53 protein-coding genes and 3 pseudogenes (1 of these 56 only partly in view) are annotated in these 48,032 nt (G+C 40.4%); 39 read left to right on the top strand and 17 right to left on the bottom strand.

Features of this window, described 5'->3' with window-relative positions; all coding sequences use genetic code 11:
• The 14 genes and pseudogenes from C9889_RS02275 to C9889_RS02210 all read left to right on the top strand — a co-directional run.
• Positions 1-827 (top strand): annotated as a pseudogene (locus C9889_RS02275) (monomethylamine:corrinoid methyltransferase); the annotation flags it as partial.
• 176 nt (positions 828-1,003) lie between these two features.
• Complete coding sequence (locus C9889_RS02270) at positions 1,004-2,389, top strand: APC family permease (RefSeq protein WP_129596870.1); 1,386 nt, start codon at positions 1,004-1,006, stop codon at positions 2,387-2,389.
• A 13-nt stretch (positions 2,390-2,402) separates the two neighbouring features.
• Positions 2,403-2,690 carry a monomethylamine transporter gene (locus C9889_RS02265; RefSeq protein ID WP_129596869.1) on the top strand — a complete coding sequence of 96 codons (288 nt, stop codon included), beginning with the start codon at positions 2,403-2,405 and terminating at the stop codon, positions 2,688-2,690.
• Positions 2,691-2,702: 12 nt separating this feature from the next.
• A complete protein-coding gene (locus C9889_RS02260) occupies positions 2,703-2,954 on the top strand; it encodes an AcrB/AcrD/AcrF family protein (RefSeq protein ID WP_129596867.1) in 252 nt (83 codons plus the stop codon).
• Between the two features lie 52 nt (positions 2,955-3,006).
• Positions 3,007-3,477 (top strand): class II SORL domain-containing protein, encoded by a 471-nt coding sequence (locus C9889_RS02255; RefSeq protein WP_129596865.1) that lies wholly within the window; start codon positions 3,007-3,009, stop codon positions 3,475-3,477.
• 131 nt (positions 3,478-3,608) lie between these two features.
• Positions 3,609-4,031 carry a response regulator gene (locus tag C9889_RS02250; protein ID WP_129596863.1) on the top strand — a complete coding sequence of 141 codons (423 nt, stop codon included), beginning with the start codon at positions 3,609-3,611 and terminating at the stop codon, positions 4,029-4,031.
• Positions 4,032-4,126: 95 nt separating this feature from the next.
• Positions 4,127-4,651, top strand: a complete 525-nt coding sequence (locus C9889_RS02245) for a VIT1/CCC1 transporter family protein (protein WP_129596861.1) — start codon at positions 4,127-4,129, stop codon at positions 4,649-4,651.
• A gap of 16 nt (positions 4,652-4,667) precedes the next feature.
• Positions 4,668-5,105 (top strand): universal stress protein, encoded by a 438-nt coding sequence (locus tag C9889_RS02240; RefSeq protein ID WP_164999254.1) that lies wholly within the window; start codon positions 4,668-4,670, stop codon positions 5,103-5,105.
• Positions 5,106-5,164: 59 nt separating this feature from the next.
• A complete protein-coding gene (locus tag C9889_RS02235) occupies positions 5,165-6,121 on the top strand; it encodes a calcium/sodium antiporter (protein ID WP_129596858.1) in 957 nt (318 codons plus the stop codon).
• A 47-nt stretch (positions 6,122-6,168) separates the two neighbouring features.
• Positions 6,169-6,726 (top strand): CBS domain-containing protein, encoded by a 558-nt coding sequence (locus tag C9889_RS02230; RefSeq protein ID WP_129596856.1) that lies wholly within the window; start codon positions 6,169-6,171, stop codon positions 6,724-6,726.
• 88 nt (positions 6,727-6,814) lie between these two features.
• Positions 6,815-7,962 (top strand): annotated as a pseudogene (locus tag C9889_RS02225) (pyridoxal-phosphate-dependent aminotransferase family protein).
• 6 nt (positions 7,963-7,968) lie between these two features.
• Complete coding sequence (gene ribC, locus C9889_RS02220; RefSeq protein WP_129596854.1) at positions 7,969-8,433, top strand: riboflavin synthase; 465 nt, start codon at positions 7,969-7,971, stop codon at positions 8,431-8,433.
• 63 nt (positions 8,434-8,496) lie between these two features.
• Positions 8,497-8,901 (top strand): 6,7-dimethyl-8-ribityllumazine synthase, encoded by a 405-nt coding sequence (gene ribH, locus C9889_RS02215; protein WP_072361247.1) that lies wholly within the window; start codon positions 8,497-8,499, stop codon positions 8,899-8,901.
• Between the two features lie 20 nt (positions 8,902-8,921).
• A pseudogene (locus C9889_RS02210) lies at positions 8,922-10,063 on the top strand (pyridoxal phosphate-dependent aminotransferase).
• Here the strand turns inward: C9889_RS02210 and C9889_RS02205 are convergent.
• The 5 genes from C9889_RS02205 to C9889_RS02190 all read right to left on the bottom strand — a co-directional run bounded on the left by C9889_RS02205 (position 10,058) and on the right by C9889_RS02190 (position 13,818).
• Entirely contained in the window at positions 10,058-10,486 is a 429-nt protein-coding gene (locus tag C9889_RS02205) for an adenylyltransferase/cytidyltransferase family protein (RefSeq protein ID WP_129596852.1), read from the bottom strand. The pseudogene C9889_RS02210 and the gene C9889_RS02205 sit on opposite strands and share 6 nt — an antisense overlap.
• 80 nt (positions 10,487-10,566) lie before the next feature.
• On the bottom strand, positions 10,567-11,316 hold the full coding sequence (locus C9889_RS02200) for a DUF1638 domain-containing protein (protein WP_129596850.1): 750 nt from the start codon (positions 11,314-11,316) through the stop codon (positions 10,567-10,569).
• A gap of 90 nt (positions 11,317-11,406) precedes the next feature.
• Positions 11,407-12,957: a sodium:solute symporter family protein gene (locus tag C9889_RS02195; RefSeq protein WP_394342243.1), complete on the bottom strand. Its 1,551-nt coding sequence runs from the start codon at positions 12,955-12,957 to the stop codon at positions 11,407-11,409.
• A 38-nt stretch (positions 12,958-12,995) separates the two neighbouring features.
• Positions 12,996-13,118: a symporter small accessory protein gene (locus tag C9889_RS10700; RefSeq protein ID WP_013037568.1), complete on the bottom strand. Its 123-nt coding sequence runs from the start codon at positions 13,116-13,118 to the stop codon at positions 12,996-12,998.
• A gap of 220 nt (positions 13,119-13,338) precedes the next feature.
• The gene (locus tag C9889_RS02190; RefSeq protein WP_129596846.1) at positions 13,339-13,818 is read right to left on the bottom strand and encodes a metallophosphoesterase; all 480 of its coding nucleotides are present in this window, start codon (positions 13,816-13,818) and stop codon (positions 13,339-13,341) included.
• A 607-nt stretch (positions 13,819-14,425) separates the two neighbouring features.
• Between C9889_RS02190 and C9889_RS02185 the strand changes: the two genes are divergently transcribed.
• Genes C9889_RS02185 through C9889_RS02175 form a run of 3 tightly spaced genes read left to right on the top strand, consistent with a single transcriptional unit; the run spans position 14,426 to position 15,939 of the window.
• Positions 14,426-15,001 (top strand): transposase, encoded by a 576-nt coding sequence (locus C9889_RS02185; RefSeq protein ID WP_129596843.1) that lies wholly within the window; start codon positions 14,426-14,428, stop codon positions 14,999-15,001.
• Positions 14,998-15,204: a hypothetical protein gene (locus C9889_RS02180; protein ID WP_129596841.1), complete on the top strand. Its 207-nt coding sequence runs from the start codon at positions 14,998-15,000 to the stop codon at positions 15,202-15,204. The genes C9889_RS02185 and C9889_RS02180 overlap by 4 nt, the downstream gene beginning before the upstream one ends.
• Before the next feature lie 6 nt (positions 15,205-15,210).
• Entirely contained in the window at positions 15,211-15,939 is a 729-nt protein-coding gene (locus C9889_RS02175) for a transposase (protein ID WP_129596839.1), read from the top strand.
• Positions 15,940-16,182: 243 nt separating this feature from the next.
• Here the strand turns inward: C9889_RS02175 and C9889_RS02170 are convergent, their stop codons facing one another.
• A complete protein-coding gene (locus tag C9889_RS02170; protein WP_129596837.1) occupies positions 16,183-17,859 on the bottom strand; it encodes a glycoside hydrolase family 15 protein in 1,677 nt (558 codons plus the stop codon).
• Complete coding sequence (locus tag C9889_RS02165; protein WP_129596835.1) at positions 17,856-18,119, bottom strand: hypothetical protein; 264 nt, start codon at positions 18,117-18,119, stop codon at positions 17,856-17,858. Before C9889_RS02165 ends, C9889_RS02170 begins: the two co-directional genes overlap by 4 nt.
• 170 nt (positions 18,120-18,289) lie before the next feature.
• On the opposite strand from C9889_RS02165, the gene C9889_RS02160 reads away from it, so the two are divergent.
• Both C9889_RS02160 and C9889_RS02150 read left to right on the top strand, forming a co-directional pair.
• A complete protein-coding gene (locus C9889_RS02160) occupies positions 18,290-19,375 on the top strand; it encodes a glycosyltransferase family 4 protein (RefSeq protein WP_129596833.1) in 1,086 nt (361 codons plus the stop codon).
• Between the two features lie 607 nt (positions 19,376-19,982).
• Positions 19,983-20,306 carry a hypothetical protein gene (locus C9889_RS02150; RefSeq protein WP_129596831.1) on the top strand — a complete coding sequence of 108 codons (324 nt, stop codon included), beginning with the start codon at positions 19,983-19,985 and terminating at the stop codon, positions 20,304-20,306.
• 266 nt (positions 20,307-20,572) lie between these two features.
• Here C9889_RS02150 and C9889_RS02145 read toward each other — a convergent pair whose 3' ends face one another.
• Together C9889_RS02145 and C9889_RS02140 are read right to left on the bottom strand one after the other, a co-directional pair.
• Complete coding sequence (locus C9889_RS02145) at positions 20,573-21,106, bottom strand: O-acetyl-ADP-ribose deacetylase (RefSeq protein WP_129596829.1); 534 nt, start codon at positions 21,104-21,106, stop codon at positions 20,573-20,575.
• Positions 21,107-21,146: 40 nt separating this feature from the next.
• Positions 21,147-22,391, bottom strand: a complete 1,245-nt coding sequence (locus tag C9889_RS02140) for a GntP family permease (protein WP_129596827.1) — start codon at positions 22,389-22,391, stop codon at positions 21,147-21,149.
• A 184-nt stretch (positions 22,392-22,575) separates the two neighbouring features.
• Between C9889_RS02140 and mdh the strand changes: the two genes are divergently transcribed.
• Entirely contained in the window at positions 22,576-23,499 is a 924-nt protein-coding gene (gene mdh, locus C9889_RS02135; RefSeq protein ID WP_129596825.1) for a malate dehydrogenase, read from the top strand.
• A gap of 134 nt (positions 23,500-23,633) precedes the next feature.
• On the opposite strand, the gene C9889_RS10010 is transcribed toward mdh, so the two are convergent.
• Both C9889_RS10010 and C9889_RS02130 read right to left on the bottom strand, forming a co-directional pair.
• A complete protein-coding gene (locus C9889_RS10010; RefSeq protein WP_164999253.1) occupies positions 23,634-23,786 on the bottom strand; it encodes a hypothetical protein in 153 nt (50 codons plus the stop codon).
• A gap of 86 nt (positions 23,787-23,872) precedes the next feature.
• Positions 23,873-24,751: an amidohydrolase family protein gene (locus tag C9889_RS02130; RefSeq protein ID WP_129596823.1), complete on the bottom strand. Its 879-nt coding sequence runs from the start codon at positions 24,749-24,751 to the stop codon at positions 23,873-23,875.
• A gap of 312 nt (positions 24,752-25,063) precedes the next feature.
• Here C9889_RS02130 and C9889_RS10005 point away from each other — a divergent pair, with 312 nt between their 5' ends.
• From C9889_RS10005 to C9889_RS02110, 5 genes are all read left to right on the top strand, one after another.
• Positions 25,064-25,225, top strand: a complete 162-nt coding sequence (locus C9889_RS10005) for a hypothetical protein (protein ID WP_157769608.1) — start codon at positions 25,064-25,066, stop codon at positions 25,223-25,225.
• 302 nt (positions 25,226-25,527) lie between these two features.
• Positions 25,528-26,142 (top strand): TrkA C-terminal domain-containing protein, encoded by a 615-nt coding sequence (locus C9889_RS02125; protein ID WP_225419949.1) that lies wholly within the window; start codon positions 25,528-25,530, stop codon positions 26,140-26,142.
• Positions 26,143-26,232: 90 nt separating this feature from the next.
• The gene (locus tag C9889_RS02120) at positions 26,233-27,282 is read left to right on the top strand and encodes an MBL fold metallo-hydrolase (protein WP_129596819.1); all 1,050 of its coding nucleotides are present in this window, start codon (positions 26,233-26,235) and stop codon (positions 27,280-27,282) included.
• Positions 27,283-27,947: 665 nt separating this feature from the next.
• Entirely contained in the window at positions 27,948-29,243 is a 1,296-nt protein-coding gene (locus tag C9889_RS02115; RefSeq protein WP_129596817.1) for a DEAD/DEAH box helicase, read from the top strand.
• Between the two features lie 221 nt (positions 29,244-29,464).
• Positions 29,465-29,656, top strand: a complete 192-nt coding sequence (locus C9889_RS02110) for a TRAM domain-containing protein (RefSeq protein ID WP_013037550.1) — start codon at positions 29,465-29,467, stop codon at positions 29,654-29,656.
• A 318-nt stretch (positions 29,657-29,974) separates the two neighbouring features.
• On the opposite strand, the gene C9889_RS02105 is transcribed toward C9889_RS02110, so the two are convergent.
• Positions 29,975-30,310: a hypothetical protein gene (locus tag C9889_RS02105; protein WP_129596815.1), complete on the bottom strand. Its 336-nt coding sequence runs from the start codon at positions 30,308-30,310 to the stop codon at positions 29,975-29,977.
• Between the two features lie 421 nt (positions 30,311-30,731).
• On the opposite strand from C9889_RS02105, the gene C9889_RS02100 reads away from it, so the two are divergent.
• Positions 30,732-31,409: a phosphoribosyltransferase gene (locus tag C9889_RS02100; protein WP_191985814.1), complete on the top strand. Its 678-nt coding sequence runs from the start codon at positions 30,732-30,734 to the stop codon at positions 31,407-31,409.
• Positions 31,396-32,058, top strand: a complete 663-nt coding sequence (locus tag C9889_RS02095; protein ID WP_129596811.1) for a dienelactone hydrolase family protein — start codon at positions 31,396-31,398, stop codon at positions 32,056-32,058. Before C9889_RS02100 ends, C9889_RS02095 begins: the two co-directional genes overlap by 14 nt.
• A gap of 481 nt (positions 32,059-32,539) precedes the next feature.
• Here C9889_RS02095 and C9889_RS02090 read toward each other — a convergent pair whose 3' ends face one another.
• Positions 32,540-32,884: a PRC-barrel domain-containing protein gene (locus C9889_RS02090; RefSeq protein ID WP_129596808.1), complete on the bottom strand. Its 345-nt coding sequence runs from the start codon at positions 32,882-32,884 to the stop codon at positions 32,540-32,542.
• 233 nt (positions 32,885-33,117) lie between these two features.
• Between C9889_RS02090 and C9889_RS02085 the strand changes: the two genes are divergently transcribed.
• The 6 genes from C9889_RS02085 (at position 33,118) to cysS (ending at position 41,387) form a co-directional block, all read left to right on the top strand.
• A complete protein-coding gene (locus tag C9889_RS02085; protein WP_129596806.1) occupies positions 33,118-34,827 on the top strand; it encodes an ATP-dependent DNA ligase in 1,710 nt (569 codons plus the stop codon).
• The gene (gene polX, locus C9889_RS02080; protein WP_129596804.1) at positions 34,824-36,536 is read left to right on the top strand and encodes a DNA polymerase/3'-5' exonuclease PolX; all 1,713 of its coding nucleotides are present in this window, start codon (positions 34,824-34,826) and stop codon (positions 36,534-36,536) included. The genes C9889_RS02085 and polX overlap by 4 nt, the downstream gene beginning before the upstream one ends.
• 601 nt (positions 36,537-37,137) lie before the next feature.
• Positions 37,138-37,356 (top strand): amphi-Trp domain-containing protein, encoded by a 219-nt coding sequence (locus C9889_RS02075; protein WP_129596802.1) that lies wholly within the window; start codon positions 37,138-37,140, stop codon positions 37,354-37,356.
• Between the two features lie 384 nt (positions 37,357-37,740).
• Positions 37,741-38,379: a VTT domain-containing protein gene (locus C9889_RS02070; RefSeq protein WP_129596800.1), complete on the top strand. Its 639-nt coding sequence runs from the start codon at positions 37,741-37,743 to the stop codon at positions 38,377-38,379.
• Positions 38,380-38,848: 469 nt separating this feature from the next.
• Entirely contained in the window at positions 38,849-39,904 is a 1,056-nt protein-coding gene (gene rtcA, locus C9889_RS02060) for an RNA 3'-terminal phosphate cyclase (protein ID WP_129596797.1), read from the top strand.
• A 61-nt stretch (positions 39,905-39,965) separates the two neighbouring features.
• Positions 39,966-41,387 (top strand): cysteine--tRNA ligase, encoded by a 1,422-nt coding sequence (gene cysS / locus C9889_RS02055; RefSeq protein WP_129596795.1) that lies wholly within the window; start codon positions 39,966-39,968, stop codon positions 41,385-41,387.
• 37 nt (positions 41,388-41,424) lie between these two features.
• Here the strand turns inward: cysS and C9889_RS02050 are convergent, their stop codons facing one another.
• Positions 41,425-41,808, bottom strand: coding sequence for a hypothetical protein (locus tag C9889_RS02050; RefSeq protein WP_129596793.1), 384 nt, complete (start codon positions 41,806-41,808; stop codon positions 41,425-41,427).
• A 376-nt stretch (positions 41,809-42,184) separates the two neighbouring features.
• On the opposite strand from C9889_RS02050, the gene C9889_RS10000 reads away from it, so the two are divergent.
• The 3 genes from C9889_RS10000 (at position 42,185) to C9889_RS02040 (ending at position 43,824) form a co-directional block, all read left to right on the top strand.
• Complete coding sequence (locus C9889_RS10000; RefSeq protein ID WP_013037521.1) at positions 42,185-42,325, top strand: hypothetical protein; 141 nt, start codon at positions 42,185-42,187, stop codon at positions 42,323-42,325.
• A 267-nt stretch (positions 42,326-42,592) separates the two neighbouring features.
• A complete protein-coding gene (locus C9889_RS02045; protein ID WP_129596791.1) occupies positions 42,593-42,934 on the top strand; it encodes a hypothetical protein in 342 nt (113 codons plus the stop codon).
• 527 nt (positions 42,935-43,461) lie between these two features.
• Positions 43,462-43,824 carry a hypothetical protein gene (locus C9889_RS02040; RefSeq protein ID WP_318531487.1) on the top strand — a complete coding sequence of 121 codons (363 nt, stop codon included), beginning with the start codon at positions 43,462-43,464 and terminating at the stop codon, positions 43,822-43,824.
• Between the two features lie 74 nt (positions 43,825-43,898).
• Here C9889_RS02040 and C9889_RS02035 read toward each other — a convergent pair whose 3' ends face one another.
• Both C9889_RS02035 and C9889_RS02030 read right to left on the bottom strand, forming a co-directional pair.
• The gene (locus C9889_RS02035; protein ID WP_129596789.1) at positions 43,899-44,309 is read right to left on the bottom strand and encodes a hypothetical protein; all 411 of its coding nucleotides are present in this window, start codon (positions 44,307-44,309) and stop codon (positions 43,899-43,901) included.
• A 704-nt stretch (positions 44,310-45,013) separates the two neighbouring features.
• Positions 45,014-45,598, bottom strand: a complete 585-nt coding sequence (locus tag C9889_RS02030; RefSeq protein ID WP_129596787.1) for a ferric reductase-like transmembrane domain-containing protein — start codon at positions 45,596-45,598, stop codon at positions 45,014-45,016.
• A 335-nt stretch (positions 45,599-45,933) separates the two neighbouring features.
• Between C9889_RS02030 and C9889_RS02025 the strand changes: the two genes are divergently transcribed.
• The 3 genes from C9889_RS02025 to C9889_RS02015 all read left to right on the top strand — a co-directional run bounded on the left by C9889_RS02025 (position 45,934) and on the right by C9889_RS02015 (position 47,886).
• Positions 45,934-46,662 carry a redoxin domain-containing protein gene (locus C9889_RS02025; RefSeq protein ID WP_129599373.1) on the top strand — a complete coding sequence of 243 codons (729 nt, stop codon included), beginning with the start codon at positions 45,934-45,936 and terminating at the stop codon, positions 46,660-46,662.
• A 409-nt stretch (positions 46,663-47,071) separates the two neighbouring features.
• On the top strand, positions 47,072-47,440 hold the full coding sequence (locus tag C9889_RS02020) for a transposase (protein ID WP_129596785.1): 369 nt from the start codon (positions 47,072-47,074) through the stop codon (positions 47,438-47,440).
• A complete protein-coding gene (locus tag C9889_RS02015) occupies positions 47,437-47,886 on the top strand; it encodes a transposase (RefSeq protein ID WP_129596783.1) in 450 nt (149 codons plus the stop codon). Before C9889_RS02020 ends, C9889_RS02015 begins: the two co-directional genes overlap by 4 nt.
• Positions 47,887-47,994: 108 nt before the next feature.
• Here the strand turns inward: C9889_RS02015 and C9889_RS02010 are convergent, their stop codons facing one another.
• Positions 47,995-48,032, bottom strand: partial view of a response regulator gene (locus C9889_RS02010; RefSeq protein WP_129596781.1) — the 3' end only. The gene runs 415 nt beyond the window's last position; the window shows 38 of its 453 coding nt (coding positions 416-453); its start codon lies off the right edge, out of view; it ends in the stop codon at positions 47,995-47,997.

The raw sequence follows: 48,032 nt of genomic DNA, 5'->3' as shown, positions 1-48,032 counted from the left end.
CCCGTCAGATCAGGACCGCCGCTTCTATGGCAGGTCGTCCCGGTATGGCCGTTTAGGGCCCTGAGACTTCCCTGTCCGCACAGGGTAACATCGGTGCAGACTGTGTCGGTGGTATGAACTCCAACGACAGCCACGAAGTCTCCCAGCTGAACGAACTCAAGATCGATCTTGACGCAATCGCTGTCATTGCCCACTACAAGGGTAACAGTGACATCATCATGGATGAACAGATGCCAATCTTTGGTGGTTACGCCGGCGGTGTTGAGGAAACAACCATTGTCGATGTTGCAACTCACCTCAACTCTATGGTAATGAGCAGTGCCAGCTGGCACCTTGATGGTCCTGTGCACATCCGCTGGGGATCCACCAACACCCGTGAGACCCTTATGATCGCAGGTTGGGCATGTGCCACCATCTCCGAGTTCACAGACCTTATGTCCGGTAACCAGTACTATCCATGTGCCGGTCCATGCACCGAGATGTGCCTGCTTGAGGCTGCAGCCCAGTCCATAACCGATACTGCATCCGGCCGTGAGATCCTGTCCGGTGTTGCAGCTGCCAAGGGTGTCAGAACTGACAAGACAACCGGTATGGAAGCACGTATGATGGGAGAAGTCGCACGTGCAACCGCTGGTATGGATATCAATACTGTCAACCAGATTCTGGATAAACTTGTAGCAAGCTATGAAGGCGATTATGCCAACGCACCTGAAGGCAAGACTTTCCAGGAATGCTATGATGTTGCAACCGTTACACCGACCGAGGAATACGTCAAGGTCTATGACGGGGCAAAGAAGAAACTCGAAGACCTGGGTCTGGTATTCTGAGTGTGAAAGAGCCATTTTTATGGCTCTTTTTTCGTAGAGATATAAAAACAAATAGGAGGCATCCGAATGACCTGGACTATAATTAACGGCGTCATTTACCTGGTATGTTTCACCATGATCGGCTGGATGTTGCTTGATGCAATGAAGGTAACGAAAAAATAATGGGGGAATATTGAATGACAGATGAAATTACTAAAGATCCTCTTGATGAATCTACCAGTCTTGTCAAGACACTAAGACCTTATCATGTATGGGCACTTGGTGTCGGTATTGTGCTGGTGGGTGAATTTATGGGATGGAACTTTACGGTTGCCAAAGGTGGTATATTGGGTTCCCTTTTGGCATTACTTGTTGCCGGTACAATGTATCTGATGGTTTCTCTGTGTGCAAGTGAACTAGGTGCATCTACCAAACTTGCGGGAGGACCTTATGACTGGGCAAGATTATTTGTAGGTCCCGGTGCAGCGGCACTGGTAGGACTTGCTGTTTATATGGAATACATCGCTCTGGAAGCCGCAGATGCCATTGTTGTGGCATGGATTGCAGAATCAATTTTCCCGGAGATACAGGTATTCCCGGTAACGCTTTTAGTGATCACGTTCTTGACATTTATGAATTACAGGGGTATTGTGGCAGCGCTTAATCTTAATTTCGCACTGACATTTACTGCATTCATTGCGATTCTTGCATTCTTCGCCATGAGTGTTACAGGTTTTGCAGGTGTATGGAATCCGGGTAACTTAATATCCGGTGCTATGCCAAATGGCTTTATAGGAATTTTCGCTGCATTGCAGTTTGGTCCCTGGTTCTATCTGGGTATAGAAGGTGCAGCCATGAGTGCTGAAGAATGTAAACATCCTTCCAGGGCAGTGCCGCTGGGTCAACAGGCAGGGATGATCACTCTTTTGCTTGCAGCCGGTATGACACTGTATGTATGTTCTGGTCTTATACCAACAGACCAGCTTGGTGTATCTGTCTATCCACTTTATGAGGCAGCCACGAACAGTGGTGTACAGTTGCTTGTAGTACTCCTTGCAATAGGTACTCTATTCACATGCCTTGCAAGTGCCAACGGTACTATTTGTGACTCTTCAAGATCATGGTATGCCCTTTCAAGGGACCAATTCCTGACCCCATGGTTCTCTGCTGTACATCCAAAATATAACACTCCTTACAGGGCTGTTATTTTCACTATGCCAATTGCGATTGCATTTGCATTCAGTGGTTTCCTGGATCAGGTTATCACATTCTCGATAACGTCCGGACTTGTGTGTTATGTTATGATTCCATTCTCCCTGATTCGTTTCAGGAAGATGTTCCCACAACACAGCAACAAAGTGCGTCCATTCGTTGGTCCGTTGCAACCTTGGCTTGCATACTTCACAATATTCCTGGCGCTTGTGATAATGTCGACCCTGCAATGGGGATACAGATATAATCTGATATTTGGCCTGTTGTTCTATGCGATTGCATATTTCTATTTCAACCGGAGATATCGGAGTTTAGAAGTTAGCCACGATTGGGGCGAAGAGATGGGCTGGCCCGACCCTGTGAGGACATAAGGAGGTGATGATCTTGGAAGATAAAACAACAGAAGAAAATGTTGATACTGTAAGATATATGAGCAAACTGAGGCAGGACGGTCTTGTTGTGGTGGCTTTGATGGGTATTTTGTTCTTCTCAGAGTCATTCATCTTCTATACTATAATTACCACGGTATGGGACAGCACGCCTGAACTTTCGAGTATATTCCCGGTTTATGTGCTATTCTTGCTGTTGGTATTGGGTATAGGAACCGCTGCATGTCTAAGAGTGTATAGTTCTATAAAGGAGCATATGTATACATTCAGGTATTATGACTGAGGAGGATTAAGTATGGCAGTTACTAGCAGGGGAAAGGAAAGAAGCGTATTCATGCAGATATTTGACATCTTGTTTATTTTTATAGTGGCAGGTATCTGTGTTGTACTGCCTGTTGTCCTGCAAGGTACCGTCCTTGTAGGCTGGGGGGAGTCAGGAGGCATGAAATTTATCTGGGACCCGGTGTCTTATTTCAGCCTGGTTGCTGTAATTCTGGTGTTCTTTGGAGTGGTGCTTTTCCACTCGGTTAAGAATTACAGGTTCTGAAGTTGTCAGCATTGCTGGCAACTTATTTTTTAATTAATGGGTAGGTGATACGATGACTGATAATATCAACCGTTTAAAAGACAAGGATAATCCAACAGAGACTGAAAAGAAACATATACCGGTAATTGAAGGACCTTCAATGATGACAGCAGGAGGTACCTATGAGGTCAAGGTTTCTGTTGGGATTGAACCACATGTAATGGAAGAAGGCCACTACAGCGAATGGATAGACATCTATCTTGCAGATCAGAAGATAGGCAGGGTGGATCTGGGGCCATCTGCAGAAAAAGCAGAAGCAACTTTTAAAGTAACTCCCCATGAGGAGTTAATTGGTGCCACCGAATTTGAAGTATGTCACATCCGGGGTGTAAATGTTTGTGGAGATTGTGGTTTAACTTCTGTGATTACAGATTTTAAAGCAATTGAAAGTTGTAATGTCCATGGCCTCTGGGAATCTTCCATGGAAGTGGAAGTTATGTCCTCAAAAGAAAGGCCAGGCAAAAAATGTAGCTGGAAAGCTTGATTATCTATATGTGAAATTGGGGTACCGGTTTTGCCGGTACATTTTTTATTTTATTACAACAAAAACAAATGCTTATCTAAAAATTCACTTTGTACTTTTTTTAAATTAATTAGCAAACAGAGGAAGTAATCATGGAATCCGGGGGTATATTGGTAGTTGAGGACGAAATGATCGTTGCAATGGGCATAAAACTCAAACTGGAAAATATGGGTTATGTTGTTTGTGGAATTGTGGCAGACGGACAAACGGCTATTAATATGGCATCACATTTGAAACCGGATTTAATATTGATGGATATTGTTCTTAAAGGCAATATGGACGGAATTGAAGCTGCCAAAGTAATCAAACAGAAATTGGCTACTCAATTTATTTTCCTGACCGGTATTTCTGACAAGGCCATTTTGCAGCGCGTCGATGAACTGAAACCAGTGGGAACTATAATGAAACCCTTTGATGACTCACAGCTGCGTAATATGATAGAAGAGGCTTTGTCTGGAAATAAATCCTCTTTTGAGGCTTTGGATTTTTCTGATTCTTGCGCTTTGTCAGGATGAAAGAATAAATCGAACCCTGTATGCAAAATTGTTATATTTTTTGTAGTCATATATCTATGTCTTGATACGTGCTCATAAACTGTTGAGTGTCTTAAATGAAACCAAAATCCGATCAAAGTAGATATATTATCCTTGGCAGTATTGATGGAATACTGGCAGTACTTGGTGTTGTCATTGGTGCTTCGAATGTCTCTTCTAACCCTGATCTCATAACAAATGCTGCTCTAGGGGGTGCGATTGCTCTTGCAATGACCAATGGACTTGGGTCTTACCTTGCAGAAAGTGCGGTAGAGTATGGCCATCTTGCTGATCTTGAAAAACCTCTCTTGCGCAATCTTGAATCTACAAGTCTTGAAAAAGAAACGCGCAATAAAATATTGTATGATACTCTAGCTCATGGTGGTTCCAGTCTGATTGGTTCTCTTGTGCCGATATTGCCGTTTGTATTTCTGGAAAATTATGCACTGGAGGTCTCAGTTGGATTAAGTATTATCGTTTTGGCTGTTCTTGGAATGTTTTCCGGCAAAATAGCCCGGCAAAACCTGATACTACATTCTGTCAGAATGGTTGGGCTTGGAATACTTGTTGTAATTGTTGTAACTGCTTTTGGACTTACATGAGATGGATGGTGGTAAAATGAAAGACATAACCTATCGTAACATTCTGGTGCCAATTGATGAAACGAAACTTTCCAAAAAAGTAATTGATAACGCATTGCATATCGCATCTGTGGAGAATGGGCGCATTATTGTAATTTATGTGGAAGGGCCAAGCAACTTAAAATCATTCCCGGACGAGTTTCATGAAAAGCTTGCCGACCTGGTTATTAAAAGTATAGAAGCCAATCTGGAGTATGCCAGAAAGCAAGCTGAAATACATGGCATAGAGATCCATACCCGGGTTGTTGGAGGCAGTAATCCGGGTCGTGAAATAATAAATATTGCACAGAAAAGCAAGGTTGATCTTACTGTGATGGGGACAGAATCATTGCGTAGCGATCCCTTTGGAAGCCTCACAAGATGGTTGATTGCTGCTGATATAGGACCCGTACTTGTTATTACTGCAGGTGACTGAAAAATTTTAACCGGTTAAGTTTTATATTCTTTATTAACCATATTGCGCTGATCCCAAAAATGCAGCAATATACTTTACCACTTTTTATAGTAGGCCTTATCCTTATTACAAAAGGTGCTGATTGGTTTACCGAGTCTGCAGTCTCAATATCCCAAAAAAGTGGCATTCCTAAAATGATTATAGGAGCGACTATTGTAAGTTTCGCAACGACTGCACCGGAATTTACAGTTTCTGTATATGCTGCCTATCTGGGCCACACAGGTCTGACAGTTGGTAACGCTGTGGGCTCTGCTATATGCAACGCCGGCCTGATCCTTGGAGGCGTAATAGTCGTACGCTCGATTCCTGTAGAGGATTCCTCTTTTTTGAAAAGGGGTGCATTTATGATTGTATCGGCTTTGCTGCTGATTGTAATATCCATTGACGGCATGCTCACACCTGTTGATGGTATACTTTTACTGGTAGTTTTTGTTGCTTTTCTCTATTACAATTACAGACGTCAATCGTTGCTTTTTGGGACAAATGAAGAAGAAGTAAATGAAGAACTTGGCGAAGTATCCGATTCTATTTCAAAAGATGTGGCCTTTTTTGTTCTTGGTGCTGCTCTTGTGGTGGGTGGCAGTCGTATTCTTATTGATTCCGGTACTGACATTGCTATGTGGCTTGGTGTTCCCGAGATGATAATCGGATTGACCCTTGTAGCATTTGGGACATCTCTTCCAGAACTGATAACTGCGATTTCAGCTACCCTCAAAGGCCATCATGACCTGACTGTTGGTAACATACTGGGGGCAAATACGATGGATATAGCACTTATATTGGGTGCTTCTTCCCTTATCAGTGAACTTCCAATACAGGACCAATCCCTGTACTATGATTTTCCTGCAATGTTGTTAATAATGGGAATGATTGTATTTTTTGGATTGACGGGTCGCAAACTTGCACGCTGGGAGGGAGCTGTTGTCTTAGTCACCTATATTGCATATGTGGGAGGTCTTTTCTTTTTCTATATGTAATATATAAGCAATTGCTTAAATAATAAAATTCACATCAATAGTACTAAATGATACTGCCAACTGCCCAATCCATAAAGCAGCAAAGGATAGAGCTAGGACTTACACAGAGCGGCTTGGCAAAAAGAGCCGGTGTCAGCCAGCCCCTTATAGCAAGAATAGAGGCGGGTGATGTTGATCCGAGGTTATCTACCTTGAGAAAAATATTTGATGCTTTTGACCAATCTGAAAAAGAAAAGATATGTGTCAGGAACATCATGCATACCCTTGTGGTTTTTGTATCTTCCGATGAGTCGGTGGACCATGCAGTCAGTATCATGCAGGAGCATGGTTATTCTCAGGTTCCTGTGATTGATAATGGTGTGCCTGTAGGCAGTATTTCAGAGGACACTTTTGTCAAGTCAATGGCTGAGAATAAAACCGCCATGATATCCAAAATGAAAGTAGAGGATATGATGGGTGAATCTTTTCCGGCAGTTTCACCAGAGGCTGATATTGGTATTGTATCTACACTGCTGGAGCGCTATCCTGCAGTTCTGGTGCTTGAAAAGGGAGTTGCTATCGGATTTATCACCAAGCACGACATAATAAAGTTGCTACATGGGTGATTTTGTTAATTCTGACTGTTTAACTACAGTTAAATATTAGCGCTACATTAGGTGTGGATTAGTTAAAAAAGCTATTAGAGGAAAGTCTATGGATCTTGAAGATAATTTATTAATGATGCCGGGCCCGGTGCCAGTACCCGCAAGGGTTCTCAGGGCAATGTCCAAGCCGATGATCAATCATCGTGGAGCACAATTTTCTGAAATATACGATGACTGTCGCCGAATTCTTGCTGACGTTTTCAAGACAGAAAATGACATTTTTGTGTTAAGTGGTTCAGGTACTGCTTCTATGGAAGCTGCTGTAGGTTGTATCGCAGACAAAGATGACAGGATAATCTCCATTGAGAATGGTAAATTCGGGGAGCGTTTCAAAGATCTTGCATCCAGATACGGTTCTGTCGTTCCCATGGAATTTGAATGGGGTAATTCAGTGGATCTGGATTTGCTTGAAGCACAACTTCAGGAAGGAGCAAAGGCCGTAACCATGGTTCATAACGAAACCTCCACAGGTATACTGAATCCTGCAGAACAGGTCGGCAAACTGGCAAAGAAATATGGGTCCCTTTTTATAATGGACGGTGTGACTTCACTGGGTGGAGATAATGTATTTGTAGATGATTGGGGAGTTGATGTAGCAGTGGTTGGTTCCCAGAAATGTATTGGTGCACCACCAGGCCTTTCCATGCTTTCTGTAAATGAAGCTGCATTTGACGCAATGGAAAAAGAAAACCTTCCCTATTATCTTGATCTCAAAGCCTGCAAAAAAAAAGTGCTGACAAGGAAAAAACACAAACTCCTTACACACCTGCGATCCCTCTTTTCTATGCCCTGCAGGAATCCCTCCATATAATTGAAGAAGAAGGAATGGATGCCAGAATAAAAAGACACTGTACCGGTGCGGCCGCTGTGCGTGCAGCAATGGAGGCCATGGGTATCGAAATGTTCCCGCAGCTCAATGAATGCAGTGCGTATTCCAACACTGTCTCTGCAATGAAGTCCCCGGAGGGTATGGACAGTGAAACCCTTAAGAAGGAAATGATGAAAGCAGGAATTACAATTGCAGGCGGACAGGCCCACCTTAAGGGCAAGATTTTCCGTATTGGAAGTATGGCCAATGTAAGTTACAGGGATATTCTCAGTACTCTCCAGCAGATTGAGGTAGTATTCAAGGAAAGGGGAGTGGTTTCAGAACTGGGTCCTGCAACAGAAGCTGCAATTGAAGTATTGTGTAAATGAGATATTATGAAAACCATAGGTATTGTAGACACGACGTTTGCACGTTTTGATATGGGCAGCGCTGCTGTGGATGAGATCAGGCAGTATGTTTCAGCCCGTATAATTCGGATCACAGTTCCGGGTATAAAGGACCTGCCGGTGGCTTCTAAAAAGCTTATCGATGAGCAGGGCTGCGAAATAGTTATGGCTCTGGGAATGCCCGGTGCTGCGCAAAAAGATAAAGTATGTGCACATGAGGCTTCCACGGGTATCATCCAGGCCCAGCTTATGACAAATACGCATATAATAGAAGTTTTTGTTCACGAAGATGAAGGCAAGGATGAGAAGGAGCTTGCTTTTCTTATGGAGAACCGTGCTCGTGAGCATTCTCGTAATGTCGTGGATCTTCTCTTTAAGCCTGAGAAACTTGTAAAACAGGCAGGTACGGGCCAGAGGCAGGGTTTTGAGGATGTAGGAAGCCTGCGTGGATGAAAGTTTGATTTTATAATTTATAAGTATGATTAGGAAGCAAAATCTGCATTGGAGAACAATATAATGACAATCAGACTGGGATTTGTGGTAGCGGAATTTAACAGGGATCTTACCTACCAGATGGAATTGCTTGGTATAGAGCATGCAAAATTCCTGGGCGCGGAAGTGACAGATACCATTCTTGTGCCCGGTGTTTACGATATGCCGCTTGCAATCAAGAAACTTTGTGAAAAAGATGACATTGACGCAGTTGTAACCATTGGTTCGGTGATAGAAGGTGCCACAGGTCACGATGATATCGTGGTCCAGCATGCCTCAAGAAAGATTACCGACCTTTCTCTGGAATACAACAAGCCTGTCACTCTGGGCATTGCAGGTCCCGGTATGAGTCGCATGGAGGCTCACCAGAGGGTCGATTATGCCAAGAGGGCTGTAGAGGCTGCGGTAAAACTTATCAGACGTCTCTAAATAATTCATAGGGGCTATTAATGGCATCTTCAAGATTGGCCCGAGTGGCTGAATCCCCAACAATCCGTATAGCCAATATAGCAAATAAGCTCAAGCATGATGGCATTGATGTAATCAGCTTTAGTCTGGGTGAACCTGATTTTGATACGCCCAAGAATATCAGTGATGCTGCATGCAAGGCGCTTTATAGCGGAGAAACTCATTATTCTCCATCCCCGGGTATCAAACCACTGCGAGAAGCTATAGCCAAAAAACTACAAACAGAGAACAATCTGGATTTTGATGCATCCAATGTGATGGTTACACCGGGAGCCAAACAGGCAATCTTCGAAGTTATGATGTCTGTACTTGATGATGGCGATGAGGCTATCCTGTTCGATCCTGCCTGGGTTTCCTATGAGCCATGCATCAAATTTGCAGGAGCAAAACCCAAATGGGTGCCTACAGACCCGGAAAATGTTTTTCTTCCTTATGATATTGGAGATCACATTACAGATAAAACGCGTCTGATAGTTGTCAATTCCCCTTGCAATCCCACAGGTGGTGTTTTTGGCAAGGACAAATTAAAGGAAATCGCCGACCTTGCCATTGATCATAATCTGCTGGTTCTCTCTGATGAGATCTATGAGAAGATACTTTACGATGAAAAACACTACAGTATAGGTGCTATGGAAGGGATGCATGATCGTACCATAACTGTAAATGGCTTTTCCAAATCCTATGCGATGACAGGTTGGAGGTTAGGTTATGTCGCTGCCAATGAAACTTTCCTCCATGATTTCCAGAAAATCCAGTCACATTCTGTCAGCAGTGCTACAACGTTTGCTCAATATGGTGCCATTGAGGCACTGGAAGGCGACCAGCAACCTGTTGAGGACATGGTGGCTGAATTCAGGCACGTCGCGATATCCTTGTAGATGGGTTGAATGATATAGGTATACATTGCAGCCGTCCGAAAGGTGCATTCTATGCATTTGCGGATGTAAGCGAGTACGGCAATGGTGAAGAAATCGCTGAGAAATTGCTTTCAGATGCTCACGTTGCTGCGACCCCCGGTTCAGCTTTTGGCCCTAGTGGTAACAATTTCGTGAGGCTTTCATACGCCATTTCACAGGAAAGGATAAGAGAAGCTCTTGAAAGGATTGGGAATTGCCTTTTATAATTCTGTTCTTTTCCTTTCCAGAATTCTTTTTATAATTCTACCACTGCTGCAAAGGGTGCATTGACGGGGTTTTCCGAGGCGCACTACCTTTGTATTGAATCCTCTTTTTTGGAGTTTATCTTCAAGTTCTTTTTCATCGAATACCTGGTCGTGTCCCAGTACGATAATATCCGGTTGTACCTCTTCGAGGGGTTTGAACATATCTTCTTCGCTTCCCAGAAGGGCATGGTCCACAACCTTTAAAGCTTTAACCATTTCAAGCCGTTGCTTTTCAGGAACTATGGGTTTTGGCTTATGTTCGATTGTTGAGTCCCGTGCAACAAGGACATATAATTCACTGCCATACTTTCGGGCCTGTTCCAGATAGTAGAGATGCCCTGGGTGCAGTATGTCAAAGGTTCCTGTTGCAAGTATGCGTGTCAATTCATCACCTGATTAATTGTCCGCTAATGAATAGGAATTACCTTTAATAACTTTATGGAAAAGGTCCGGATACTGTTGGGTCAATATAATTCCTTTTTGAAATTACTGTAGCACTGCTTTAAAGTATTCAGGTTTGCCGGCACATGCAGTATATCAAAATCGAAGAGATTAGCAAATTCATCCACTTGTTCATGGAAATCCTCTTCGTAATCAATTCCTGTGTCAACCTTTGCAACGTGTTTGTAACCAACTTCATTAAAGACATATCTCGATGTTTCAATGTCGTTTTTATCTTTGCCAAAACCTGAACAGACAAGCATATCTCTCCAGTTGGCTGCCCACATGGGTGTCAGGAAAAAAGCCCCTTCCCCTTTGAAACTCTTGAGAGTGTCGAGATATTCCTGTCTGCCTCCAAGTACGGCACCAATACAGTCATCGATTGTTTCCCCGTTATTTTCTCTTAGTATTCCCACCGGACATGGATGGTCGGCAAAATCTTCCTCTATGTCTGAGAGTACATTGCCACACAACCCGTAAAAAAGCAATATACCATCGGATATGGGGGACAATCTCTTGGTATTTGTGTATACCTCGTCCTTGAGTTTTTTTGGGATTGCATGCAGGGCAAATTCAAGTATCTGGATAACTATATTGAATTGTTTATCAGGCAATGGGTTATTCAGCAAATTCACCATGGTTTTTGTTTCAACGTCCACTCCTGCTTTACTGAGTTTATCCCTGATACCATAAGATTCATCATTTTCAATTATGATCACATTGTCTATCGAATTGTCCTTTTCAATCAGATATGCTATCTCATCTTCAAACATCCGGCAGGCTATTATTGTTAGGGTTGGCAGGTTAAATCACCTGTATAAAAATAGAAAAGGGAAGGGATTTTAAGATTACGCCTTCTGGCCTTATCTTTTTGTGCATCCCCTATAACATCTGTTGAGGTGTTCTTCTGGCATTGGCTTGGTAGCAAGGCTTACTACTACTGCGGTAATGGCTGCAATCGGTGTGGCAACAAGGATTGGATCCACAACTGTCCACGTGCCGGTGAGCAGGGTTTCCGTTCCAAAAATGGCCTGTGATATTCCCAGGGGAGCAGCTTCTTTTGCATGGACAAAAGCCAGCCAGAAAAGGCTGCTGAATGTTCCTGCAAGAAGACTTGCAATCGCTCCTTCCCTGGTCATACGCGGCCAGAACAGTGCTCCTGCATAGGCGGGCAGGAAGGCAGCCGCGCATAGGCCGAAGAAAATAGCTGTACCACGGGCAATAATGCTGATTGGCAGCATGTAGGCAAGGATAACACTCAGTATGATTGTAACAGCGATTCCCAGTCTGGTTACTGATATGGTTTTTCCGGATTTACCACCCTTGAGGAATTCTTTATAAAAATCATGACCAATAGCAGTTCCCATTGTGTGATATTGGGAACTGAGAGTTGACATAGCAGCTGCCAGCAGGGTTACCATGAATATTGCAACGAAAAGGTCTGGTGTGGCACTGTTTATGTACTCCGGGATGATGCGGTCCATATTCCCTCCTGCCACATCCAATGCAATCTGGCCTTGCGAGTCGAGGAAATACACATTGGAAAGGGCACCTACTATATAGGCAACTCCTGCCATCATGAGGATAAAAGGCCCACCTGCAAATACTGCCCTGTTGAGGGATTTCTTGCTATCTACTGTCATGAAACGCACGGCAAGCTGGGGCTGTGCCAGTACGCCGATTCCCACGCCGAGTATAATTGTAGATACCATTGTCCACCATATAGGTGTGCCAAACGCAGGCATTGATGTCCATCCAGTATGTCCGCCTGCCGCTAAACCTGCAGGTACCATTGACGACATGTCTGTGAGAGCCTGGTGGGCTTCCGTGATTCCACCGAGATTAGCATAAGTTAATATGAGCAGTACAGTCATGCCTCCAAGCATCAGGGTTCCCTGCATGGCGTCTGTGTACATAACCGCCAGCAAGCCTCCTGTAATCACATAGGCTGCAACAATAATCGTGAGGATAAATACGGCCACGTCATAATTTATTCCCAGGGATGTTTCCATGAACCGGGCTCCTCCGATAAGTACTATACCTGCATAGAGGGGCATGAATACACCGATCAAAGCACCTGAAAAACCCTGTATGAATTTCGAATTGAAACGTTTACCCAGCAGTTCGGGGAATGTGACAGCTCCCAGATTCACACCTATACGCCGTGTGCGTGATCCGAAGAGGATAAAGGCTACAAAGATTCCCACCACGATATTCATGAAGACAAGCCAGAGTGTTCCCATGCCCAATGTTGCGGAGACTCCCCCGAAACCAACGATTGCGGATGTACTGATAAATGCCGCTCCGTAGGACAGGGCCAGGATATAGGGGTGCACACTCCTTCCTGCAAGCATGTAATCGTCAACTTCTTTTGTGCGTTTATAGGCAATCCATCCGCAATAGAAGACTATCATCAGATAGACCAGAACGATTACACCGAGAACTACCGGGTTTACAGGCAATCCTCTTCCTCCTCTTCATTCCATTTTGCAATTCCATATGCCATGCAGGCAATGGCACTTATTATGCACAGAACATATGCACTCCATATGTAGGGGTCCTCTATGCCTAACATTTTTACACCTCTTTTATACTGGGGGGTGTTAGCAAGTAACATACTTGAACTTTTCGAAAAGAGCAGGATAAACAGGGATCTAACTAACGGACCAAAAGGTATTTATCGAAAAGTAGCAGAAAAGTAAAATTAAGTATTACAACAGACAATTTTTGTAATACTATGTCTGTTTTGCAGACCTTAAAGGGCGTTGTTGTCAGACCACGCCTCCTCCCTTCTTTTATAGTTCAATTATTTCGGTTTCCTTTGTTTTGGTGTCCACCAGTGCAACAGTAGCTTTTCCCGTAAGTACTCCGGCAGTTTCCCCGGGATTTATCACTCGTGTGTTGCCGATCATGTGGCTGCCTGCCTGGTGGGTATGTCCCCTGACAATGAGATCAAAATGACCGGATGCAGCAAGAGCCTCAATTTCTTCTTCGTTTATCCCGTGTAGCAGGGCAATATGCAAACCCTCTATATCCAGTGTGCCAAAATCACCACATACGTTTGCTCCCTGTTTTGCAAACCATTCCTTTAGAGTAATCCTGTCTCCCTCGTTATTTCCAAATACAAGGTGAAGAGGAACCTTCAGTTCCGTGAATCCTTTTACGTTGAAGGGTGATACGAGATCCCCGGCATGGAGCACAGCAGAGACTTGTTTTTGATTGAAGAAGTTCACCGCTTTGCGTATCATATCTAAATTGTCGTGGGAATCAGCCATTATTCCCAAATATTTTCGTGTTAAGTCATCAACTCCTATAATATTTTATCAGCCTGATTTCATGAAATTACAACTACAGCATGACTTTACTTATCGTGCCGTGTGCGTAGTCTATGAATGGGTCCCAACTCTTTAATATATCAGCCTTATAATCGATGAATATAAAATCACAATCTATATATATTGCTATACTCTTGTTAGGCTCATTAATGAGCGGGCACAAAATCTTTTTTAGTACCCCACTCCCCAGCCCGCTCATATACCCCCATAATATAGAGCAGGCTATCTTTATCTGCAATATTCCCTACGACTTCCTAAGATAAATAACTTTTGAATATTTTATATGTATATAACTTCTATGTTTTTGGAAGTAATTGTCACTGGAATAATATTATTTTTGTTCTTTCCAAAAAGTAAGATGAATTGGTTTTCAATTGAGTGGAAGGGCACGAATTGAGAGACCGTCGGAAAAGTCTACTACTTACATACATATATCATACAGTTCCTATTGTATATACTCATTTTCTATCGCATAATCACAACCAATAGATACATTTATATCATATAACCATTTTTACCTAAAATAATTAACTCTATCGTGATTAAAATGTATTCTGTTCAAAAACCCAAGCAAACAACATTCATGTATGGTCCTGATGTCTACGACAAATTGATACTCAAAAACCATTTGCTTTATAAGATCAATGAAAATGTTGATTTCTCGTTCATCAATGAAACATGCGAAAAACTCTATTGTTCAAACAAAGGCGGTCCTGTAACCAACACACCTGAAATGATGCTACGGTCTGCAGTAGTTCAATACCTTTATGATTATTCTGACAGGCAAATGGAATACGAATCACAGGTTAACATAATGGTAAAATGGTTTATTGGGCTGAATCTGGAGGACAACGCATATGACCACAGTGCCCTGGGTTATTTCAGGGATAAACTTGGAAATGATAAATGGAATGAGGTATTCTACCACATTTTAAATCAGATACAGAATGCGGGTTTTTCAAAAGGGGATACACAATATATTGATGCAACACATGTGATTGCAAATATTGCTATTCCAAGTACAATTGGGATATTAAGACAGGGAATTACTGAAGTCTTAAAATCACTGAAAAAGGTAGATCGTCGACTTTATAAGGATCTTGGTGGAAAAAACAATCTATGAGGAAAGAAAGGGTTGGGGATATGGATCAAAAAGAGAAAGAAGGAAGGCTTATAGAAATCGTGAACGAAGCAAAGTTAGTAATTCAGAAAACTGAAAATTATGATGAAAATGTGCAAGAAAAAGTAGAGGTGTTAAAACGCATTCTATGCGAGAATATTCAGGAAGATGATGAAGGAATTTCAAGAAGAAAAGGACAGGTTTAAAATAGGATAGTAAGTCCAGTTGACCCTGATGCCAGGCATGGAGCAAAATCGGATAAGAAGAAGTTTGTTGGATACAAGGTGAACTCTACAATGTCAGAAGATGGATTCATAACTAATATCAATGCAACTAGCGGTAACAGTTATGATGGAGACTTGTTATTGCCACTTACTGATAAGGGATTGATGAATGATCAGACGATCCATAAGGTAGTAGCAGATGGGGCTTATGGAAGTGCTTCGAATCGATTTGGAATGTTAAAAAAGGGTGCTGTGCTGATCGCACCAGTAAGTAAAGAGTCAAATAAAGCTGGTGATTATTACACACAGGAGAAGTTTACCATCGATAAATCAGGGGTTACGTGTCCTGCAGGCAAAAGGACAATGATATCATATCATGATAAGAAAAAAGGTACACATCTATATCATTTCAAAAAAAGCGATTGCTGTGAGTGTAGTTTGAAAACAAAATGTACAAAAATGGATCACAGGACTATAACAGTAAGTAGACATTATCCCATTTTAGAAGAGGCTAAAAGATACAGTAAATCTCGAGATTTTAAACGGGATATGAAAATGAGGGCACATATCGAACCAAAACAGGGAGAGATGAAGAGATTTCATGGGCTGAAAAGAGCAAAGTTCTGGGGGAAAGAGAAGATGAATATTCAAGCAATGTTAACAGGAATTGCAGTTAATCTAAAGAGATTTATTAAAATGAGTGGGGAAATATATTAAAGGTAGAAGAGATGAAAGAGTTGAGGCTTAAAAAAGGATTGAAAGAAACTGGATTGAAAATATGTCAAACAAATAGATGATAATTTTTCAAAAAAATGAATTTAAGCCTTAAATTTGCTCTTTAATAAAGAAAAGGGAATCTTTTTTATCTATTATCCGACGGTCTCAATTGAACCCAACTTTGACAGTCAAAAGTAATAATAGTTAGTTATTTTAATCGGAAATCGATGCTTAACTCTATCGTTACTCCAGTGATCTTGCTTTCTCGACAAAGGCCATGACAGTTAGTACAAATGTGGCATGTGCCCAGGTTAGAGGACTCACACTTAAAGGACTCCCATCAAACGGATTCAGCTGCTCTGCCAGCATACCGGTGTCTGTGGCTCTATCTGTGACCCACAGTATTATCTCCCTTGTGTTTTGCAGGTCGTTGATGCTCTTTGCCATCTGTATATACCATTGTGCTACCCATAAGGTACATATGAACCAAGGATTACCTGGTATTATCTCCGGATCGTATTGCGCAACTTCTTGATATTTATCCTTATAGAAGCGAGCGATGCCTCCTACCTCAGTCTTCACCGAGAGTATGCTTTCTATACTTTTCATAGTGCTAACCACCCTGGCATCGTCGGGGGGGAGCACCCCGAACTGGGATACGGCGTAGAGACTGGCATCTACGGTCACATCCCTAGGGTTGATGCTTCGCAGGAACCTTCCCAGTTCCTTATCATACAGGTGACTCTCGATCCCCCGTTTTATTTCCATGGCAGCCGTGTTGTAGCTCTCTGCGAGGTTATTGTCTCCATACATTGCTGCAAACTTGGCAGCACATATGAGTCCCGCATAAACTGTCGAACATGTATAGCTGTGGACCGCTCTTTTCTCCTCCCACAGATTATAACTGGGTTTTGGGAGTCCAGTAGAAGAATCCCTGTACTTGGTCATGAACTCGGCAGCTGGTATTATCATTGAGTGATAGACCGAATCGATATTCTCGATAGATCTTGTCATTTTATAATGATTCCACAAAGCCACGATAATAAGTGCTGTGCTATCTTCCTGTATCGGAAGTTGGATATGCCCATCAGGTGTTATCCAAGGCATCCAACCACTTGCAAGAGTACCTGTAGGATTGTATTTTTGCAGGAAATATCCGTGATCATGGAGCAGTCCCCGGCAGTATTTAAAGAATTTTTGCACAGTCCCGGAGTAGCGCGTTATGTCCAGCGCCATGGCGACAAATGCACTGTCTCGCGGCCACATGTAACTGTATGAATCCATGTTGAACCTTTCAAGAATATCACTGTCATTGGCAGCTATGATCGCGCCATCGTAATCAATTTGCGACTTTATAATAAGCAGACTGTGTTTGAATAAGTCTACCACTTTTGGTGGAAGATCAAACAAATCGTACTTTTCTTTGTTCACCCATGAATAATAGTACTGCCCTGCTTCACTTATCATCTTTTCAGGTGTTGTATTAAGGACAAGTTCGTTGAGCCGCTTGACTTCAAAGAAAGTTTTCCCTGCTGCAATCCAGTAATATATTATTTTTGTTTCCCCCCCGGCCAGATGCCGGGAGAAACGGATGAAACTCTTCACTGCCCCAACCTGAATGGAGTTCATGTTAAGATCTCCAGACTTGATAGCACCAGATTCATCTGTCCCTTTTGGACGTACTTCATACTGGTCAAAGTATGGTGAACCACTAATAAGGAAGTAGCGCGAGTCCTGATAATGTATTATGGATTGCAATGCAGGATCAAAGATAGCCGTATCACCATTCGGGTTCTCGTAAAGGGCAATATCATGGCTGAAAAGCAGCTTCAGATCCACATCCCTTGTGTCGGTATTGGTTATTGCTATCTTTCGAATGAATACATTCTCATGAGGGTGTACACATTCGTTGAACCTCAACTCAACTCCAAGACGATCATTGCGATAGTAGCTATCAGTACCAACCGATCTTTCTGGTAACCAAGTTTGTGGCTCCAATCATCCCCGATCAGAGAGACCATACCAAGATTTTTCCCATCCACTTCTACCCCTACTCTACAATGTCGACCATTCACATGGTTCTCATATCCTATATGGGGAAAGTACATGTCCCGGATGCTTGCATTTATATCCAGGTTCACCAGCAGTGATCCGTTTCCAACAACGAGTGGTTTAGGCATTTTAGCATCACCTTTAATACATATTCTCACGTATAAATGTACATCATGAGCTAAAGTAGTTTCCTGCTTGATGGGAAACGAGAAATGACGCCATTAAATTATCGGGGTTCTAATTTAAAGGGTCAAGATATCAAATTGGCTATGATACTATAACAGAATGGGGTATAAGTGTGGGGTTTAGTCTAAAAAAGCCTGATTCTGGTGCGAACATAGGAATTCTTTCTTATGAGTATCCACCAAATTTTTTTGGTGGAGTGGGTATCCATGTAGGTGAGTTAACCAGAAGTCTTGCAATCGGAAATGATCAGGTACATGTGTTTACATCCAATGTACAGGAATCGAACGAACAGTTGATCAGAAATTTATGGGTACACGGACCAACAGAACTTCATTATCAGGCATCTAATAATTTCAGTGCAGCATATAAAAAGATACTGACCAACATCAATGTGGCTGCGATGGTGAAGAAACAGTTTTCAGGTGGCAGTCTGGATCTGTTACACTCGCATGGTGGGTTGATCCAGTTAGCTACTACATTATCAAAGGAGAGCACCCAGCTGCCACTGGTGATGACAGTTCACAGTATAGATATCAACAGAACGAAGCCAGACGGGCTGAGTGTTATGATGGAGAAAAATGTGGTGGGTATGGTGGACAGGTTCATTGCAGTATCAAAGTCCATACAAGAAGAACTGGAGCAAACATTTGAAATTGAACCCGATATGATAACAATCATTCCAAACGGTGTGGATACTGAGACATTCAAACACCAGAATGCGGATGATCTCAAAAGAAAATACAAACTTGATGACCGATTCGTTGTGCTGTTTGTTGGAAGGAATGACCCTCAAAAGGGTGTGAAGTATCTGGTTGATGCCGTGCGAAGGCTCCAGAAAGATATTCCAGAGATAATGCTGGTCCTGGTCGGCCAGCCGGATATATATCATGACAAGCATATCCTCTGCCTTCCGCATGTGGGGAAGCATGAACTCATTAAATTATACTCTCTCTCCGATGTGTTCGTGCTGCCAAGCATCTACGAGCCTTTCGGTATTGTGCTCATGGAAGCCATGGCATGTGAAACCGCGTGCATTGGGACACGAGTCGGAGGGATACCAGACATCATTGACCACAACCGGACCGGGGTTCTGGTGGAGCCGGAAAGCTGTGCAAGTATCGCAGAAGCGATTGATAGATTATATCATGATCCAGAAAAGAGGTGCCTGATGGGAAAATGGGCCGTGAGAGGGCGATAACATACTTTGACTGGATAGATATAGCAAAGAATACTGGAGAGGTATACCAGCAGGTGCTTAATTAAAACCAGAGTCTGCTCTTGATGTACTCAATGTTAACTTATCATGGATTCGATCCGCACATGTACCTCTAGATCACTCTTTCTATGTTGCATCTGAAACCCAGATAAATCTCTCCCACTCGCACCTAATGTCGAACCAGATATGATTGTCACACAAGTATCTCTGAGTGAAAATGTACAAAACGGACAGAGAGACATCACAACAAGCAACCATCATCGAATTATAGAGGAAGTGAAACTGCACAATAAACTCAAGATAATTAGCTAACTACTGAATGTGTATGTTCTGGAAATTATGCTTCGTGGAAAAGGTTATGGGTGGCTTGATCGGCTGCTCGTTCTCTAACTATTTTTAAAATAAGGGAAGATATATTGAACAAGGCACAAGGTGATGACATATTTTTAGCTGAAGTTGCCAGTAAATTCACAGAGGAAATTACGGAATTGGCAAGCAGTGATAAAGTATATGAGAAAAAATAGCTCTGAATGCAATCATTTTTGCAAGTACATTTACTTTTATAATAGCCTATTTTCTAACTGAATCTTTGTCTCAAGACAATTTCATTGTAATTATAGTATATCTAGCAGTAAGTGCCATCTTTGCAGCTATAATAAGTATTCCTTACATGAGGATATTTAAGCCACTATCAGATGCAATTAATAATGATTCATTTGCTTTGAGTGTGAGTATTTCTTCCTTATTGATTGCATTTGCACTGGCATTGGCGGGATTTCTGTTTGATAATAGGCCACTTGTGTTAGGCTCCTTGTCCCTGTCATTTGTACAAATTCCATTATTAGCAGTATTTGGACATTTCAAAATACCAGTTGATCAAAATGCAGATTCCAAAACTGGATCTAGTATTTGAACCTTGCTCTCACAAATAGAAATTATAGTTGGAATTATTTCAGGGATAGGGTCATTAACAACTTTATACTTTAAGTTTTTTTAATTCCAACTTTCCTTTTTATACTGCTTTATGTTGACTTTCCGATATGAAAGTCCAATCCACTGTTCTATCTGAAAATCCAATCATCAATGTCTCCAAATCCCATAGAGGTAAAAAGTGTTTCAATTGTAGCTGACATTATCCCAGCTACATTGAAGGTAAATCTGCCATAATTCCTATTATTTTTATTTTCTACTCATTTTTTTATTCTCATTAAGTACCCGATTGAAGCTACTGAAAGTTTCATCGTTAAAACATACAAATACTATCCTGTCAAAAACAGGCCTGTCGTTCAGAAAATCGATTACCTCATTTATCGCTATTTCAGCTGCCCTGGGTATGGGGAAGTGGTAGGCTCCGGTACTTATTGAGGGGAAGGCAATAGTTTTGATTCCTTTTTCTGCCGCCAGCTTAAGGCAATTCCTGTAACATCTTGCCAGCATTCTGTCCTCGTCATTGTTTCCTCCATTCCATACAGGTCCCACTGTATGTATGACCCATTTTGCCGGCAGGTTATAGCCTTGTGTGATTTTTGCTTGACCTGTTGCACAACCATTCAGTGTCCTGCACTCTTCCAGCAGTTTAGGTCCTGCAGCTTTGTGTATTGCTCCATCAACCCCTCCTCCGCCCAGCAGGGAATTGTTGGCTGCATTCACGACAGCGTCAACTTCCTGTTCTGTGATGTTGCCTTTAATTATCCTGATTATTCTCTGGTCCATAATCTCTGGTCTTTTTTACTGGTTAATAGTTCTTGTCACTTCAGAACAGGAAATAATCAATCAGTAAGACTGAAGTGAATAGTAATATCCCCAGTATGGCAAGTGGAATGGTATAGTTCGATACTACGGTTTTAACATCATCGCCCGTGGTTCTCTGGATCAGCCAGAAAAATGGATCTGTAACGTAGGAAAACACCATGGTGCCAGCTGATATCATTAATATCAGGGGAATGGTTGCCACCTCTGAAACATAGGGGCTGTAGGCGAGTATGGATGATGTTATTATTGCAGTGACAGCCCTGGAGCCCTGTGCAGTCTGGATTATCGCGGCGAAAATAAACGGGATGGAAAGAGCAGGTATGAGGTGTCCGATAAGATTGTAGGTATTTTCTGCAAATGAACTAGCAGCAATTACTCCTCCAAGCGCCCCGGCACCGCACAGGTCCAGCAATATTATACCTGCATTGTGGGTGCCTTTCTCAAAAACTATATCCAGGTTTTCCTTTTTTACCAGTAACAGGGACACACTGGCCGCAAGAATAATAGCAAGATTGATATCTGCCAGCAGGGAAGCTCCCGGCAAAAAATGGCCAATTGCCAGGAAAACAATGGGCAGTATTAATGGTACCCATCCAATAGGTGACTCCCTTGCTGACAATTCTCTTTCTTTCCATGTGTCTTTGTAGCTGCCTCTTTTTGTAATAAGCAGGTATCCAAAAATAAAGAGAATTATGGATATGGTGATTGCAGCCAGGTTGAAGCCAGCATCAACATTAAAATTAAGATTTCTTGTAATACTGTATATGACAGGAAGCGGATACAGAAGGACAAAAGAAAGTGTGCTTGCGATCGCGGTTACATAATAGCATTTCTTCCTTATTTCAGAGTTTACATTCAGGTTTTCAACAAGGGGTATCATTACCACATAAGCTGTCAGGCAGCACATGAGGGGTATGGATAACAGGTAACCTGCAATTCCTGATATAAGGGTGGGTCGTGCGGATATCTTTTGCATATCCGAGACAATCCGCTGCGCAAAATTTTCCTGTCTTATTACCAGGGCAATTAATGACCCTGAAAAAATAGGAATTGCAAGGAGTGCGAATACCCTGCCTGCACCCTGTGTTGCCATTGCGATTGCATTTTGTTGCATCCCGCTGAAGATGCCGTAAAAAAGGGCTGCACCTGTCAGGACGAGGAAGGGGGGCAATCTAATCTTCCAGAGAAGAATTGTTATTAATACAATGGTTATCGTGAAAATCAGGATAGCTTGCACATTTTTCACCGTTTTTGGTTAATTCTCATTCGATATATCATCTCTAGTTATATTTTCTGTATATTTTAAACCAATGATTTCAAAATATACCTATAATATGGAGCAGCAATATTAATAGCAAAAGAATAGGTTTAATTATAAAAATTATAATTTGGTATTTTCTTACAACAATCACATCAAAGGTGCTTTTGCCATGGTTAAAATCTCAGTAATAGGAGCAGGGAATGTTGGTGCAACTACTGTGCAGAGACTTGCCGAAATGGAGTTCGGTAAGATTGTCCTTGTGGATATAGTTGAAGGGTTACCTCAGGGAAAAGCCCTGGACCTGATGCAGGCAGGAGCCATAGTAGGATATGATACTAAAATCAAGGGTAGTAATGACTATGCGGATATTGTTGATTCGGATATCGTGATCATAACTGCCGGTGCTGCAAGGAAACCCGGTATGAGTCGGGCTGATCTGATAAATATCAATACTAAGATCATGAAAGATGTTTGTGAGAACGTCAAAGAATATGCACCCAATTCTATTGTTATTGCTGTTACCAATCCTCTTGATGTGATGACTTATGTGGCCCTGAAAGTCACCGGTTTTGAACCAAATCGTGTATTCGGAATGAGTGGAATACTTGATACGGGACGTTTTGCCAGCTTTATTGCCGATGAACTTGCCTGCTCCAAAAGAGATGTTGAAGCAATGGTGATAGGCGGTCATGGCGACCAGATGCTCCCCCTACCCCAGCATTCTTCAGTATTCGGGACACCTCTGCCAGAATTGCTTGGAAAAGATGTCATTGCAGGGCTTGTAGAACGTACAATTCACGGTGGTGCTGAAATCGTTGCTCTGCTCAAAGAGGGTAGCGCTTTTTACGCGCCTTCTGCTGCCATAGTCCAGATGGTGGAATCAATCCTGAGAGATGAAAAGAGAATCCTGCCTGTTTCTGCTTATCTGGAGGGGGAATACGGCCAGAAAGGAATATATTTCGGTGTACCTGCCAAAATTGGTTGTGATGGTATTGAAGGGATAATAGAGCTGGAACTGACAGAAGAACAGAAACAGGCAATAAAAGAATCCTCTGCAAATATAAAGAAAAGCATCGACTGTCTGGATATATGATATTTCGCATTTTAGCGAATTTTTGTGGGAGAAAACGGTGCAGAAAGTCAACAAGTAGACCCTTGAGGAGGCAATTGTCTATAAGGCTGGCATTCAATAATGTGATAGATTAAAAATAATACTTCAAAACCAGTTTATAGTTTTTTGGCTTTGCAGAGGTTATTGTCATCCTTTGCAACCCGACCACATTTCTTGCAGTAATATGAAGGATTCTTAATAAGTTTTTTAAATTCCTTTGTGTTTTCTTTTATATCATCTTTTTTCCAGAAACACATCTTTTTCGACATATTTATCCTCCTTAAAAGGATCATAATCAAATCAAACTATACAATACTAGCTTGGTATGTGCTATTATTTTAAATTATCCTGCAGTTCAGAAATCCCATAAATGTGCTGCATTTTTGTACAACACTCTGTCAACATCCTTTGTTGAAAAGGTTCCGTCTTCCTGTAGTTTAACTATGTTCTGGAGTTGTTCCTGCAGGTTTCCCCAGGGTTCATCTGAACCAAAAAGGACTTTTCCTTCAGGCTGGCTGGTTATTATATCCTCAGTAGTCGTGCCATTATTTTTATACATATATCTGTATGCTTCATGGTTTGACATTGCCGTATCCAGATAGAGATTGTCAAGATCATTAACTGCTTTTATAATTTCAGGGATACCATCCCCCAGATGTGCAAGCTGAAAATTAATATCCGGATATTGTTCCACTTTATCCAGCAATTTATAAGGATCTTTACTACACGCCATAGGGATGTGTAAAAGGAGGTTCATGTAGTTTTCATTCATATAACTCAGGATTGAATCATCAGGCATATTTCCATAGATTCCATAATACTTTATCCCTGCAGGAGGTTTTTCGTCTTCATCTTCATATTTTGCAATATTTTCGGCACTATCATTTGCAGCTATAAACGGTATAAATGCGACCCGGTCGTCATCAATTGCCCATATTTCATCGTTTGCTCTGGTGTAATCTATCTTCCAACCAGAGTATGGTTCATCAGGGTCTGGAGATTTGTTTTTGAGATGGTAGAACAGGCCTTTCCAGAAATGTCCGAAAGTGTTTGATGGTTCTGGTTGTGCAAACAGAACACAGTTTTCAACATTATTCCGATCCATGTTCTCCTGCAGCCTCTGTATGTTATTACTGATCCTGGTGGTGGGCCTCAGCGCCATTGTCATAAAGATTGAATTTGTTCCGTAATGGCAATGTGCATCATTGATCCGATATTTTTCACATTTTTCCATGAAGAACTGTTTTTATTTATACCACATATACATACTCGACACAAAAATTTGCTTGCTGCTGTCTTTTCTTAACCCTTTGTCGAATTGATGAGGCTTGTACATAATGTATATTCTATGCTGGAGTACAGAAGAATTAGATTATATGAAAATAGCATAGATGCGAGTTTTTCACATTATTTACTTGAGGATGTCGGCAAATTTTGGGTGTGGTTTATAATAGGTAGAAAGGTTTATTAATGATAAATCATTATAGATATTTGTAATGATTAAACATCACAATATGTGTGATAATAAATAAACGGAGGTTAGTAAATGGAAATTTACCAAAATGGATCTATACATGAGAGCGGGGATCTTACCAGACAAGCAAACCATACCATGACCATTAATGAAATGGTTTTCATGATGGTTATTCTGGCATTTGGATTGTTTTCTCTGTACAGGTTGACCGCTTATGCCAACCTTATCGGCTGATCATTAAAGGGCAATTCACCGAATTGCCTAATTTTCCTCCTCTCCTATTGTTTTTGTTTATTTTGTCATTCCATTTAACTCAGAAAATGATAAATGGTTTCAGGTCCAATAGGACACAAGGAGCAAACTTCTAAAGGATAGCGGCATTTATTACGGTTTTTGCAGTAATTATTTTATCTCTTTTAATCAATCGTATAGCCACGATTGCGCTAACCCTAACCGGTCTTTCCCGTGAAGTCGCACGCTTCCAGGCAAGATCTGCACTTACAGGTGCAGGATTTACTACCACGGAATCTGAAAAAATGATGAATCATCCTGTAAGGCGCAGGATACTGATGTTGCTTATGCTTGTGGGAAATGCCGGAATAATAACCCTGATGGCCTCTGTAGTCCTTGTTTTCCTGAATCCTGCTTCTGCTACATTGCTAAGTTATGTTATTGTCATTACACTTGGTGTTCTATCGATTTTAATCATTACCCGTAGCAAAAAAGTCGATAGATTTCTCAGCCGTGTTATCACTTTTTCTCTTACCAGATGGACTGATATCCAGACATCGGATTCTGCAAGCCTGATCTACCTGGGTGGGGATTATCAGGTTTCAGAACTGGAAGTTGGCTCTGAAGATTGGCTAGCAGGTAAAGTCCTGAATGAGTTGAACCTTGTGGATGAGGGAGTGTTGATTCTTGGGATACAGAAACCCGGGGGTAAATACATTGGAGCCCCGGCAGCATCCACACGTATTGAAGTTAATGATGTACTCCTTCTATACGGCAGAGGCGAATCTTTGCGCTCCCTGGACAGAAGACGTAAAGGACTTCGCGGAGCGGTTGCACACGCCGAAGCAGTGGCACAGCAGAGGGACGTGGTGGAAGAACAGGAAACAGGCAGTAAACAAAGTGAGTCTGCAGATATTTGATTATTTTTCAGTGATTCAATCCACTTTAAATCGATTTTGAACTTAATAGTATAACAATAACCGGTTATTTCATATATCTAGGAATGTCATATGATGAATGTGGTGGGGAAACTGGAATTTCGGCTTGTGTCTTTTGATTCAATGGGAGCTAAATCATCATGTATTTTTGTGAAAACTCCTGATACAAGCATACTCATAGATCCCGGAGCTGCAATTCTGCAAAAAAGTTTTCCGCTTTCGGATTCTCAAAAGCAGTTCTACTTGCTCAGTGCTATACATAAAATCAAAGAAGAAATGAAAGAAGCCGAACATATCATAATCAGTCATTATCACTTTGATCATTATATGGTGGATGAAGATTCCTGTAAAACATATCTCAATAGCAATATGTGGATTAAGGATCCTAACAGGTGGATAAACCATTCACAGTGGGAGAGGTCCCGGAAGTTCCTGCAATCGCTGAGCCGGCTTAAAGGGACCACTCTCAAATACTCTCCTCCGATGCAATGCCATTACAAAGATCCGGTGGAATGCTTACCTCTGGCTTTTTCCATGGATTTTGGTGATTACCAACAACGAAGAGAAGAATTAATTTCAAGATGGCGAAAAAGATTTTTGAAAATGCAAAAACGCTGGTCATCTGAGAAATGGGTAGTACCTGTATCTACTGGAATATATTTTTCAGACGGCTGTGAATTTAAAACTGGCAATACCAAGGTGCGCTTTAGCCGTCCACTTTTCCATGGAATCGAGTATTCTGCTACAGGATGGGTGATTGCTACTATTATAGAATATGGAGGTAAAAAGTTACTTCATACATCGGATCTGCAGGGCCCTGTCATCGAAGACCATGCTCAGTGGATTATTGATGAAAATCCAGATATTTTGATACTTGATGGCCCCCCAACTTATCTTTTGGGCTACCTTCTCAACAGGACAAACCTTGACCGCAGCATAAATAATATCATCCGGATTATTAAGGAAAGTGTTCCGAACCTTATTATATACGACCATCACCTACTCAGGGATCCTCTTTACAGGGAACGGACTGAAAAAGTGTGGGATATTGCAGTGGAAATGGATGTCAGTATAATGACGGCCGCTGAATACAAGGGTCTTGTTCCCGTTGTTTTGAAATGAATTTTGTCCAATTGTGTGTCATCTGTATTATATACGATAATACTCGATTTTGATTGGGGTAAAAAATATCTACAATAAGTACATTCAGATGTGGCTTCGGATGATGTAGATGGGGCAAAGAATTTTTATGAATAACGTTCGGCTGGAAATTTGATAGTTCACCCGGGTTCCTTTCCAGAAGATTACTGTTTACACAAGTGTGGATTCTATCAATGATTATGTAAAAAGAATCAAATCTACCGGTGGGAGGGTTATGGTACCAAAAATTGCAGTGTTAGGATGGGACTATCTTCCATTCTGTAAGGATATTATGGCAAGAAGATAAAAATCTCACTATAAAATGTTAGAATATTTTATATCGGTCAGTTTACCTTTTATTTTGCTTTTAGACCGGGTGTTTGACTGTTAAATATAAAGTCCTTGTTAAACAAGATGAAATATATAATATTTTTAATTAAATTAATTTATGGGATTGCTTTGCTTACCGACAACCTTTATATACTTGCCGTTGTTATGGATCATGCCTCTTTTTGTTTAAAGAAACATTTAGAACAAGTACATTTAATTGATCATCATTATCCCCAAAGATGCCTATACAGGCACCTATTCTGTGTCAGGCAATTTTTCAGGATACTGTGATAGCAGAATATAAAAGGAATTTTACCATGGAATCATTAACTTTTAAAGATTTGAATTTATCGAAAAATATTGAACGTGCAGTTGAAGACATGGGTTTTGAGGAACCCACCCCTATTCAGTCTCAATCTATTCCCTATCTTATGGAAGGTAAGGATGTAATAGGACAGGCGCAGACCGGTACCGGTAAAACTGCTGCCTTCGGTATACCTGCTCTTGAAATGCTGGATGTCAAAAGTAAGAAGGTTCAGGTAGTGGTCCTCTGTCCAACCAGGGAGCTGGCAAATCAGGTTGCCGAGGAGATGAGCAAACTTGCCAAGTACCAGAATACCAAAATGTTACCTGTTTACGGTGGTCAACCAATAGACAGGCAGATTAAGGCTTTGAGAAGAGGTGTACACATTGTAATTGGTACTCCCGGGCGGATTATGGACCATATACAGAGAAAGACACTGAAACTTGATGGTGTGAAAATGCTGGTGCTCGATGAAGCCGATGAAATGCTTGATATGGGTTTCAGGGAGGATATTGAATTTATTCTCAGTCGCGTGCCCGGCCAGAAACAGACAGTTCTATTTTCTGCCACAATGCCCAAACCAATTATTAAACTCACAAAGAAATACCAGCAAAACCCCCAGATGGTAAAGACGGTTCATAAGAAACTAACAGTCCCCCAGGTTGAACAATACTATTTCGAAGTCAAAAATAATGCAAAGACCGAAGTTTTGTGCCGTTTGATAGATATTTACAATTTCAAATCCTCTCTTGTTTTCTGTAATACCAAGAAAAATGTCGATAAACAGGTTGAAACTCTCAAGGCACGAGGTTATCTTGTAGATGGGATGCATGGTGATATGAGGCAAGCACAAAGGGAACGTGTCATGTCCAATTTCAGGAAAGGGGAAATTGAGACACTCGTTGCAACCGATGTTGCTGCCCGTGGTATCGATGTGGAGAACATTGAGGCTGTTTTCAACTATGACATTCCCCAGGATGAGGAATCATATGTCCACAGGATAGGCAGAACCGGTAGGGCAGGCAAAGAAGGAGTTGCAATAACCTTTGCTTCCGGTAAGGACATCCGTAAGATCAAAGATATACAGAAACACACAAAGGCAAAGATCATAAGGAAAAATGTTCCTTCCCAGAGTGATGTTGAAGATATCAGGGCGGAAATGCTGTCACAAAACGTCAAGAAGATAATCGATGATGGGCATATTGGCAAATATGAGCACTGGGTTGAAAATTTACTGGAAGAAGATTATGCTTCAGTGGATGTTGCAGCTGCCCTTGTAAAAATTCTGTTAGCGGAAGAGAAGAAGTAATCCTGCCACAGGGAGGTCTTATTTTCACACCTCCCTATTCAAAAGGTATATATACCATAACCTCGTAGTAAGATTGCTTTCAAGAGATTAAGGCTACTGCGATAAATATTAGGTTTATACGTTTTTACTGTACCGTATTTACTATTCTCCTATGTTTTCCAACTAGTTAATTATCTGTTTTAAGCTTCATTAGAAAGGACGTGTAATATTTGTTTAACAATATGGATTCAAGTGCACCAGTAGAAGCTGGCGAAAGTTATGAAGTGACCATCGAAGATATCGCAAGAGAAGGAGACGGCATTGCAAGAGTTAGCGGCTTTGTCATCTTTGTTCCAAACACCGAAGTCGGCGATGAAGTCACTGTTAAAGTCACCAAAGTAATGCGTAAATTCGCATTCGGTGAAGTAGTTTAAATCTTCTGATTCTGAAAAAAACGATTTGGGAATTTCCCAAATCCCTATTTTTATTTCTATTTTGTAGTTTGGTATTTGAATACCTATTAAGTTAACTTTAATTATGTTCTATAGGTTTCCTCGAAAAGTTAGTGGGAACTTTGCTTGGGTTTATTTAACGCTCAATTTATTATAACAATGTATTCTTCAAAAAACAGGAAACAGGACAATAAATCATCTATTTTCAGAATTTACTGAAGTTGATTTAAATCATGCAAAAGAAGGCTAATGGAAAATTTTATCAAAAATCTGATTTTCAAAATTTTCCCGGAGATTGACTTAATTTCCGGGATGAATGGCAGGAATATTTTTCCAGTATGAGAAAAGCCGACTGTTAAGAATTATAGGTGTGGCTGCCAGTGCAATTATTATCAATGCCCATGTGCAGAGTCCTATTGCTGCGTATATCGGATACTGGAACATTTCACCGAACATTGTCGACTCGATCATGATACCAGCAGATCCCAGGGCCTGAACCATTTTTAGACCTGTATTTGTAAATATGTGCCAGAAGAATATAGATGCTGCTGACAATATTCCCGTTTTTGATGTAAGATAAAATGCTGGATGGCTTTTAAACGTGCCCTTTCCGGAGATTTTGCTTTTTTGGATCATGATTTTCCACAGATACTTCCTATATTATACACTAGGATTCGCATCTATATAAAAAAATCCGGATTTATTAATTATGAACAATATTATTCATGAACAATTTAGTAAAATAACAATATATCTCTTGTTATTGTTGTTATTTATCAGTTCAGATATAAATTAAAATACTAGTTGTTTGAATTGATTGTACTGCTCCCTTCTTTCATCATAAACTACATTGCAAGTCATAAGACGAAAAAATTATGTTTTCCATTCCATAAATATAGAGTGTGTCAATGTGAATCATTAATAATAATTGAGGCTAACCATATGGTCCGATTCTAATTTCAACATTTTTGTAGTGTAATTATTGCAGGTTCTCTATATGACGGAAAATTCCTAAATAGATGCTAAACCCACCCATATATGGGAGTTGAGGTAGATTATGCAGATATACAAAAATAGGGTGGATGCCGGGCGCAAGCTGGCTGGCGAATTAAGTGAGTATGCAAACAGAAAGGACGTTATTTTGCTTGCCCTGCCCAGGGGTGGAGTGCCGGTTGCATATGAAATTGCAAAACAACTGAAAATACCGATGGACATTTTTCTGATCCGGAAACTGGGTGTTCCCGGGAATGAAGAACTGGCAATGGGAGCTATCGATTCCGAGGATGTCCGTGTACTGAATCAAGATATAATCAGGTCTTTTGGTATCTCAGACAGAATGATTGCCAAAGTTGCGGCTGATGAACGTAGAGAATTACATAGAAGAGAACGGCTATACCGGGGAGATCGCAAACGTCCAGAAATAAAGGGTCGTACTGTGATTCTGATAGATGATGGTTTGGCTACGGGTGCCACTATGCTAGCTGCAGTTAAAGCATTGCGTTCCAAAAATCCATCAAATATAATAATTGCTGTCCCTGTTGCCTCCTTTGATACATGCAGGGCTTTTGAAAAGGAAGTTGACAATATAATCTGTGGCGCCACTCCGGAACCTTTCTATGGTGTAGGTGCCTGGTATGAGGACTTTAGGCAGATAACCGATGAGGAAGTCTGTGATATGCTGGAAAAAGTATGTCACTACAAAAAACAGAGGAGGGCTGAATATGGTTGTTACTGAAATTCAGGAAACTGTACGTATCCAGATGGATTCTATAATTCTTGAGGGTGATTTAGAAATTCCTGAAGATGCCCAGGGATTAGTTATATTTGCTCATGGCAGTGGAAGTAGTCGACATAGTATACGTAACAAAACCGTTGCAGAAATACTGCGGCAGAATAAAATGGCTACTCTTCTCTTTGATCTATTATCTCCAGAAGAAGAAGAAATCGACAATGTTACTGCACACTTGAGATTCGATATAGATCTTCTTTCTGAACGTCTTATAGGAACCACTGATTGGGTCCTCCAAAACCCGGCTACCAAAAATTTGAATATCGGTTATTTTGGAGCCAGTACAGGTGCTGCAGCTGCCCTTAGTGCAGCCAGTAAACGTTCAGATAAAATTGGTGCAGTGGTTTCCAGGGGAGGCAGACCTGATCTAGCAGAACAGGCCCTTCCGGGTGTAAAAGCACCTACCCTTCTGATAGTTGGAGGGAAAGATTATCAGGTTATAGACATGAATCGTGAGGCATTAAAAATGTTAAACTGCAAGAAAGAACTCCAGATCATCCCTGGTGCCACTCATCTTTTCGAGGAACAAGGAGCACTGGAAGAGGTAGCAAAGATCGCAGGAAATTGGTTTCTTGAATATTTAGTCACAGACTAATTAAATGTCCTTCTTTTGCAGGTATGAGAATATTTTTGCTTGGCCTGCAACTTTCCTTTACACATTTTGATATAGGAAAATTGTAGGTATGGAATAACCCCCTCCACTGCCCAAAAACATTCTAATAAAATTGGCCCGTGATTTATTTAATTATGGAACAAACTCCTCTATTGAGGAGAGTTTTGGGTATGAAACTCTCCTGTATGTCAAAGCCAACCATTGAGAAGGAACGGTTGAAAGGAGTGGTGGTACGAAAGTGGGAACATTATAGCAGCGATGTTCCCACTACTTTATATTCCACTTTAACTATATACTAACAATTCAGTTAATACTCTTCTAAATGTCAGAGCTTACGCTGTTTTTGTGTTTTGTTTGTAAGAAAATTACAGTATTGCACGTATTATTGGTACACTGGATTTTTGATAGGAAAACAAAGTGTAGTATGAGAAGCACTATCCAATACAAAAACTTAACTGGGAGATTATTTCTCCCAGTAAGGAGCAAATCCATATTTTGCATAGACATCCGTCAGCCATTTGCGCTCATTGGACAAAGGCCAATTATCTTTATCAAATCCTTCCGATTCTTCAAGCAGAGACCTGTCGTGATGAAATACAAACCTATGCTCTCCTTCTTTCAAAGACAATGCTTCCCAGGGAACTGCAAATAACTTGTCTTTGAAGGAAAGGGCTGCATAGGCAACCGTACCAAAGTCCAGATCAATCATCAGTTCTTCTATATGGCCAATGTCTTCACCGTTTAAATCTTCTACTTTGTCTTTTTCGATTGTACTTGCTGACAAAAATTTAGGTGCATTTCCATCCATATTTCCCACTCCTATTAAATGAAAGGCATGTCAGCAGAATATTCTGATTTCTTATACCTGCGGTTAAACCATAATGAAACAAATTCTTTCACCGCAGCTACAAATCATCCCCCATACCTTCCATACTGTCTTCTTTTTTGATGGTTGTTAAAAGTATCGCCTATATGGACCATCTAAAGCTATTTCTGGTAGTAAACACAAATTTATACAGGATATTTTAAGGTGGGGGGGCCATGGAGTCATTTCGGAAACTTGTAGAACTTTATGAAAAATTAGATAATTCTACATCTCATAAGAAAATAATTGAATTGCTGGCAGAGCATTTTCAAAAACTTGAGCCGGCAGAGGTGAAAATAACCGCATATCTTGCACTGGGTACAATCGGTCCCCGTTTTGAAAAAATTGATTTGGGAATTGGAGATAAATATGGTATACAAGCCATCTCCCAGGCCTATGATGTGGATATGGAAAAAGTAGAGGTTGCATTTGAGAATCAAGGAGATCTGGGGGATGTGGCTTCTGTTTTTAATGATAGACAGCGAAGTTCACTTTCACTCAAGTATGTCTTTCAGCATTTTGTGCAGATAAGGGACGTTTCGGGAAAGGGTAGTCAAAAAAGAAAGATAAATCTACTCGCCGAAGTACTGGCACAGGCCATGCCTTTGGAATCCAGGTATCTTATGCGTATTGCACAGGGAAATCTGAGGCTGGGTTTTGGTGAGAAATTTCTTCTGGAAGCTTTGGCTCTGGCTTTTACAGGTAGCCGGAATAATACAGCTAAAGTGGAAGATACATACAATATATGTACTGATATCGGTCAGCTTGGCGAGTCTCTGGCAAAGCACGGGATGAGTTCACTGGGAAAGTTTTCCATTAAAATTGGCAGGCCTGTCCAGATGATGCTAGCCAGCAGGGTAGATACTATGGAGGAGCTGAATGAGAAATTCTCCGGGACCATGGCAGCCGAGGAAAAATATGATGGAGAAAGGGTTCAGGTACATGTGGACGGAGATAATATAAAGGCATTCTCAAGGCGGCTAACTGATATTTCTGCACAGTTTCCTGATGTCATCGAGGCTGTTCGTGAAAGTGTAAAAGCTGAAAAAATTGTCTTAGATGGAGAAATCGTTGCTTATAGGCAAGGGGAGTTCCTTCCTTTTCAGGAGCTTATGCAGCGCAGGCGAAAGTATCATGTCAAGGAATATGTGGAAAAAATCCCTGTAACCGTTTTTTTCTTTGATGTTATATATCTCGATGGTAAATCCCTGATGAACAGGTCTTATCCTGAAAGGAGACAAATTTTGGAAGAAAATCTCGTAGAGACAGAAAAAGTAAAACTTGCAGGTCGGGTTGTGAGTGCAGATTTCTCCCGGATACAGCGTTTTTTCGATTCTTGTGTGGAAAAGGGAATGGAAGGTATAATTATTAAGTCAGTAAAGGCTAAATCCACTTACAGGCCGGGAAAAAGAGGTTGGTTGTGGGTTAAGTGGAAAAAGGAATATATTGAAGACGTAAGAGAAACCTTTGATCTGGTGATTGTCGGAACTTATCATGGTAAAGGGAGGCGCAAAGGTTCATTTGGGGCATTGTTATGTGCTGTGCTCAATGAAAGCGAAAAAAGGTATGAAACTCTGGCTAAAGTAGGTACGGGTTTCAAAGATGAAGACTTTGCGGAAATCAACGATCTTCTAAAAAAATACGCCGTTGAAAAACAACCTGTCAACATTCTGGTAGATAGTGATATGCAACCAGATAAATACATTGAACCAGCTGTTGTTATCGAAGTAATTGGATCGGAGATTACTTCAAGTCCCTCACATACATCAGGTCAGGAAAATTCAGGGAATGGATATGCGCTACGTTTTCCACGTTTACTTAGGATAAGGTATGACAAAGGCCCAGAGGATGCAACTACAGTTGAAGAGGTGAAACATCTGAAATGATCAATCGGGATATAGCCAAACTACTCTATGAGATTGCGGATATATTTGAATATAAAGAAGTAGAGTGGAAACCTCGTGCATACCGCAAAGCAGCCAGAAAAATAGGGGATATGAGGGAAGACATCTCAGGGCTCTACTCAAAAAAGGGCAGGGAAGGATTGGAAAACATTCCCGGTATTGGGAGCCGTATTGCAGACCACATTGTTGAATATATTGAAACCGGGTCTGTGGAAGAATTTAGAAAGATAAGAAAGCAAACTCCCAGGGGTGCTAGTAAGATAATAAAGATTAGAGGGCTTGGTCCTAAAAAGGCAAAAAAACTCATGGATGAACTTGACATACAATCAATACCCGATCTGAAAGAGGCAATTAAAAATCAGGAGATCCGCAAACTTGAAGGGTTTGGGAAAAAGACTGAAGAAGATCTGGATAAAGCAATTTCCCAATACGAAAAAAGCCATGAACGCATGCTTTTACCAAAAGCAATGGATTTGGCTGAAGAAATTATATCCTATATGGAAGAAAACACTACCCTGAAGAAAATAGATTACGCTGGATCTCTGCGGCGGATGAAGGAAACGATCGGGGATATTGATATACTGGTTGTTGCTTTGGATCCTGAAGAAGTCATGGATGCCTTTGTTAATTTTGAAAGTGTGGACGAGGTTGAATCCCGGGGTAAGACACGCAGTACAATAATATTGCAAAACGGCGGTCATGTAGATTTGAGAGTGGTTCCTGAAAGTAGTTATGGAGCAGCATTACAGTATTTTACAGGCTCAAAGGATCATAACATCGAACTGAGAAATCTTGCCCTCTCGAAAGGCTATAAGCTTTCGGAATATGGATTGTTTAAAGAGGATTCAAAAAAAAAGATTGAAGGAAGAAAAGAAGATAGAATCTACGAAAAATTAGGTCTAAGTTTCATTCCGCCACAACTGCGGGAAAACAGGGGAGAGTTGGAACGTGCAAAAAATACACTTCCTTCACTGGTGAAATTAGAAGATATCAGGGGCGATCTGCATGTCCATACCTCTTACAGTGACGGAACGGATAGCCTCAATTCTATGATCGCACAGGCCGATAAATTGGGATATGAGTATATTGGTATCACTGATCATTCCAGATCCCGCAAGATCGCCGGTGGTTTAGGGACCGATAAGGTAAAAGATCAGTGGAAGGAAATAGATGGTCTCCGCGAGGATTTTGATATAGAAATCCTGAAAGGTATTGAAGTGGATATCCTTCCTGATGGAAGTTTGGATTGTCCGGATGACATTCTTGAGGAAATGGATATTGTCGTGGGATCTATTCATTCCGGTTATAAGTCTTCCAAAAAGAAAATGACTGAAAGGATAACTACGGCCCTGCAAAATGAATTCCTGCATGTGCTGGGACATCCTACAAGCCGCAAGATCGGTATTCGGGAGGCTTATGATGTTGACATTGACAAAATCTTCGAAACAGCGGCAGAAAACGGTAAACTTATGGAAATAAACAGCCAGCCGGAAAGGCTTGACCTTAACGACAACCTGATTTTACACGCCAAAGAATATGACCTTAAGTTTTGTATCAGCAGCGACAGTCATTCCTGTTCACAACTGGATTTCATGAAATACGGTATCGGACAAGCACGCAGAGGTTGGCTTACAAAGGATGATATTGCGAACACTTATTCACTGAAAGAACTGAAACGATTGATTGGCTGAAAGTTCCAAAACCTTTCCAAATGCCCATTTTACCGGGCAAGGATATTAGACATAGATATTAGAATTATTGTCAAAGCAGGCAATGATAAAAATACATTTCAAGTCCTTCTATCAGTCAAAGTGTAAAGAGGATTTGAGAGCAAAGGGGCCCTTACCCAATGCTCTCAACTCATACCCCACTCCTCTTTTCAGTCGCAACCCTATTACGACTGGTTTTGGTGAGAGTTCCCTTTCCTCTCACTCCAAATAGATAAATGTGGCCTTAATATAAATACAAAATGGTATGAAATATTGTATGTACTTTGAATTTTCAATGATATTTTAATTGATTTTTATTTATGTTTAAACTTTAATTAAAATTGAGAATAGAAAATGCATGTAAAATACATGTCTTCGATGGTGGTTAACGCGGCTTGTGGCGGTAATTCCTTTTTCTTGTACCCCATCCCCAATAAATCTCACATTTTTCAATATATCAGTTTTTATGTTTTATCTTTTAAGTGGTATCATCGAAGATTGATTTCCTGACTCTTCTTACCAACTATAATATATCAGGTTACGTTAAATATATATACTGATCCTTCAAACATGGAGTGGGAATATGACAGAACCAGAAAAGGAAATTGAAAAGAATTATTCATACAATAAACAGGAACTTATTGGATTTTTGGATGAGTTTAAGACCCAGATTGAGGCTGGAAAAATAGAGATCGGACAAGAACATGTTGAGATACCCGATGGCAACATGGACGTAGAATACGGTTTCAAAATTGAAAAAGGCCAAAAAGAGATTGAAATAGAAATAAAATGGAAAAAATAAAAAGATAATAGTACTTTGAAAAGATTACATATAATATTATTGTATATTGATGGGCAAGGGAATAAACTACATCAGGTGTTATAAACTCCTTTCATTGTGGTCTGGTGGTGGATAAAACAATTTTATCCTGCATTATACCCTGCCCATCACTATATCTATATGATTTTTTGGGGATATAAGTAGCGGAACGAGGAGTTCTGAACATTCTTATCTATTCCAGAGATAGTTGAAGGTTCCTTGCTTTAATATTGCTTTAAAAAGTTAGACAATTTAGTTAATCATGATTGTAGTCATACACAGGCATTAAGTAATTGAATGTTCTATGTTGTCTTTTTAATTTCTGAAATCAAATTTTAATTGTTATCTAATATTTCGCAGGGACCAATGTCGACAAAAAAGACAGGAAAAAAAGCAGATTATTCAGCTTATCTGGTAGGGTTATGCAAAAAGCGGATGAATAATACATCCAGTCGACATAATAATATTATTATTTTTGCTTTAATAGCTCTTTTTATTATTACGTGGTCAATTTTACTTCATTACTATCCTCCAAAATTGATAGTATCAACTTTGGGTATTAACAATACGTATCTGGCTATTTTCCTGTTGTCTTTAATTGGCGGAGTCTCCACATTTACTTCTACTACATTTTATACTGTTCTTATAACAATAGCTTTGTCTGAAGTAAATCCAGTCTGGTTGGGGCTGATTGCAAGTCTGGGTCTCACTCTGGGTGACCTGCTATTCTATTACATGGGCAGGAAAGGGAAACAATGTATACCGGGAAAATATGAGGCAAAAGTAATTAAACTGACTGCAAAACTGGAACAAATAAATGATAAACTGGTTGTTCTTATTATATTTTTATATTCATTGACCCCTCTGCCCAGTGACATTTTATCTATAGGCCTGGCATTTGGTGGATTCCCGGTGAAAAAATTGATTCCACCTCTTTTTGTGGGTAATTTCGTGCTTATATTGTTACTTGTAGAATTTTCCAGATTGGGTAATGGTATACTGTAACTTCTGTATTATATATGGTTGAAATTTTTAATACCACATGTTTTTTAATCCACTCCATACTATTTTTATCCATTTGTTATATATAGGAATTTATCAATCAGTTTTTGGTAAGGGGGAGTTTAGCAGCATGACTCTCACCTTGTATTCAGCCTGAAACGGGGGTTTGGCTGATATGGAGTGGTGGTACGATGAGAGTAATGGATTGAAATCCTTGCTCTCATTTCTCCTGTGTATTTCTATATTTTTTGTATTAATTCTTGAAAGTTCTGGAAGAAAAACCTCTCAATTTCTCCCCGTCACCACCAGATACTATGAATATATCAGATGTGAGTTGAGGACAAAGCAGGCAAAGGGAATAGGAGTAGTAGGTTATGTCTAACAACATACATTGGGTCCTTATAAAGAATCCTGAAGATAATTATAGGAGCATTCAGGTAAAATATTAAATAAAGAAGTATGATTAATTTCTATGTCTGATCGTATTTTAGTAGATGGTTCCACTGGAGAAGGGGGTGGACAGATAATAAGGACAACCGTAGCTCTTTCTGCGGTCACAGGGATACCTGTGAAAATCATCAATATCCGTGCACAAAGGAAAGTCCCGGGTTTGCGAGCCCAGCATGTGGCCGCAATTATGGCGGTTGCACAGTTGTGTAACGCAGAAGTGAGGGGAGTATCGGTAAGTTCAAAGGAAATTGAGTTTGTGCCGGGTCCAATAATATCCGATCATATAAAAATAGAAATTCCTACAGCAGGATCAATCGGCCTTGTCCTGCAGGCCCTTCTGATTCCGATGACCATGGCAGACCAAGATATACAGGTCTCTATTCATGGCGGTGCGACCTATGGGAAATGGAGTCCCCCTCTTGCTTACATACAGCATGTTCTCTGTCCCTTTCTTTCAAGGATGGGTTTTAATGTGAATATCCGGATTCTCAGGGAGGGTTACTATCCTCGTGGAGGAGCTCAGGTTTTGGTCAAGGTAGCATCACCGATAGATGGTATTAAAGCCATTGATCTTTATGAAAGAGGAAAACTGCTGGAGATAAAAGGAGTTGCCCATTCATCATCGGATCTCGAAAGGGCAGATGTATCTGCAAGGGAAGTTGATGCAATACAGGATTATCTTGTGCAGAGATATGATGTACCAATAAATATTGATGCCCAATATTCACCCTCTTATTCCACCGGGTCAGGAGTCACCCTCTGGGCTGTTTTTGAAAATTCCATTGTCGGGATGGATAGTCTCGGGGAGCGTGGTGTCAGGGCTGAGGACGTAGGACTTGATGCTGCAGAAAATCTTTCAAGGTGCATTAAAGCAGGTGCAACAGTTGATGAATTTATGTGCGATCAAGTGATCCCCTATATGGCACTGGCCAATGATCAATCGCGCTTTAAGGCAACATCTGTAACCAGTCATGCCAGAACAAACATGGATATTGTGAACAGATTCCTGAAGGTCAAATTTTCGGTATTAAAAGAGCAAAATTTATGGGCAGTGCTGGTGCAGCCATCAAATAGTTGAATGTAAAATGTATTGATTAAAATAGAAAGGCGTAAATTAGTGTAAACAGGTGGTTGTTTGAATGTTACAATTGTATAATACTTTAACAAGGAAAAAGGAAGATTTCAAGCCTTTAAAAGAAGATGAAGTTACAATATATGCATGTGGTCCTACTGTGTACAATATTCCGCATATAGGCAATTACCGAACCTTTTTGATGACCGATAATCTGGTCCGTATCCTGGAGTATTTGGGCTACACAGTGAATCTTGTAATGAACATAACAGATATCGACGATAAGACTATCCGGGATTCAAAGAAAGCGGGCATGTCCCTGAAGGAATTTACAGAAAAATATACGGAAGAATTTTTCTGCGGACTTGATATGCTAAACATAAAACATGCCTCTTATTATCCCCGGGCCACTGAAAATGTGGATGGAATGATAGAGCTGGCTCAAACACTGATGGAAAAAGGGCTCGCCTATGAAAAGGACGGTTCGGTGTATTACAGGATTTCGGCTTTCCCGGCGTATGGTAAGCTTTCAAAACTGGATTTCAATTCAATTAAGATGGGAGCATCGGTTGATGTCGATGAATACGATAAGGACAATCCCCGTGATTTTGTTTTGCTGAAAGCATCCACACAGGATGAGATTGAAAGGGGTATTTACTATGAAAGTCCCTGGGGTAAGATCAGGCCCGGATGGCATACGGAATGCTCGGTAATGTCAATGAATCATTTTGGGCCTTCCCTTGATATTCATACAGGTGGAGTGGACCTGATATTTCCCCATCATGAAAATGAAATTGCCCAGGCTGAAGGTGCTACAGGTAAACCCTTTGTAAGGTACTGGATACACGGGGAACACCTGATAGTTGACGGCGAAAAAATGAGTAAGTCAAAGGGTAATGTTTTCACTCTTCCCGAACTGGTTGAAAAATATGGAGGGGAGGTTGTGCGCTTCATTTTTATGTCCGTGCATTACAGGAAGAAACTGGATTTTTCCGACTCCTTTGCCCGGAATGCACAAAATAGCTATTTCAAGCTCAGAGAAACACTGGAAAATCTGGAGTTCGCTATGAAGAGTGCAGATGATAATGAACATCCTACTGATCAGGAAATGATAGATCTGACTGGCAATCTTGAAGATGACTTCAGGAACGCTCTGGAAGATGATATGAACATTCCGAAAGCCATTGCAGTTTACCATGAATTATCCCGTATTTCCAACCAGTATCTTGAAGCCGGCAGGAATAAGGATGTACTTGAAAAACTTCATTCCCTCTACAGGAAGTTTGCAGATACCCTTGGCCTTTTTGGACAAGAAGGTGAGGAAGTTCCAGAAGAGATCATGGAGCTTGTAAGGATCCGTGAGCAGGCCCGAAATAACAGGGATTGGGAAACAGCAGATGCTTTAAGGGATAAAATTGCGCAAGCGGGATTTGTTGTGCAGGATACCTGTGAAGGGCCTAATGTGAAGAGACAAAAGTGCTTATACTAAGATTATTTGCACTTCTGTCTAGAGGTGGGAAAGTGGATTAGTAATATATCGGTCCCACATCATTGCCTTCCTTTTGTATAGACGGATACTGGGCCTTTGGTATCATAACGGTTATGCGTGACCCACTCAGGTAAATTTCCTCAATACTTGATCCATCTTTGAATAGAACTTCTATATTATTGCCGGTAATAGTGGCATTATCAACCCGGGTACCCCATTCCACCACAACGTTGATGGAGTCACCATTTATGTACAGATCGATGTTTTCCTCGTCATACTGGACGGTTTCCTTGATATTTTCCCCTTCAATTTCTACAACACCGGATTGGACTATAGATCGATTTGTGTCGTCTGCACATCCACTGGTAAGTAGTATTGCAGAAAGGAAAAAAATAGCAACAATTGATTTTATGAATTTCATTGTTACCTGTTAACCAATTCAATTATTTAACCGTTTTCAGATTCCGGCGCTATTCCAATTTAATGTAATAATAATACAGTCATTTCACGATTTCATATCCGCATTCTTCCATCATTATTTATTTTGGTATATTCATTGACCTTTCTCAAGGTACCATTTGATCAATAAACCGATACCTATTATAATCAGGACAAATACAAACATACCCACCACAGTATGGTAACCATAACCATAGTAACCGATTCCGTTCATTTAGTTCCCCCTTTAATAATGTATTAAAGATACTCTAACAACATGTATTAATTTTGCCTTAATGTCTATGGTCGCTATGCGGGGTTTGTGGATATTATATAAAAATGAGTGAAAGGTTAAAACAATGACAGACGATATAATGAAGTCTATGTTGGATAAAATGGCAAAGGATGGTTTGTTAAAATACAATCCTGAAACGGATACCTACGATGTAACTGAACTGGGTAATCAGGTATTCAATAATCAGGAAGAATCTTCTTCCTGAGATAAACATAATAAATACTTATAAAATTAAACTGTAGCCTCTTCTTTGAGGCCCAACAAATATATATTTAGTTGTACCTATTATTATCTGGATGGGAAACACAAATCGGGGAGTTGTGAATTTTTGGATCGGCATTCGGTCACCCGTTGTTATTATAAAAACAGATGGAAGGTTTTCCCTGTTTTCAAATATAGTTGATTGACTTACTGGTTGACTTTAATTCATGCCGATTGTGAATCCTATCTGATCAGTAATGGGGTATTATACATGGAAAAGATAAAGAAGATGGGTCTTTTAGGCGCAACTGCATTGATTGGTGCAGGATTGGCAGCTATGTCCGAAGAGCGAATAAGGGAATTTGTAAATACAAGGGTCAAGGAAGGTGCCATCAGCAAGGAAGAAGGTAAGGTACTTGTCGAGGACCTTGTTAGCGAGACCAGGAAACAGAGGTTGGATCTGGAGAAGAATGTAGTGGAAAGGCTGCACAACACGCTTCAGACAGCCGATAAGGATCTTACTAATTATGCGGATTCTATCGATGAAATGAAGATTCGGGAACTTGAGGGGGAACTTGAAAAAATGAAAAGCCTGAGGAAAGGCGATAAATAACTGCTGTCTTGGCTATTTGATCATTCACCATTTTACTGGTGAATAAATTATTTTCTTTTCCTTTAATTTGATTGTATTAGTACGTCCTATTTTTTAGATAGTTTTCTCTGCAAGTTTTGGCTTACAATCCAAACGATTAAATCAAAATATCAGATAACTTTGAGTGTATGGTATATAATATCTGATATTCAATGTGGTATTTTTTCCTGATAAATGGATTTGTTATGCACTAAGGCTAAATTAATATATTTTTGCCATGTAGAAGTAAATACAGAAATAAATAGTAGCGGTTTCATGTAGTCATTGCATTCAGAACACAACCACAATATTTCTCGTGACATTTAGATGGTTGGTTTATACAAAGATACTACAGGTTACTGTTAGATAAAAAATAATAAATAAGTTTTATTCAACAAAAAGGAGAGTGCTGGAATTGGTTTCATCTACTATTATCCTTATATTTTGTCTTGTGGCATTTGCAGCCATTCACAGTTTTTTTGGCCAGCCTGCCATTCAAACGCCGACTCATGAGAGTTCTGGGTTCCCGGGCAGAAATGCTGTATATGCCGGCATACAGCCTTATTGCAGTTATTACGATTTTGCCGCTTGTCTACCTGCTCTACACAAACCCGGGTCCCTTTTTGTACATCGTACCTTCTCCCTGGAGGTGGATTATGGTAGGGGTACAATTGGCTGCCACTCTGGTTGCACCGAGGGCTTTGCGGGATGTTCCTCACAGGTTCAAGATTGGTGCCCAGCTGGCGAGCATATACCTTTACTTGGGGTCACTGCACTGGGAAACCAGGCTGGTGGCACAGTTTGGTGAGGAATACAGGGAGTATCAACAACGGGTCCACAGGATAATTCCCTCCAAAAGTGAATATTACTAAATGTCTATTTTTAGCATAAGTGTAGAGGAAGGGACGGTACTTTTCCTCTTTTATTTACATGTCTTAAATGGCCCTTATTTTCCCGGTTTCTGAGGGGCGTTCAAATAGTTTTCAACTGCCCGGGACCCAAAGTAGAATACAACAACAATTCCTACAAGGTAGGTGAAATGAGAGATAATGGTTTTGGCTAACTCTGTATCCGAGATACCAATATCTGTTAATGTAAGCAGTGATACAAGTGAAAAATAGACCACAATGAAAGATCCTGTCATTGCTTTTCTGACTTCTCCTTTATCGAAGTCTGTGGATTTGGAAAGGTGGTTGATCAACATCAGTGTTCCCAGGAAAGTTATTATTCCTGTACTGGCTACCGCCCAGCCAATATGGGCAGGCCTGATCGTCCCTAGGTAAAGTACAAGGATATCAAGAAACCCTACTATTATAGCCATTATGAATGCTGTCTTGCGCTTGTTTTCTTCAGACATTTCTATGTTCCTTTAATATTTCAGAAATGCGATCATGAATAATGACGTTATGTTTATTCAAAATAATAATTTAATGTTCAGCTCATTATAAATTAGTTTAAATATGTATGCAATATTATTGCTGGTTTTATGCTATCTTTGTATGTATTTATGTACAATGCTTTAGCTAGATGCCTTTAATCATTATTAAGGTTAGAAATCCGGGTAAAACATGTATATACAGCGAAAACCCATTCTTAATTGATGAGGGGGTAATTACCTTTTTTAGTACCCCCACTCCCCAGCCCGCTCATACCACCCCATTATTAAGCAGTTCTGATTAATACTGATGTAGTTGAGTATTACATATATACTCTTTGTTTCGAAATGTTAAACCGGCTTTAAAATTTCATGCTTTGTATTAAGGCAATATCCGGATAATATACGCTGATTTGCTATTTTCAAGAAATAATTTCACCGGACAAATATGAAGATCTTGTATGCACAATCCGCTGCAATTCCCGGGATAATCCTGTCCTCGATATATGCATGGTGTGAGGTGAATAAAGTAACGGAGATTTATCGACTATAAATCCCTTCTTTTAAGTGCGATCAGGGAGTTAAGGGAGAAATCTGGTTTTAACATTTATCATTAGACAAAACAAAATGCAAAGGCTGTTAAGCCTTTTAATTTGAATATGTTATTGTTTGTACTATGTTACAATTCACATACTCTTTCTAAGAGGTATGATGTGCTTATGTACAAATATTGCTGTGATTACCAGGGCCATGCAAACCCAGAGTAACTGCATTATAGCGGAATTCAGGTCAGTTCCAATTAACCATGAATGAATAAAGATTAGCAAAAAGGCCGGATAGTTCAGGTAGTGGATTTTTTTCCATTTACGGATAAAATGTTTCCTGTAAACCCCTGCTGCCACTGCTATTATAATTAGATAGAAAGCCGGCCTGCCCGCAAGTTCCAGAAACTCTATGAACGGATAGAAAACAGGAAAAAAGACCGATATGCTTTGTTTTTCAAATGCAAATGCGATGGGATGAAGCAGCATAAGTGAAATCCCAAGACGTGCAAGATAATGGTGAATCCTGATAAAACCCTGCCCGAACACCTTTTTCATCTGTTTCATGTATTCAGAGGACAGGATTGCCAGAAAGATGAAATAATAGGCAAAAAGCCCTGCTGCTCTGTCAATCATTTCGAGAGGTGTATCAATTGCCTGTAACAAAATGTATGCAATTATTGCCGCAATGAAGGTTACCAGGAATATTAAATGCCAGCGTTTTTCCATTAAAGATTCCTCATATAGTTTTACACCTTATTTTGTATAAAGTTAATGTTATACTCAATTATGAGTATGTTTTACCTGAGGTGGAATAACTGAGAGACATGAAATACTGATGGTGCTGATGTTCATGTAGGTTTTTGCAAAAAACCTGATTTATTGTTTGCTTACAATTCTGCAATGATAGAAAGTAAGATCCTCTAAGGGTACTTTGCGTTAAAAAATACAACCCTTGTTATAAATGGACGAAGTAACAATTGTAAAAACCTAAATATACAGCTACAAACTGAATATAAGAATGATAAGACAAATGGGGTATTATTGTGGAACAAAATGAATATATGACTATCAGAATTCCAATGATGGGGGAAATTGCTCCTTCTTTCTGGGCCCGTACCACACATGGGGAAGTGAATTTTCCAAAAGATTATGAAGGTAAATGGGTAATTTTTTTCAGTCATCCTGGAGACTTTACACCTGTATGTACCACCGAGTTCATGGTGTTTGCAAAGATGCATGCAGAATTCAGGCAGCTAAATACAGAACTTCTTGGCCTGTCAGTTGACAGTGTCCAATCACACATTTCCTGGTTGTGCTCTATAAAGGAAAAGGTGGAGTTCAACGGCATCTCGGGCGTAGATGTGGAATTTCCTATAGTTGAAGATAAGGGGTTGTCAATAGTTAAAAAATATGGGATGCTCCAGCCTTCTGAGAACAAAAGATATATGCGCGATATCCAGTATATTCAGGCAGATAAGGCAACTGATGAGAACGAAATCATAAATACCCAACCTGTGAGGGGAATATTCATAATCGACCCGCAGTCACGCATCCGTTATATAGCCTTTTATCCACTTTCCAATGGCAGAAACCTTGATGAAATAAAACGTATCCTGCAGGCGATCCAGAAAACAGATTCACAGAATGTAGATACTCCTGTTAACTGGAATCCTGGCGATGATGTTATAGTAAGAACTCCTCTTTCCTATGAAGATGCAAAGAAGCGCATGGAAGATAAGGAATTGAAATGTTCCGAATGGTACATTTGCCTTAAGGAAGATAAAAGCTGATTTTTGAGCATTATAATCTGAAGTTCAGTGCGGAAGTTATAGGTAGATTGTAAAAACGCAGCCTTTAATGATGAAGCTGGCAACGGTCAGACATGAACTCGACACTTGCAAGCAGGATAAGTAAACTCGGAAAAAATAAGTTCTGCTGATTGTTAAGACTGAAAAGGGATAATAAAATTCAGAACCATTCGTTCTTTTCATTATATCCCGTATAAAACATCTATTATAATATAGTGATGGGTAAGGTATCTGTATGCAGATAGAAAAGACATGTGTCGCCCACTTACCACCCAAATCGGTTTACCATGCCAAAATTGTTTTTTGGACTTACCCATCACAATAAATTAAATAATGAATTCATATCAAAACTATAAATACTATTTCCTATGATATTATTATGGGGATATGAATGGAATTCAGTGAACTCTCTGATGAGCAATGGAAGTTTATTCGACTGCATTTACCACCACAACCAATAACTGGAAGAAAGAGAGCTGATGACCGTAAGGTCATCAATGGTATTCTCTTCGTTCTGATAACTGGTTGCAGATGGGGAGATATGCCAGCTAGCTATGGTTCTCCAGCCACAGCCTGGAGAAGGCTTAAAAGATGGTCAGAAGAAGGAGTATGGGAAGAGATAATGGAATCCCTTCGGGATTCTGCTTACCAGAAAGATAAGTTCTCTATGGATGTTGTATCTGTTGATAGCAGTTTCATCGAAACAAAAAAAGGGGAGAGAATTCCGAATACAACGGCCACAAAAAAAGGAATGGAATAAAGATACATGTTTGTGTAAGTTGTGAAGGCTTTCCTTTAGCGATCCATATAACTTCGGGGAAAGAACATGACAGAAACCATTTTATTGAGGTCATGGAAAATATAAAGATCAAAACTGAAAGGAGACCAAGAACCAGACCGTTAGAAGTACTTGCAGATTCTGCTTATGATGAGATTACCATCAGAAAATATCTGAGGCGCAGAGCGATAAAAAGTAACATTCCTATTAATATCAGGAATCGGAAATATCCTAAAAGAGGAAGACCTACAAGACTTGAATATGAGTCATATAGGAAAAGGGGGACAATAGAACGATTCTTTGCATGGTTGAAAATGGGATTCAGGAAAATAGCAAGCAGATATGAAAGACTAAATGTTGTTTTCAAAGGATTACTGGATATAGCATGTTTTCTAATGTGCTGGAAAAAGTTTCAACCGGAGTTTTGAAATAGGTTCAATGGTAAATACAACATATGTGTACAAACTAAGATAACAATTGCAAAAACAGATATGATGCAAAGATTGAAAGACATCATAACTGTTTTTTTGTTCCATTTAAACCTCGAACATATTCATCTGGCTATTTGGTTTGC

This window comes from Methanohalophilus profundi, assembly GCF_004137855.1.
GTDB lineage: Archaea > Halobacteriota > Methanosarcinia > Methanosarcinales > Methanosarcinaceae > Methanohalophilus > Methanohalophilus profundi.
The sequence above is the reverse complement of the archived record's forward strand: the minus strand, read 5'-3'. Positions and strand labels throughout refer to the sequence as shown.

Coding starts and splice junctions, on each gene's coding strand:
- C9889_RS02025 (WP_129599373.1), top strand. CDS start 45,934: ATGACTATCAGAATTCCAATGATGGGGGAAATTGCTCCTTCTTTCTGG.
- mdh (WP_129596825.1), top strand. CDS start 22,576: ATGGTTAAAATCTCAGTAATAGGAGCAGGGAATGTTGGTGCAACTACT.
- C9889_RS02200 (WP_129596850.1), bottom strand. CDS start 11,316: ATGTTTGAAGATGAGATAGCATATCTGATTGAAAAGGACAATTCGATA.
- C9889_RS02075 (WP_129596802.1), top strand. CDS start 37,138: ATGACAGAACCAGAAAAGGAAATTGAAAAGAATTATTCATACAATAAA.
- C9889_RS02070 (WP_129596800.1), top strand. CDS start 37,741: ATGTCGACAAAAAAGACAGGAAAAAAAGCAGATTATTCAGCTTATCTG.
- C9889_RS02255 (WP_129596865.1), top strand. CDS start 3,007: ATGACTGATAATATCAACCGTTTAAAAGACAAGGATAATCCAACAGAG.
- C9889_RS02180 (WP_129596841.1), top strand. CDS start 14,998: ATGAGGAAAGAAAGGGTTGGGGATATGGATCAAAAAGAGAAAGAAGGA.
- C9889_RS02095 (WP_129596811.1), top strand. CDS start 31,396: ATGGTTGTTACTGAAATTCAGGAAACTGTACGTATCCAGATGGATTCT.
- C9889_RS02040 (WP_318531487.1), top strand. CDS start 43,462: ATGAGAGTTCTGGGTTCCCGGGCAGAAATGCTGTATATGCCGGCATAC.
- C9889_RS02020 (WP_129596785.1), top strand. CDS start 47,072: ATGGAATTCAGTGAACTCTCTGATGAGCAATGGAAGTTTATTCGACTG.
- cysS (WP_129596795.1), top strand. CDS start 39,966: ATGTTACAATTGTATAATACTTTAACAAGGAAAAAGGAAGATTTCAAG.
- ribH (WP_072361247.1), top strand. CDS start 8,497: ATGACAATCAGACTGGGATTTGTGGTAGCGGAATTTAACAGGGATCTT.
- C9889_RS02085 (WP_129596806.1), top strand. CDS start 33,118: ATGGAGTCATTTCGGAAACTTGTAGAACTTTATGAAAAATTAGATAAT.
- C9889_RS02185 (WP_129596843.1), top strand. CDS start 14,426: ATGTATTCTGTTCAAAAACCCAAGCAAACAACATTCATGTATGGTCCT.
- C9889_RS02105 (WP_129596815.1), bottom strand. CDS start 30,310: ATGATCCAAAAAAGCAAAATCTCCGGAAAGGGCACGTTTAAAAGCCAT.
- C9889_RS02145 (WP_129596829.1), bottom strand. CDS start 21,106: ATGGACCAGAGAATAATCAGGATAATTAAAGGCAACATCACAGAACAG.
- C9889_RS02110 (WP_013037550.1), top strand. CDS start 29,465: ATGGATTCAAGTGCACCAGTAGAAGCTGGCGAAAGTTATGAAGTGACC.
- C9889_RS02260 (WP_129596867.1), top strand. CDS start 2,703: ATGGCAGTTACTAGCAGGGGAAAGGAAAGAAGCGTATTCATGCAGATA.
- C9889_RS02240 (WP_164999254.1), top strand. CDS start 4,668: ATGAAAGACATAACCTATCGTAACATTCTGGTGCCAATTGATGAAACG.
- C9889_RS02245 (WP_129596861.1), top strand. CDS start 4,127: ATGAAACCAAAATCCGATCAAAGTAGATATATTATCCTTGGCAGTATT.
- C9889_RS02250 (WP_129596863.1), top strand. CDS start 3,609: ATGGAATCCGGGGGTATATTGGTAGTTGAGGACGAAATGATCGTTGCA.
- C9889_RS02030 (WP_129596787.1), bottom strand. CDS start 45,598: ATGGAAAAACGCTGGCATTTAATATTCCTGGTAACCTTCATTGCGGCA.
- C9889_RS10700 (WP_013037568.1), bottom strand. CDS start 13,118: ATGTTAGGCATAGAGGACCCCTACATATGGAGTGCATATGTTCTGTGC.
- C9889_RS02130 (WP_129596823.1), bottom strand. CDS start 24,751: ATGGAAAAATGTGAAAAATATCGGATCAATGATGCACATTGCCATTAC.
- C9889_RS02165 (WP_129596835.1), bottom strand. CDS start 18,119: ATGCCTAAACCACTCGTTGTTGGAAACGGATCACTGCTGGTGAACCTG.
- C9889_RS02120 (WP_129596819.1), top strand. CDS start 26,233: ATGATGAATGTGGTGGGGAAACTGGAATTTCGGCTTGTGTCTTTTGAT.
- C9889_RS02050 (WP_129596793.1), bottom strand. CDS start 41,808: ATGAAATTCATAAAATCAATTGTTGCTATTTTTTTCCTTTCTGCAATA.
- C9889_RS02090 (WP_129596808.1), bottom strand. CDS start 32,884: ATGGATGGAAATGCACCTAAATTTTTGTCAGCAAGTACAATCGAAAAA.
- C9889_RS02235 (WP_129596858.1), top strand. CDS start 5,165: ATGCAGCAATATACTTTACCACTTTTTATAGTAGGCCTTATCCTTATT.
- C9889_RS10010 (WP_164999253.1), bottom strand. CDS start 23,786: ATGTCGAAAAAGATGTGTTTCTGGAAAAAAGATGATATAAAAGAAAAC.
- C9889_RS10005 (WP_157769608.1), top strand. CDS start 25,064: ATGGAAATTTACCAAAATGGATCTATACATGAGAGCGGGGATCTTACC.
- C9889_RS02045 (WP_129596791.1), top strand. CDS start 42,593: ATGGAAAAGATAAAGAAGATGGGTCTTTTAGGCGCAACTGCATTGATT.
- C9889_RS02100 (WP_191985814.1), top strand. CDS start 30,732: ATGCAGATATACAAAAATAGGGTGGATGCCGGGCGCAAGCTGGCTGGC.
- C9889_RS02035 (WP_129596789.1), bottom strand. CDS start 44,309: ATGTCTGAAGAAAACAAGCGCAAGACAGCATTCATAATGGCTATAATA.
- ribC (WP_129596854.1), top strand. CDS start 7,969: ATGAAAACCATAGGTATTGTAGACACGACGTTTGCACGTTTTGATATG.
- C9889_RS02115 (WP_129596817.1), top strand. CDS start 27,948: ATGGAATCATTAACTTTTAAAGATTTGAATTTATCGAAAAATATTGAA.
- C9889_RS02195 (WP_394342243.1), bottom strand. CDS start 12,957: ATGATAGTCTTCTATTGCGGATGGATTGCCTATAAACGCACAAAAGAA.
- rtcA (WP_129596797.1), top strand. CDS start 38,849: ATGTCTGATCGTATTTTAGTAGATGGTTCCACTGGAGAAGGGGGTGGA.
- C9889_RS02190 (WP_129596846.1), bottom strand. CDS start 13,818: ATGGCTGATTCCCACGACAATTTAGATATGATACGCAAAGCGGTGAAC.
- C9889_RS02270 (WP_129596870.1), top strand. CDS start 1,004: ATGACAGATGAAATTACTAAAGATCCTCTTGATGAATCTACCAGTCTT.
- C9889_RS02125 (WP_225419949.1), top strand. CDS start 25,528: ATGATGAATCATCCTGTAAGGCGCAGGATACTGATGTTGCTTATGCTT.
- C9889_RS10000 (WP_013037521.1), top strand. CDS start 42,185: ATGACAGACGATATAATGAAGTCTATGTTGGATAAAATGGCAAAGGAT.
- C9889_RS02230 (WP_129596856.1), top strand. CDS start 6,169: ATGATACTGCCAACTGCCCAATCCATAAAGCAGCAAAGGATAGAGCTA.
- polX (WP_129596804.1), top strand. CDS start 34,824: ATGATCAATCGGGATATAGCCAAACTACTCTATGAGATTGCGGATATA.